At 72.2% G+C, this 46,813-nt stretch carries 36 protein-coding genes and 1 pseudogene; 19 read left to right on the plus strand and 18 right to left on the minus strand.

The genetic code is table 11. The features are described 5' to 3' along the window. The 4 genes from AB0F81_RS27830 to AB0F81_RS27845 form a co-directional block, all read left to right on the plus strand. A partial coding sequence (locus AB0F81_RS27830; RefSeq protein ID WP_360201858.1) for a hypothetical protein occupies positions 1–1,014 on the plus strand: 1,014 nt, incomplete at its 5' end. Next, a complete protein-coding gene (locus AB0F81_RS27835) occupies positions 1,011–2,837 on the plus strand; it encodes a TOMM precursor leader peptide-binding protein (RefSeq protein ID WP_360201860.1) in 1,827 nt (608 codons plus the stop codon). The genes AB0F81_RS27830 and AB0F81_RS27835, both read left to right, overlap by 4 nt. Positions 2,838–2,857: 20 nt before the next feature. After that, on the plus strand, positions 2,858–5,395 hold the full coding sequence (locus AB0F81_RS27840; RefSeq protein ID WP_360201862.1) for a SagB family peptide dehydrogenase: 2,538 nt from the start codon (positions 2,858–2,860) through the stop codon (positions 5,393–5,395). After that, positions 5,361–6,377: a thiopeptide-type bacteriocin biosynthesis protein gene (locus AB0F81_RS27845; protein WP_360201864.1), complete on the plus strand. Its 1,017-nt coding sequence runs from the start codon at positions 5,361–5,363 to the stop codon at positions 6,375–6,377. The genes AB0F81_RS27840 and AB0F81_RS27845 overlap by 35 nt, the downstream gene beginning before the upstream one ends. A 20-nt stretch (positions 6,378–6,397) precedes the next feature. Here AB0F81_RS27845 and AB0F81_RS27850 read toward each other — a convergent pair whose 3' ends face one another. After that, the gene (locus tag AB0F81_RS27850) at positions 6,398–7,189 is read right to left on the minus strand and encodes a DUF5937 family protein (protein ID WP_360201866.1); all 792 of its coding nucleotides are present in this window, start codon (positions 7,187–7,189) and stop codon (positions 6,398–6,400) included. Between the two features lie 203 nt (positions 7,190–7,392). Here AB0F81_RS27850 and AB0F81_RS27855 point away from each other — a divergent pair. Continuing rightward, a pseudogene (locus AB0F81_RS27855) lies at positions 7,393–7,965 on the plus strand (dihydrofolate reductase family protein); the annotation flags it as partial. A 112-nt stretch (positions 7,966–8,077) separates the two neighbouring features. Here AB0F81_RS27855 and AB0F81_RS27860 read toward each other — a convergent pair. After that, positions 8,078–8,533 carry a DUF6069 family protein gene (locus AB0F81_RS27860; RefSeq protein WP_360201868.1) on the minus strand — a complete coding sequence of 152 codons (456 nt, stop codon included), beginning with the start codon at positions 8,531–8,533 and terminating at the stop codon, positions 8,078–8,080. A gap of 104 nt (positions 8,534–8,637) precedes the next feature. Here AB0F81_RS27860 and AB0F81_RS27865 point away from each other — a divergent pair, with 104 nt between their 5' ends. Then, a complete protein-coding gene (locus AB0F81_RS27865) occupies positions 8,638–9,075 on the plus strand; it encodes a MarR family transcriptional regulator (RefSeq protein WP_360201870.1) in 438 nt (145 codons plus the stop codon). A 27-nt stretch (positions 9,076–9,102) separates the two neighbouring features. Here the strand turns inward: AB0F81_RS27865 and AB0F81_RS27870 are convergent, their stop codons facing one another. Further along, positions 9,103–10,143, minus strand: a complete 1,041-nt coding sequence (locus AB0F81_RS27870; protein WP_360201872.1) for a LacI family DNA-binding transcriptional regulator — start codon at positions 10,141–10,143, stop codon at positions 9,103–9,105. Positions 10,144–10,182: 39 nt separating this feature from the next. Then, positions 10,183–11,220, minus strand: a complete 1,038-nt coding sequence (locus AB0F81_RS27875) for a LacI family DNA-binding transcriptional regulator (protein ID WP_360201874.1) — start codon at positions 11,218–11,220, stop codon at positions 10,183–10,185. Between the two features lie 270 nt (positions 11,221–11,490). Between AB0F81_RS27875 and AB0F81_RS27880 the strand changes: the two genes are divergently transcribed. From AB0F81_RS27880 to AB0F81_RS27905, 6 genes are read left to right on the plus strand one after another with little or no spacing between them, the layout of a single operon-like run. Next, on the plus strand, positions 11,491–12,426 hold the full coding sequence (locus tag AB0F81_RS27880) for a sugar ABC transporter permease (protein WP_360201876.1): 936 nt from the start codon (positions 11,491–11,493) through the stop codon (positions 12,424–12,426). Then, positions 12,423–13,244 (plus strand): carbohydrate ABC transporter permease, encoded by an 822-nt coding sequence (locus tag AB0F81_RS27885; protein WP_360201878.1) that lies wholly within the window; start codon positions 12,423–12,425, stop codon positions 13,242–13,244. Before AB0F81_RS27880 ends, AB0F81_RS27885 begins: the two co-directional genes overlap by 4 nt. Beyond that, a complete protein-coding gene (locus tag AB0F81_RS27890; RefSeq protein ID WP_360201880.1) occupies positions 13,241–15,892 on the plus strand; it encodes a family 78 glycoside hydrolase catalytic domain in 2,652 nt (883 codons plus the stop codon). The genes AB0F81_RS27885 and AB0F81_RS27890 overlap by 4 nt, the downstream gene beginning before the upstream one ends. Positions 15,893–15,916: 24 nt before the next feature. Continuing rightward, positions 15,917–17,191 (plus strand): extracellular solute-binding protein, encoded by a 1,275-nt coding sequence (locus tag AB0F81_RS27895; protein ID WP_360201882.1) that lies wholly within the window; start codon positions 15,917–15,919, stop codon positions 17,189–17,191. Further along, the gene (locus AB0F81_RS27900; RefSeq protein ID WP_360201884.1) at positions 17,188–20,289 is read left to right on the plus strand and encodes a family 78 glycoside hydrolase catalytic domain; all 3,102 of its coding nucleotides are present in this window, start codon (positions 17,188–17,190) and stop codon (positions 20,287–20,289) included. The genes AB0F81_RS27895 and AB0F81_RS27900 overlap by 4 nt, the downstream gene beginning before the upstream one ends. 50 nt (positions 20,290–20,339) lie before the next feature. Further along, the gene (locus AB0F81_RS27905; protein ID WP_360201886.1) at positions 20,340–21,533 is read left to right on the plus strand and encodes a glycoside hydrolase family 1 protein; all 1,194 of its coding nucleotides are present in this window, start codon (positions 20,340–20,342) and stop codon (positions 21,531–21,533) included. A gap of 3 nt (positions 21,534–21,536) precedes the next feature. On the opposite strand, the gene AB0F81_RS27910 is transcribed toward AB0F81_RS27905, so the two are convergent. From AB0F81_RS27910 to AB0F81_RS27920, 3 genes are read right to left on the minus strand one after another with little or no spacing between them, the layout of a single operon-like run. After that, positions 21,537–22,433, minus strand: a complete 897-nt coding sequence (locus AB0F81_RS27910; RefSeq protein ID WP_360201888.1) for an alpha/beta hydrolase — start codon at positions 22,431–22,433, stop codon at positions 21,537–21,539. A gap of 39 nt (positions 22,434–22,472) precedes the next feature. Beyond that, positions 22,473–23,288, minus strand: coding sequence for a cytochrome c biogenesis CcdA family protein (locus tag AB0F81_RS27915; protein WP_360201890.1), 816 nt, complete (start codon positions 23,286–23,288; stop codon positions 22,473–22,475). Next, positions 23,289–23,834, minus strand: a complete 546-nt coding sequence (locus AB0F81_RS27920) for a redoxin domain-containing protein (protein ID WP_360201923.1) — start codon at positions 23,832–23,834, stop codon at positions 23,289–23,291. A 138-nt stretch (positions 23,835–23,972) separates the two neighbouring features. Between AB0F81_RS27920 and AB0F81_RS27925 the strand changes: the two genes are divergently transcribed. Next, entirely contained in the window at positions 23,973–27,659 is a 3,687-nt protein-coding gene (locus AB0F81_RS27925) for a SpoIIE family protein phosphatase (protein WP_360201891.1), read from the plus strand. Here AB0F81_RS27925 and AB0F81_RS27930 read toward each other — a convergent pair. The 4 genes from AB0F81_RS27930 to AB0F81_RS27945 all read right to left on the minus strand — a co-directional run bounded on the left by AB0F81_RS27930 (position 27,622) and on the right by AB0F81_RS27945 (position 31,124). Next, positions 27,622–28,311, minus strand: coding sequence for a VC0807 family protein (locus AB0F81_RS27930; RefSeq protein WP_360201893.1), 690 nt, complete (start codon positions 28,309–28,311; stop codon positions 27,622–27,624). The two genes, AB0F81_RS27925 and AB0F81_RS27930, sit on opposite strands and share 38 nt — an antisense overlap. Beyond that, positions 28,308–28,733: a hypothetical protein gene (locus tag AB0F81_RS27935; RefSeq protein WP_360201894.1), complete on the minus strand. Its 426-nt coding sequence runs from the start codon at positions 28,731–28,733 to the stop codon at positions 28,308–28,310. Before AB0F81_RS27935 ends, AB0F81_RS27930 begins: the two co-directional genes overlap by 4 nt. Before the next feature lie 202 nt (positions 28,734–28,935). After that, the gene (locus AB0F81_RS27940; protein WP_360201895.1) at positions 28,936–29,607 is read right to left on the minus strand and encodes a Rid family hydrolase; all 672 of its coding nucleotides are present in this window, start codon (positions 29,605–29,607) and stop codon (positions 28,936–28,938) included. Further along, positions 29,607–31,124: an FAD-dependent oxidoreductase gene (locus AB0F81_RS27945; protein WP_360201897.1), complete on the minus strand. Its 1,518-nt coding sequence runs from the start codon at positions 31,122–31,124 to the stop codon at positions 29,607–29,609. Before AB0F81_RS27945 ends, AB0F81_RS27940 begins: the two co-directional genes overlap by 1 nt. Before the next feature lie 265 nt (positions 31,125–31,389). Between AB0F81_RS27945 and AB0F81_RS27950 the strand changes: the two genes are divergently transcribed. Continuing rightward, positions 31,390–32,847 carry an SMI1/KNR4 family protein gene (locus AB0F81_RS27950; protein WP_360201899.1) on the plus strand — a complete coding sequence of 486 codons (1,458 nt, stop codon included), beginning with the start codon at positions 31,390–31,392 and terminating at the stop codon, positions 32,845–32,847. 138 nt (positions 32,848–32,985) lie between these two features. Here the strand turns inward: AB0F81_RS27950 and AB0F81_RS27955 are convergent, their stop codons facing one another. Both AB0F81_RS27955 and AB0F81_RS27960 read right to left on the minus strand, forming a co-directional pair. After that, on the minus strand, positions 32,986–33,642 hold the full coding sequence (locus tag AB0F81_RS27955) for a response regulator transcription factor (protein ID WP_360201901.1): 657 nt from the start codon (positions 33,640–33,642) through the stop codon (positions 32,986–32,988). Continuing rightward, positions 33,639–34,796: a sensor histidine kinase gene (locus AB0F81_RS27960; RefSeq protein ID WP_360201903.1), complete on the minus strand. Its 1,158-nt coding sequence runs from the start codon at positions 34,794–34,796 to the stop codon at positions 33,639–33,641. The genes AB0F81_RS27955 and AB0F81_RS27960 overlap by 4 nt, the downstream gene beginning before the upstream one ends. Positions 34,797–34,931: 135 nt before the next feature. On the opposite strand from AB0F81_RS27960, the gene AB0F81_RS27965 reads away from it, so the two are divergent. Both AB0F81_RS27965 and AB0F81_RS27970 read left to right on the plus strand, forming a co-directional pair. Then, positions 34,932–35,366: a hypothetical protein gene (locus tag AB0F81_RS27965; protein ID WP_360201905.1), complete on the plus strand. Its 435-nt coding sequence runs from the start codon at positions 34,932–34,934 to the stop codon at positions 35,364–35,366. Positions 35,367–35,507: 141 nt separating this feature from the next. After that, positions 35,508–36,932, plus strand: coding sequence for an FAD-dependent monooxygenase (locus tag AB0F81_RS27970; RefSeq protein ID WP_360201907.1), 1,425 nt, complete (start codon positions 35,508–35,510; stop codon positions 36,930–36,932). Here the strand turns inward: AB0F81_RS27970 and AB0F81_RS27975 are convergent. After that, entirely contained in the window at positions 36,900–37,655 is a 756-nt protein-coding gene (locus AB0F81_RS27975) for a DinB family protein (protein WP_360201909.1), read from the minus strand. The two genes, AB0F81_RS27970 and AB0F81_RS27975, sit on opposite strands and share 33 nt — an antisense overlap. A gap of 136 nt (positions 37,656–37,791) precedes the next feature. Continuing rightward, positions 37,792–39,150, minus strand: a complete 1,359-nt coding sequence (locus AB0F81_RS27980) for a PLP-dependent aminotransferase family protein (RefSeq protein ID WP_360201910.1) — start codon at positions 39,148–39,150, stop codon at positions 37,792–37,794. 146 nt (positions 39,151–39,296) lie between these two features. On the opposite strand from AB0F81_RS27980, the gene AB0F81_RS27985 reads away from it, so the two are divergent. Beyond that, positions 39,297–40,526: an MFS transporter gene (locus AB0F81_RS27985; protein WP_360201912.1), complete on the plus strand. Its 1,230-nt coding sequence runs from the start codon at positions 39,297–39,299 to the stop codon at positions 40,524–40,526. A gap of 29 nt (positions 40,527–40,555) precedes the next feature. On the opposite strand, the gene AB0F81_RS27990 is transcribed toward AB0F81_RS27985, so the two are convergent. Both AB0F81_RS27990 and AB0F81_RS27995 read right to left on the minus strand, forming a co-directional pair. Continuing rightward, positions 40,556–41,338: a hypothetical protein gene (locus tag AB0F81_RS27990; RefSeq protein WP_360201914.1), complete on the minus strand. Its 783-nt coding sequence runs from the start codon at positions 41,336–41,338 to the stop codon at positions 40,556–40,558. Between the two features lie 8 nt (positions 41,339–41,346). Further along, positions 41,347–42,723 (minus strand): PQQ-binding-like beta-propeller repeat protein, encoded by a 1,377-nt coding sequence (locus AB0F81_RS27995; RefSeq protein WP_360201916.1) that lies wholly within the window; start codon positions 42,721–42,723, stop codon positions 41,347–41,349. A 192-nt stretch (positions 42,724–42,915) separates the two neighbouring features. Between AB0F81_RS27995 and AB0F81_RS28000 the strand changes: the two genes are divergently transcribed. Together AB0F81_RS28000 and AB0F81_RS28005 are read left to right on the plus strand one after the other, a co-directional pair. After that, positions 42,916–43,272: a PRC-barrel domain-containing protein gene (locus tag AB0F81_RS28000; protein WP_360201918.1), complete on the plus strand. Its 357-nt coding sequence runs from the start codon at positions 42,916–42,918 to the stop codon at positions 43,270–43,272. Between the two features lie 954 nt (positions 43,273–44,226). Next, positions 44,227–44,868, plus strand: a complete 642-nt coding sequence (locus tag AB0F81_RS28005) for a DUF305 domain-containing protein (protein ID WP_360201919.1) — start codon at positions 44,227–44,229, stop codon at positions 44,866–44,868. A 186-nt stretch (positions 44,869–45,054) separates the two neighbouring features. Here AB0F81_RS28005 and AB0F81_RS28010 read toward each other — a convergent pair whose 3' ends face one another. Then, on the minus strand, positions 45,055–46,569 hold the full coding sequence (locus tag AB0F81_RS28010) for an alkaline phosphatase PhoX (RefSeq protein ID WP_360201921.1): 1,515 nt from the start codon (positions 46,567–46,569) through the stop codon (positions 45,055–45,057). Positions 46,570–46,813 lie beyond the last annotated feature (244 nt).

Consider the following 46,813-nt stretch of genomic DNA (forward strand, 5'->3'; position numbering starts at 1 on the left):
GCGGCGCCGGCGACACCGGCCGCCGGACCGTTCGCGGCAGTGCTGGGCAGCATGGCGGCCGAGCGCCTGATCCGTGCGGTGGCGGGCCTGCCCGATCCGGGCGCGCCGGCCGACGGATGGCCGACGGTCCTGGTCGTGCGGGCCGCACCGCTCGCGGCCGGATTCCAGCCGTGGCTGCTGGACGGACCGCCGCACGCCGGCATCCCGGCGGGCGACAACGGCGCCGAGCAGACGCTGCGGCGGATCAGCGCGCTGTGCGACGGCGACCTCGGTGTCCTGCCCGCGGCACGGTACGAGGATCTGCCGCAGATCCCGGCCGCCCTGGCGGTCTGCGACCGCGACGGCCGGATCTCGGTGGGCACCGGCGCCACGACCGGCGCGGCCCGGGTCGACGCGGTGCTGCGCTGCGCGGGGCGGGCGCTCGATCCGCACGGCGCGGGACGGCTGGCCGTCGGCCTCAGCGACCAGCACGCCGCCGGGATGCTGCTGCGGCGGGTCGCGTACCGGGTGGCCGGCCGCGCCGCGGTCACCGCCGGCGAGCCTGGCTGGCGTGACGACCCGGCCGCCCGGCGCTGGTGGTCGGCGTTCGCCGGCGGCGGCGACCCTGGCTGGCGTGACGACCCGGCCGCCCGGCGTTGGTGGTCGGCGCTCTCTGCCGGCTACGGGATGGCGGCCGGCGGCGTCGTGGCCCGGGTAGCCGGCGGCGTCTTCGTGGCCCGGATCGAGGCGTACGGACGCGAGCTGGGCTGGGCGGTGGAGAGCACCGCGGGAACCGCGATGGCGGTGGCCGCGCAGCGGGCCGTCGCCGTCCGTCAAGCTCAGCCGGCCGGTGCCGGCGACGACCCGGACACGCAGGCCGGCGCAGCACCGGGATCAGCAGGGGAGGCCGTCCTGCAGGACGCACTGCGCCGCATCGTCCCGCCCGCACAGTGGCCGCGACCGGCCCGAACCCCAGCCGGGGACCTTCGGACGGCGTTGTCCACCGCCGGCTTCGCCGTCCAGGAAACGCCATGATCGCGGCAGGGGAGCGGACCGGCCGCGTCGAGGTGGTCGCGCTCGCCGACTGGACCGCGGACTCGCTCGCCGAACTCGGCCGCCGGGCGATCACCGAACGGCGCGAGATCCTGCCGGTACGCCAGGACGGCGCACTTCTCCTGGTCGGCCCGCTGATCGGCGGTGCCGGGGCGGGCTGCGCGAACTGCGCCGAACGGGCCCGGCTGCGGCAGCTGGCCCTGCCCGGCGACCCGGCCGCCACGACGTTCGGCGGGCCGCTCCCGCCGGCGTTCCGGCCGGTGGTGGCAGCTCTGGCCGCGGCGGCGGTGGACGACCCGCAGACGGCCGCGCGGACCGTGTGGAGCATCGACGCGGCCGGTGGCACCGTCGCGGCGAATCGCTACGTCACCGTCCCGGACTGCCCGGACTGCGGGCGGATGGGCACGGACGGACCCGCCCAGGCCAGGATCACCCCGGCTCCGCGGCCGGTGCCGGGACCGGGGCAGTGGCGGCAGGACAACCCGGCCACCGCGGGGGACCGGCTCGCCGCGGCGCTGCTCGACGGAGCGCTCGGCCCGGTCGTCCGGCTGCGGCACGCCGACGGGCTGCCGCTGCCGCTGGCGTCCGCGCTCATCGGGGCCGGCGGAATCCTCGATCACGGCTACGGCCGGGGCGAGACCGTGCAGGAGGCCCGGCGTACGGCGCTGTTCGAGGCCGTCGAGCGGCAACTCGGGATGCGGCCGCACCGGCGCCGCACCGTCCTGCGGGCGTCGTTCGCCGAGCTCGGCGCGGACCGGGCGGTGGATCCGGCCACCCTGGGGCTGCAGGATCCGCGGTACGCCGGGCATCCGGCGTCCCGGCTCACCCCGTACCGGCCGGACCTGCGGACCCGCTGGGTGCACGGGTGGTCGCTCACCCGGCAGCGGGCGGTGGCGGTGCCGGAGCACGTCGCCTACTACGGCGTCGAGGCCACCGCGGACGCGCCGCACTTCCTCTACGAGTGCTCGAACGGCTGCGGCCTGGGCAACAGCGTCGAGGAGGCCGTCCTCTACGGGCTGTTCGAGGTCGTCGAACGCGACGCCTTCCTGATGGCCTGGTACGCCGAGACCCCGCTGCGCCGGGTCGCGATCCCCGGCGGCGACACCCTCACCGGGCACCTGCGCGACCACCTCGGCCAGGCCGGCTACGACCTGCTGCTGTTCGACGCCACCAACGACCTGGGCGTACCGGTGGTGCTCTCGCTCGCGCTGCGGCGCGAGCCGGACCCGGCGGCGCCGAGCGCCTACTTCGCCGCGGCCGCGCACCCGGACCCGCGGATCGCGGTCCGCTCCGCGGCGGTCGAGGCGGCGGTCGGCCTGTTCGCCGGTGCGGTGCAGCGGCACGAGGAGACGGTCCTCGACCGCGCCCGCGCGCTGCGCATGCTGGCCGATCCCACCGAGGTCCGCGACCTGGAGGACCACGTCCGGCTGTACACCATGGCGGAGGCCCGGCCCCGGTACGCGTTCCTGCTCGAGGGTTCCGCCCCGGCCGCCTGGCGCCGCCTGTGGCCGGGGCGGCCGCCACCCGTCACCGACCTCACCACCCTGCTGACCGCGCTGGTGAACCGGCTCGGCGCGCTCGGCCTGGAGACGATCGTGGTCGACCAGACCGATCCGGGGCTGCGGCACCGGCTCGGCCTGCACGCCGCCAAGGTGATCGTGCCGGGCACGCTGCCGATGACCTTCGGCCACGTGCATCACCGCACGCTCGGCCTGCCGCGCCTGCTGGAGGTGCCGCACCGGCTCGGTCGCGGGCCGGTCCGCGCGTACGCCGACCTGCCGTTGCACCCGCACCCCTTCCCCTGACCCTCGCGACGGGAGGCGTGATGCCACCCGGGGACGCCTCGATCCGGCCGCGGATGCGGCGCGACACGGTGCTGCACCGGCTGCCCGGCGCGGTGCTGGTCCGTACCGGCGGTGACACCCTTCGGCTGGCCGGGCCGGACGCGTACCGGCTGCTGAGCCGGCTGCGGCCGTACCTCACCGGCGAGCATTCGCTGGGCGACATCTGCGCCGGGGTCCGCGACGGGCAACGGGCGGCGGTCGCCGCCCTGATCCACGCGCTGATCGCCGGCGGCGCGGTCATCGACACGGGCCCGCCGGCCGGCCCGGATTTCCGGTCCCAGCAGGAGTACCTGGCTCATCTCGGCGGCGCTCCGGCGTTCCCGGCATGGCGCCGGGCCCGGATCCTGGTGAGCGGCGACGGGCCGATCGGGCAGGCCGCGCGGGCGGTCCTGGCAGCCAACGGCGCCGGCCACCCGGAGGCGTCCCCGCCCGGCGGGGCCCGGCGGCCCGGCCCTGACGCGGTGCTGTACTGCGCCGGCCGGGCCGATCCCGCGGAGATCACCGCGCTGGTCCGTGCGGCCCGTTCGGGTGGGCCGCCGCTGCTGACCGCGGCCGTGGTCGACGGCTGGGCGGTCCTCGGGCCGGTGACCCGCCCGGGCCCGGCCGGCTGCTGGTGGTGCGCGGTGGCGCGGCTCGGCCTCGATCCGGCACGGCCCGCGGACGCGGCCGGGGCGCTGACCGCCACCGTGGCCCGGATGCTCGGCGGCGCGCTCGCCTACGACGCGTTCCGGCTGCTCACCGGGATCCTGCCGGCGGATCCGGAACGGCCCGCCGTGGCGCAACAGCTGCGTACCCTGCGGACGCTGCGGATCCCTGCGGCCGACGGGTGCCCGGTGTGCCGCGCCGGGGCAGCGGCGGACCCGGCGCCCGCGCTCGCCGCCCCGGCGGTCACGACGATCCGGCTGGTCGCCGACCTGCCCCCGGCACCGGCCGACGGTCCGCACGCCCTGGTCGCCGGGTACGCGGCCGCCATGCACCGCCTGGTCCGCAGCCGGCCGGAGCCCCCCGGCTTCCGCCCCGACTGGACGGACCGGCCCGCCACGTACACGCCGTACCCGCAAGCCCCGTTCCTGCCGCTGCCGGAGCACGCGCCGGGCGGGCAGCGGCCGTTCGGCGCCGGCCCCGGCGCCGAACAGGGGCGCTGCACGCTGCCGGTGCTGAGCTGGCTCCTGCGCCTGTCCTACGGTCTGCTCTCGCGGCGGCTGCGCATCGACTCGATCCGTTCGGGCGCACTCGACGAGTACCCGACCGCCGACTGGCGCCGCGGCGCGATCAGCGGCGGTGGCCTCTACCCGCTGGAGATCTACTGGGCGGCCGGCAAGGACGGCCCGGTCCCGCCCGGCGTCTACCACTACGCCCCCGCGCACCACGGCCTGGAACGGCTGTCGGCGGCCGATCCCACCGACCGGATCCGCGCGGCCCTCCGGGATCCCGGCAGCGCCGCCACCAGCCACTTCCTGCTGATCTCGCACCGGTTCTGGCGCAACGCGTTCAAGTACGCCAGCCTCGGCTACCACCTCGGCACCCTTGACGCCGGCGCGCTGCTGGGCACTCTCGACCAGCTGGGCGCCGCGCTCGATCTGCCGGTACGCCGGCTGCTGTGGTTCGACGACAGGATGATCGAAAACGTGCTGGGCGCCGACCCGGCCGACGAGGGCGTCCTGGCGGTCGTGCCCCTGCCGTGGCGGCCCACGCCGCCGTCCTTCGCGCCCGGCGACCCGCCGCCGGTCACCCGGCCCCCGGCCGATGAACGCTCCCGGACAGTGCTGCGGTTCGCCTGGGCCGCCCAGGTGCACCGCGCCACGATGCTCGGCGCCCTGCCAGCACCCGACCCGGCCGGGGAACCACCGGCGACGGTCACCGCGGCCGTGGGCGCGGGAATCGCCCTGTCCGAGCCGGCCGGCCCGTGGCCCGCCGAGCCGGTCGGTGAGCTCCTGCCCCGGCGGCGCTCCAGCTTCGGGCAGTTCGCCGGGACGGCCCTCGGGACGGATCAGCTCGGCGCGCTGCTGCGGCTGACCACCAGAGCCGGTGGGTACCGCGGCGACACGGTGCCCGATCGCGCGCGTACCGGATGGACCCGCCTGTCGGTGCTGGCCAATCACGTCGCGGGCCTGCCCGCCGGCGGCTACCGGTACGAGCCGTCGACCGCGACGCTGCACCCGGCCGGCCCCGGCCGGGACTGGGCCGGCGTGCTCGCCGCCGTCGGCGCCGACCTGACCAACTACGACCTGGGCGCGACCGCGGCGGTGCTGGTCATCTCCGGGCGGCCGGACGCCATGCTGCGCGCCTACGGCCCGCGCGGGTATCGGCTGCTCAACGCCGAGGTCGGCACCGTCGCGCAAGCCGGCTGTCTGGCCGCGGCCGCGATCGGCGTCGGCTGCGGCGCCGTGCTGAACCTGGACCACCCGGCCGTCGACGACGTGCTCGGTTTTCCCGGCACCGACGAACGCTCGGTGCTCTGCCTGCTGATCGGAGGTGAGCGGGATGGCGGCGCCGATTTCGTCCACCACCTCCGCTGAACGCACGGACTGGCTGAGCCTGCACGCCTTCTACGCCGCGGACGAGGACCGGCTCCTGGTCGACGGTGTCGCACCACTGATCCGGTCCCTGCGCGAGCGCCGGCTGATCGAGCGGTACTTCTTCATCCGCTACTGGCTGGAGGGGCCGCACGTACGGCTGCGCCTGCGGCCCGCGGCCGGCGTGGCCGCCGACGACCTGGCGGCCGAGGTGGAGACGCGGATCGCGGCCTACCTGGCCCGGCACCCGTCCGCTGATCCGGTCCTGCCGCGGCAGGACACCTACCGTTCGATGTTCCTCGCCGAGTACGGCCAGGCGTCCTGGGACCGGCGGTACGGCCGGGACGGTCACATGCCGGTGCGGCACAACAACACCGTGCGGCGCGAGGAGTACGCCCCGGAGTATGAGCGCTACGGCGGGCCGGCCGGGATCGAGCTGGCCGAGTGGCATTTCGAGGTGTCCAGCGACCTCGTCCTGCGGCTGCTCGCCGACCGCAGCCCGCAGCGCCGCGCCCGCCTCGGGCTGTCCGCGCAGCTCGGGCTCATTCTGTGTCTCACGTTCCTCGGCGACGACGCCCGGGCCGCCGCCTTCCTGGACGGGTACCGGGACTTCTGGGCGAACGCCTACGGGCCCGCCGGCGCCGACCTGAGCCGGATGTCCGGGGCCGCCTCGCTGACCCACGCCGGTCCGCTGCGCCGCCGGGCCGAGCAGATCCGGGCGACGCTGCGGGCCGCCGGACCGGATCAGCCGGCGCCGGGCGGATGGCTGACGCACTGCCGGCTGCTGCGGCAGCAGGTTGCCGCGCTGACCGCCGCCGGCGAGCTGGAACCCCCACCGGGCGCGCCCGCCGGCGCGCTGCCGGAGCGGCTCCTGCACTCCTACCTGCACATGACCAACAACCGGCTCGGCGTCGGCGTGCTCGAGGAGGCGTACCTGGCCGGCCTGCTGCGCACGGTTCTGACCGGCGCCGGCGGCGCACCGTGAGAACCCCTGATCAGCGGCCGTCACGGTCCGGAGGCGGCCGCGGTGAGCAGCCGGTCGCCCAGATCGGTCCGTGAGTAGAGCACCTGCCGGCCCGCCCGGCGGGAGGTGAGCAGTCCGGCGGCGCGCAGGGCCTGCAGGTGCACGCTGAGCGTCGGCGCGGACAGCGCCATCTGGGTGGCGGCCTGGCTCGTGGACATCGGCAGGTCGAGCTGGGCCATCAGCGCGGCCCGGGTGGACCCGAGGACACCGGCGAGCGCCGACCCGCCGGTGCTCGCCGGTGTCCCCTCCCAGAGCCGGCCCAGCCCGCGCGGGGAGTAGGAGACGCTGGCCGGCTCCGGCTGCGCGGTTCGCACCAGCACGTCCGGCCAGGCGAAGGCACAGGGTACGAGCATCAGCCCGCGCCCGCCGCAATCGGCGTGGCCCTCGTAGTACTTGACGATCCGCAGGGTCTGGTCGGCGAAGGTGACCGACGGGTGCAGGTCGTTCATCATCCGGTCGGCGCCGCCGTCGGCGAGGGTTTCGAGCCGGTGGGCGATGTCGTCGTTGAGCAGCGCGTCGATCCGCGGCCAGTCGGGCGCGATCGCGACCCGGTGGTAGGCGTCGAGGGCCTCGGTGACCGGCCCGAGCCCGGCGTCCGGCCGGTCGACCAGTGCCTGGAGCAGGGCTCGCCGCTGCTCCCGGCCGGGTCCCCGCTGGGCGAGCCGGTGGGTTGCCAGGTGGGCGAGTTCCCGGGCCACCGTTTCCGGATCGGTGCGGGTGAGCTCCGTGAGGGAGCCGGCGAAGGTGGCGGTCCGGCGGCCTGGCGGCAGCATCAGGAAGTCGGGGATGTAGCCCTCGGGACGGACCAGGGCCCGCAGCAGGTCGAGGTCGCGCTCGCGGAGTCGGGCCGCGCGGGCGCCGAACCGGTCGATCCAGGGTCCGTGCAGGTGGCGGGGCTGAGCCTAATCGTGGGTGGCGGCGGGAGGCCACACCAGACTGAGGACATCCACCACGGATCACCGAAAGGACCAGGCCCATGCGTACGCTGATCTACACCGCCTTCGTCTCGCTCGACGGTGTCGTCGACTCGCCCGGGGGCGGCGCCCCGTCGGAGAATCACCGCAGCGGCGGTTGGGTCTTCAAGGACCTGGAGTTCCGGCCGGAGGCGTACGAGATCAAGGGCCGGGAGGCCGAGGAGGCCGCCGCGTTGATGTTCGGCCGGACCAGCTACCAGGCGTTCTCGCCGCTGTGGCCGGACATGGAGGACTTCGCCTCGGTCAAGGACCTGCCGAAGTACGTCGTCTCGACCACCCTCGACGAGGGCGACCTCGTCGATAACTGGGGCGAGATCACCATCCTGCGCTCACTGGACTACGTTGCGAGGCTCAAGGAGACCGACGGCGGCCCGATCGTCGTCCACGGCAGCGCCACGCTGGCCCGTACCCTGTCCGACGCCAGCCTGATCGACCGCTACCACCTGCTGGTCTTCCCGGTGCTGCTCGGCGCCGGCAAGCGAATGTTCAGCGACACCGACAGGGCGAAGCAGATGCTGACGGTCGTCGAGTCGCAGACGTATGCCAACGGCATCACGAAGCTGGTGTACGACGTCGTCCACCGAGCTGGAGGCCGGCGCTGCGTTGCGGTCGAACGGCGGCGGGGCCGGCGAGTTCGGCATCGTTACGACCTGCCGGCCGCCACCTCGCTCGTAGCTGGGGGCGCCGTCAGCCGGCCGACGGGCTCGGCGTGCGGCGGGGGCTCGTGCGCCGAAGGCCCGGGATCAGCACGGCCGCGACCGCGACGTGCGTGAGGGCCAGCACCACCTTGCTGCCGCCGGACGTCTGCACACCGGCGAAGGGCACGAACGACACCGCCAGGACCACCAGTGCCGCGATCGTCCAGATGGCGAGGGCGCGGGCGGTGATCCGCTCCAGGACGGCGAGGGCCGCCCAGCCGAGCAGGCTGGAGGCCAGCGCCACGAAGGTGATCTCGGCCGCCCCCAGGTCCATGGCGGGTTGCCCGGGGGAGACCACCACCAGGTCGTGGCCGAGCAGTGGCTCGCCGATCACCCAGACCAGGACGGTCGCGAGCACCGCGCCGGCGACCACGAGCATGCGGCTCCCGGCTCTGGCGAACCGTGCCGTCGGCCGGCTCGGCGCCACATCGGTGGACATCGTCATGGAGCACCTCCTTGAGGAAGTCAATAGTTGAGGAAGTCAACCTTTCCGGCAGCGTAGCAGATACTTGGGAAACTCAACTATCGAGAACCCGTATCATTGGCGCCATGAGTGCGCAGGACCAGGTGGTCACCGAGCTGGCCGATCTGGTCTTCCAGGTCGCGGGCCGGCTCCGGCAGGGCTTCAACGCGATCGCGGCCGAGCTGGACCTGCCGCCCGCCCAGGCCCTCGCCCTGGTCAACCTGCGCGGCCCGGCCCCGATGCGCGACCTCGCCGATGTGCTCGCCTGCGACGCCTCCAACGTGACCGGGATCGTCGACGGGCTGGAGCGCCGTGGCCTGGTCACCCGCCGCACCGACCCGGCCGACCGGCGGGTCAAGCATCTCGTCCTGACCGAGGAGGGGCAGCGCCGCCGCGATCTGCTGGGCAGCGCGGCGCACCTCCGGGCCGCCGCGCTGTTCAACGTGCCGGAGGCGGACCGCCGTCAGTTGCGCGATCTGCTCGCGGCTGTCGCCGATCCGAGCGGCGACACCCGCGACCGGTAGCCGCGGAGGGCGGCCGGGTCGCCGAGGTCAGCCGGCTGTTTCGATGGCCGCGGTGGTGCGCCGAACGACGAGGGTGGGGGACAGCTTCACCTGGGCGGTGCGGCGGTCGCGCTGGCCGATGCGCTCGACGAGCAGCCGGGCGGCGTTGGCGCCCATCTGGCGGCCGTCCTGGTCGACGCTGGTGAGCGAGATCGGCCCGAACGCGGCGAGGGCGCTGTTGTCGTATCCGGCGACCGAGATGTCGCCGGGCACGGACAGGCCGGCCTCGGCGATCGCCTCCATCGCGCCGAGGGCGACGACGTCGGCGCCGGCGAAGATCGCGGTGGGCCGCACCGGGCGTTCGAGCAGCTGCTTGGCGCCCAGATATCCGCCGGCCTGGGTGTAGGTGGTCGACGCGATGTCGATCTCGGACTCCAGCCCGTGGGCGATCATCGCCTCCCGGTAGCCGTAGGCGCGTTGCGCGTTGGGCATCTCGGCGAGCCGGACCCGGTCGGTCTCGTGGTGTTCGATGTGCGCGATGCGGCGGTGGCCGAGCTCGGCCAGGTGCTCGACGACCAGCGCGGCGCCGAGGATGTCGTCGTCGGTGACGCTGTCGTAGGCGGGGGAGGAGCCGTGCCGGCCGACGACCACGGTGGGCACGGCGCGGGCGATCTCGTTGAGCCGGCTCTTGGCCGACACCGGGGCGATCAGGACCAGGCCGTCCATGCTCCGGTCGATCATCGCCTCGATGACCCTGGCCTCGGCCTTCTCGCCGTTGCAGCCGGGCGCCAGCAGGACCTGGTAGTCGCTGTCGCCGAGCTGGGCGGTGATGCCGTCGAGGATGTCGGCGAAGAACAGGTTGCGCAGCTCCGGCAGCATCACGCCGATGGTGTACGTCTGCCCGCGCAGCCCCCGGGCGGCGGCGGACGGACGGTAGCCGAGTTCGGCGATCGCCTGCTGCACCTTGGCGCGCATGGCCGGGCTGGCGCCGTACGCGTTGCGAAGGACCTTGGAGACGGCCGTGGTGGACACCTGGGCGTGACGCGCGACGTCGACGATGGTCACGCGTCGGGGCGCGGGCTTGTGCACCTGGTCTCCTCTACGGCGGGGTTCAGCAAAGAGTACTGATCAGCGCGGCGGCGCGGTCGTGCCCCGTAGGACCGGGGTGGGGGCCGACCTGACCTGCGTGGCCGGGCGGCCGGGAGCGGCGATGCGGTCGAGCAGCAGCCGGGCGGCGGTGACGCCGACGTGGTGCCCGTCCTGGTCCACGGTCGTCAGCGAGATCGTCCGGAAGCCGGCCAGGGTGATGTTGTCGTATCCGGCCACGGAGATGTCGCCGGGCACGGACAGCCCGGCTTCGGTGAGGGCGTCGAGCACGCCCAGAGCGGCGACGTCGGCGCCCGCGAAGATCGCGGTGGGCGGGGTACGACGGGCGAGCAGGAGCTGAGCGCCGTGGTAGCCGCCGTCGCGGGTATAGGTGGTGGCGGCGACGTCGATGTGGCCGGCGAGGCCGTGCCGGCGCATGGCGTGCCGGTAGCCGTCGGCGCGCAGCGCGTTGGGCATCTCGGCCAGCCGGACCGGATCGGTCTCCCGGTGCTCGATGTGGGCGATACGGCGGTGCCCCAGTGCGACGAGGTGGTCGACGACCAGTGCGGCGCCGGCGAAGTCGTCGTCGTTGACGGTGTCGTAGCGCGACGACCGGCTGTGGCGGCCGATCACCACGGTCGGCACGGCCTGCGCGACGTGATCGAGACGGGCGGGGGAGGAGACGGGCGCGATCAGGATGAGGCCGTCCATGCTGCGGTCGATCATCGCCTCGGTGACCCGGGCCTCGCTCGCCGCGTCGTCGCAGCCGGATGTCATGAACAGCTGGTACTCGGTGCCGTCGAGGTGCTCGGCGACGCCGTCGAGGATGTCGGCGAAGAACGGGTTCCGGACGTCGGGCAGCATCACGCCGAGCGTGTGGGTGCGCCCGCGCAGCGCGCGGGCGGCGGCCGAGGGCCGATAGCCGAGCTGGTCGACGGCGGCGCGGACCCGGCTGCGCATCTGCGGGCTGGTGCCGTAGGCGTTGCGCAGCACCTTCGACACCGCGGTCGTCGACACGCCCGCGTGCCGGGCCACGTCCACGATCGTCACCCTTCGGGCGGTTGCCGGGTGTTGGGGCATGCGCTCTCCCTGGCTAGTGAAACGTTACCCACCATAGAGATCAACATGGCGTCGCGGAAGCGGCCGCCGCCGGGCCGGTCGCTGTCGAGGAAGCGCGGAGATTCGTGGCGGTGGACCCCTTGACGCTGTTCGGCACCCGCTCGTAAGGTCGGCGAAACATTTGGAAAACGTTACCCACATCACTCCGGCGCCGTGGTGGCTGCCTCGACACGGCGTCGAAGCGGCAGCCGTCCACCTGGTTATGAAACGATTCAGCAAGGTGGGTTCCCCGTGACAACCGAACTTCACGATCGACTATCCGGCCGCACCACGGTCGCGGTCCGGTCCCGCCGCCGGCGGCCCGCCGCGCCGCCCTGGTGGTTCATGCTCCCCGCGCTGCTGCTGTTCGCCTTCGTCGTGCTGGTCCCCAGCGCCCGGGGCGTCTACTACGCCTTCACCGACTGGGACGGCCTCGACCCGGCCTTCGCCTTCATCGGCCTGGACAACTTCACCGCCATCGCCGACGACCCGGACGCGCTGCAGGCCATCTGGCACACGCTGCTGATCGCGGTCGCGATCACGATCATCCAGAACGGCATCGGCCTGCTGCTGGCCCTCGGCGTCAACACGATGATCAAGAGCCGGAACTTCCTGCGTGCGCTGCTGTTCGCCCCCGCCGTGGTCACCCCGATCGTCACCGCCTACCTGTGGCGCAACCTGCTCGGCCCGGACGGCGCGGTCAACAGCCTGCTCAGCGCCGTCGGGCTGGACTCCTGGCGACAGAACTGGCTCGGCGACCCCGACCTCGCCCTCTGGATGATCGTCCTGGTCGTGGTCTGGCAGTTCGCCGGCTACTCGATGGTGATCTTCCTGGCCGGGCTGCAATCGGTGCCCAGGGAGATCTACGAGGCCGCCGCCATCGACGGCAGCGGCCCGGTCCGGCGCTTCTGGTCGATCGTCCGGCCGCTGCTCGCGCCGGCCATCACGATCAACCTGATGCTGTCGATCATCGGCGGGATCAAACTCTTCGACCAGGTGTACGCGCTGACCGGCGGCGGCCCCGGCCACGCCACCGACACCATCTCCACCCTGATCTACAAGGACGCGTTCACCCTCGGCGAGTTCGGCTACAGCATCGCCCTCGCCGTCGTGCTGACCGCCATCGTCGCGGTCGCCTCCGCCGGCCAGTACGCCGTCCTGTCCCGCAACGAGAAGGCGGCGTCATGAACCGCTACACCGGCCGCACCCTGGCCCTGGAAGTCGTCATGATCGCGATCGCCGTGGTGTTCGCGTTCCCGGTCTACGTGCTGGTCAACCTGGCGGTCCGGGCGCCGTCGGACACCTCGTCGCCGATCAGTCCCACCACCTCACCCACCCTGGCCAACTTCGCCCAGGCATGGCAGGAGGGCGGCCTCGGCGGCGCCCTGATCAACAGCGTCGTGGTCACCGCGGTCAGCGTGCTGATCGTGCTCACCGTGTCCTCGCTGGCCGCGTACCCGCTGGCCCGCTCCACCGCGCACTGGTCCCGCGGCGCCTTCCTGCTGATCATGCTCGGGCTGATCCTGCCGTTCCAGCTGGCCGCCCTGCCGCTCTACCAGACCATCCGCGACCTGGGACTGCTCGGCTCGGTCTGGTCGCTGGTGCTGTTCTACTCCGGCCTGCAGGTGCCGTTCACCACGTTCCTCTACGTCGGCTTCCTGCGCGCGCTGCCCCGGGACTTCGAGGAGGCCGCCACCATCGACGGCTGCGGCCCGCTGACCGCCTTCCGCTACGTCATCCTGCCGATGCTCAAGCCCATCACGGTCACCGCGCTGGTGCTCAACACGGTCAGCGTCTGGAACGACTTCTTCACCCCGCTGCTCTACCTGTCCGGCAGCGACCAGCAGACCATGCCGGTCGCGGTCGCCGGATTCGTCGGCCAGTTCGTCAGCGACTGGAACCTCATCTTCGCCGCCCTGCTGATCAGCATCGTGCCGGTCCTCGCCGTCTACCTGGCCCTGCAGCGCAGCATCATCAACGGATTCGCCGGAGGGCTCAAGGGATGAACCCCTACCGCTTGCAGACCGAGCAGCGCACCGAACCCCTCGGGCTCGGCGAGACCCGGCCCCGGCTGTCGTGGAAACTGCGCTCCGAGCGGCGCGGGGCGGCGCAGAGCGCGTACCGCATCGTCGCCGCCGAACGCGCCGGCGACCTGGACGATCCCGGCCGGCTGGTGTGGGACAGCGGCCGCCGCGACAGCGGCGAGACGCTGCTGATCGCCTGGGACGGACCGGCCCTGCGCTCGGCCACCCGCTACCACTGGCGGGTCGAGGTGTGGGACGAGACCGGCGAGAAGAGCCGGGCACAGAGCTGGTTCGAGACCGGCCTGCTGCACCGCGACGACTGGACAGCGGTGTGGATCGGCCAGGACCCGGTGGCCCTGCCCCTGGTCGACCCGCCGACCGACGAGGACCTGGTCGCACCCGGGCCGCAGGAGGCGCCGCTGCGGCTGCGGCACACCTTCGCGCTGCCGCGGCGCCCGGTCCGGGCCCGGCTCTACGCCACCGCCCGCGGCGTCTACGAGCCGCGTCTCAACGGCGACCGCGTCGGCGACCGGGAACTCGCGCCGGGCTGGACCGAGTACCACCACCGGCTGCAGTACCAGACCTACGACGTCACCGACCGGGTGCGCGCCGGCGACAACACCATCGAGGCGCTCGTCGCCGACGGCTGGTGGAGCGGCTACGTCGGCTTCGATCCGCGCCGCCCGGCCCGCCACTACGGCGACGCGCCCGCCTTCCTCGCCCAGCTGGTGCTGGACTTCGCCGACGGCTCGCGGCGCGTCGTCGCCACCGGCGGTGACTGGACCGAGAGCGACGGCCCGATCCGCTCCGCGGACCTGATGATGGGCCAGTACGTCGACGCCCGCCGCACCGCCTCGCCCCCGCGGCCGGTCGCGGTGCTCGACACCGAGCCCGGCCCGCTGGTCGCCGAACCGGACGAGCCGATCCGGGTGGTCGCCGAGCTGCCGGCCGTCACCGTGGACCGGCGCGGACCGCACCGGTTCGTCGTCGACTTCGGGCAGAACCTCGTCGGGCGGGTGCGCCTGCGCGTCCGCGACGCCGCGGCCGGGCAGCGGATCGTGCTGCGCCACGCCGAGGTGCTGACCGACGGCGAGCTCTACACCGACAACCTGCGCCGGGCCGCCGCCACCGACACCTACGTCAGCGCCGGCGCCGATACCGAGGTCTTCGAGCCGCAGTTCACCTTCCACGGCTTCCGGTACGCCGAGATCACCGGCTATCCCGGCGAGCTCACCCCCGGCGACGTGACCGCCCGGGTCCTGCACAGCGACACCCCGTGGACCGGCAGCTTCGAATGCTCGGACCCGGTGGTCAACCAGCTGCACGCCAACATCGGCTGGGGGCAGCGCGGCAACTTCGTCGCGGTGCCCACCGACTGCCCGCAACGCGACGAACGGCTCGGCTGGCTCGCCGACGCCCAGGTGTTCGCGCCGACCGCCACCCGCAACGCCGACGTCGCCGCGTTCTTCGCCCGGTGGATGCGCGACGTCGTCGAGGGCCAGAACGCCGACGGCGCCTTCCGCGACGTCGCCCCGATCATCGCGTTCGAGCGGGAGGGCGCCCCGGCCTGGGGTGACGGCGGCGTCATCATCCCGTGGCTGCTGTGGCGCACCTACGGCGACCGGCGGACGCTGGAACGCTGCTTCGGCGCGATGACCGCGTGGGTGCAGCACATCCGGCGGCACAACCCGGACCTGATCTGGCAGCACCGCACCGGCAACTCCTACGGCGACTGGCTGCAGGTCGACGCCGAGACGCCACGCGACGTGCTCGCCACTGCGTACTTCGCGCGCAGCACGGAGATCGTCGCGGCGGCCGCCGAGGTGCTGGGCCGGCCGTCCGGCGAGTGGGCGGCGCTGCACGCCGCGATCAAGCGGGCCTTCGTCGACGCGTTCGTCGGTGACGACGGCAGTGTCAAGGGCGCGACGCAGACCTCGTACCTCTTGGCCCTGGGTTTCGATCTTCTCCCGGAGCACCTCGTCGAGCCGGCCGTCGGCCACCTGGCCGCCGACATCGAGAACCGCGGCAACCGGCTGACCACCGGGTTCGTCGGGGTGCCGCTGCTGTGCCCGGTGCTCGCCGAGCACGGCCGCGCCGATCTGGCCTACGCGCTGCTGCACCAGGACGAGTTCCCGTCCTGGGGATATTCGATCCGGCACGGCGCCACCACGATCTGGGAGCGCTGGGACGGCTGGACCGATCACGGCGGCTTCCAGTCGGCCGCGATGAACTCGTTCAACCACTACAGCCTCGGCAGCGTGGGCGACTGGCTCTACGGCCGGGTCGCGGGCATCGACCAGACGGCCTCCTCGGTCGCCCACTCCGAGCTGCTGCTGCGCCCCACCCCGGGCGGGCGCCTGACCTGGGCACGCGCCGAGCAGGAGACCGCCCGGGGCCTGGTCGCCTGCGGCTGGGCGATCGAGGACGACCGGATCACCGTGACCGCCACGGTGCCGCCGGGCTGCGCCGCCGCACTGCACATTCCGACCGCCGACCCCGGCAGCGTGCGCGAGAACGACGTGCCCGCCGCCGAGACACCCGGGGTCCTCCGGGCCGGGACCTCCACCGCCGGGCTCACCCTGCGGCTGACGTCCGGCCGCTACACCTTCACCGCCTCCACCCCCGTCTGATCGATCTCCACCGTGGGAGAAACCATGCGCACACGCCACCTGACGGCCGTCGCCGCCGCCATGACCGCCGCCACCCTGCTGGCCGCCTGCTCCAGCGGCACCAACTCGGGCTCCGGCTCCGGCGGCGACGGTGACGACAAGACCCTCACCATCGCCTCGGTCGACCAGGGCTCGATCGAGAAGGTCGTCGAGGCGTTCAAGGCCGCCAACCCCGGCATCACCGTCAACCTGACCACCAGCGGCGCCGACCAGTACCAGCAGCAGATCCGGACCCAGCTGTCGTCGGGCACGGCCCCCGACGTGATGACGGTGTGGCCGGGCAACGGCAACCCCGGCGCCACCTATGTGATCGCCAAGCCCGGCTACCTGCTCGACCTGTCCGACCAGGAGTGGGCCGGCAGGCTGCCGGAGGCGTTCCAGAAGGTCGCCCAGTACGAGGGCAAGACCTACAACGCGGTGTTCGGCCTCAACGGCATCGGCGCCGTCTACAACGACGCGGCGATGAGCAAGGCCGGCCTCACCGCGCCGGGTACGTGGACCGAGCTGCTCGCCTTCTGCAAGGCTGCCGCCGGCAAGGGCACCCCGGCGTTCGCGCTCGGCATCCAGGACAACTGGGTCACGCAGATCGCCCTGTACGCCCTGACGGCCACCACCGTCTACAGCAAGGACCAGGACTTCGACACCAAGATGGCCGCCGGCCAGGCCACCTTCGCCGGGTCGCCGTGGACCACCGCGATGGCCAAGTACCAGGAGATGGACGCGGCCGGCTGCTTCCAGAAGGACCCGCTCGGCACCAGTTACGAGGCCAGCCAGACCCTGGCCGCCACCGGCAAGACGCTCGGCATCATCCAGGGCAACTGGATCGTCGGGCTGCTCAAGCAGAAGAACCCGGACGGCACGTTCACGATGAAGGCGCTGCCGGCCACCGACAACCCGGCCGAGTTCATCATGCCGGCGGCCGCCGGAGCCGGGTACGGCGTCAACGCCAAGGCCAAGAACCGGGAACTCGCCCTCAAGTTCGTCAACTACGTGATGTCCCCGGCGGGCATGAAGCTCTTCACCGAGGCGCAGGGCAGCCTGCCGACCCTGCCGGACGCCGGCACCACCGTCGACCCGGGCCTGACCGAGTTGACCACGTACGTCAAGGACAACCGCACTGTTCCCTTCATGGACCAGCTCTGGCCCAACGCGAAGGTCCAGCAGACCATGCTCAGCGGCCTGCAGGAGGTCTTCAGCAAGCAGGCCACGGCTGACGAGGTGCTCAAGGACATGGACACCGACTACAAGGCGGGATCGTGAAACGACGCACAGCTCTCGGACTGTCCCTTGCCATCCCTTCCGCGACCTTGCTGACCGGCAGCCCTGCCGAAGCCACCGGCCCTGGCCTTCGCGTCGTCGGGCTGCGGGTCGACGGCCGACCCGATCGGCCGCTCGGCCTCGACGCGCCGAACCCGGTGCTGAGCTGGCGGTTCGCCGAGACGCGAGCGACCGCCGCGGACCGGCAGACCGCCTACCAGATCCGCGTCCACGACGCCGCGCGGGGCCGGCTGCTCTGGGACTCCGGCAAGGTCGACTCCGCGGTCCAGTCCGGCGTCCGCTACGGCGGCAAGCCGCTCACCTCCCGGCAACGGGTGAGCTGGCAGGTCCGCGCCTGGGACGCGAACCGGCACGCCACCGGCTGGAGCGCACCGTCGGCCTGGGAGATGGGCCTGCTCGAGCAGGCTGACTGGGGCGCCGCCCGGTGGATCGAGTACCCGGGCCGCGCCGAGACCCAGCCGATGCCGATCTTCGCCCGGCAGTTCAGCGTCGACCCGCGCCGCCGTGTCACCCGGGCGCGCCTCTACCTCTCCGGGGTCGGCATGCACCTGGCCACCCTCAACGGGCGTGGCCTGACCGACGAGGTGCTCGCGCCCGGATACTCCAACTATCAGCTCTCCAGCGAGTACCGGGTCTACGACATCACCGGTGAGCTGCGCCGGGGCGCCAACACCGTCGGGGTACGCCTGGGCAACGGGCCCGCCTACGTACGGCGCAGCGTCACCAACCCGGCCGTGGGGCGGACCGCGCCGTACTCGTGGTGGCAGAGCCAGCTCAAGGGCAGCGGCACGCTCACCGCTGACGCCGAGGCCGGCGCCACGACGGTCACGCTGAGCGCCGTCACCGGATACCACGTCGGCGGCACGATCAACGTCGACACCGGCGCCGGCGGCGACAACCTGGAGTCCCGGGTCATCACCGCGATCGGCGCCGACACCATCACCTTCACCCCGGGGCTGTCGAAGCCGCACCCGGCCGGTGTCACGGTCACCGGCTCCGGCAACAACATCGCCGCCAGCGACCCCAGCGCCGGGGCAGCCGTCACCCCCCGCTTCATCGCGCGCCTCGAGATCTCGTACGCCGACGGCCGGGAAACCGTGATCGTCAGCGACCGTGAGTGGCGCGCCGCGCTCGGCCCGCTGATCACCGACGCCTGGTACTCCGGCTCGGACTTCGACGCGCGCCGCGAGCAGCCCGGCTGGGACCGGCCCGGAGCGGACCTGTCGGCCGCCGCGAAGCGGCGCGACGGCACCCCCACCGGGTGGATCGCCGCCGGCATCGCGCCGCCGCCGAACCTGGCCACCAAGCTCGTTGCGCGGACCGCACCGCCGATCACCATCGCCGACCGGTACGAACCGGTGACGATCACCAACCCGGTGCCGGGCACCTGGGTGTTCGACTTCGGTCAGAACATCGTCGGCCTGCCCGAACTGCGGGTGACGGGCCTGCCGGCCGGCACCACGATCCGCGTCTCACCGGCCGAGTCCCTGGCGGCGGACGGCACCGTGGACCAGGCGTCGCTGCGGGGCGGAGGCGGCAGCCGGGGTGTCGACCTGTTCAACACCTACACCACCGCCGGGCTGCGCTCGGAGACCTGGCGGCCGGACTTCAACTACTTCGGCATGCAGTGGGTGCAGGTCACCGGCCTGCCCGACGGCTACGTGCCGACCAAGGAGACGGTCACCGGGCTGCGGGTGCAGGCCGACACCCCGCTCGCCGGCGCCGTGACCACCTCGAACGCGCGGGTCAACCGGCTGCACAAGATGGCCTGGTACTCGTTCGCCGGGAACATGATGAGCGTCTTCACCGACTGCCCGGGCCGGGAGAAGCTGTCCTACCCGGCCGACTACACGATGCCGATGGGCTCGATCCACCGCAACTTCGACCTGGCCGCCTACCTGCGCACGCACGAACGGCACCTGGTCGAGGGGCAGTCGATCGCGGACACCCCGATGGCCGGCAACGTCGCCCTGAAGACCCCGGTCTACGACTGGGGCTACACCGGCCGCTTCGGCGACGAGATCAACTGGGGTAACGCGATCATCCTGGTCCCCGGGTTCCTGCGGCAGCTCTACGGCGACGTCGAGACGGCGGCCCGCTACTACGAGCCGATGGTGCGGTTCGCCGACTACATCGCGCGGCAGAAGGCGGTCGGCAACATCGTCGACGCGGCGCTGGCCGACTGGGTCTCCGCCGAGCCGGTCTCCGGCCGCATCACCGGCACCTGGGGCTATTACGTGATGATCACCGAGCTGGCCGAACTGGCCCGGCTGACCGGTCATCAGGCGGACGCCGCCAAGTACACGGCGCTGGCCGCCGACATCAAGACGGCGTTCCACAACGCGTTCTACAACACCACGCTGCGCCGCTACACCGCCGACGGCAACGCCGGCGCCACCGGCGCGTCCCAGACGGCGCAGGCGCTCGCGCTCGACGCCGGTCTGGTCCCCGCCTCGGAGCGCCAGGCGGTCCTGGACGCCCTGGTGGAGCTGATCTACGCGTTCCACCCGAACGGCGACGGGCCGCACTTCAGCGGCGGGACCATCGGCATGGCCCCGATCGTGCGGGCGCTGTCCGCCGGCGGCCGCGACGACGTGCTGTGGGAGCTGATCCACGAGGACGAGCAACCGAGTTACGGCTATTTCATGGAGTCCACCGTCGCGAACCCGGGCGGCATGACGACCATGGGGGAGCGGTGGACCCGCGGCGACTCCAAGAACCACATGATCCTCGCGCAGATCGAGGAGTGGTTCCACGCCGGCCTGGCCGGCATCCGTGCCGCCGACGGCGCCACCGCCTACCGCGAGCTGGTCATCCAGCCCAAGGTCGTCGGTGACCTGACGTACGTCAAGGGCCACTACGTCACTCCGCAGGGCACCGCCCGCTCGCAGTGGCGGCGCGACGGCAAACGGCTCACGCTGACGGTGACCGTCCCGCCGAACACCACCGCCACCGTGCACGTGCCGACGCTCGGCGGCCGGGTCACCGGCACCCCGCAGCGCGCGGCGTACCAGGGCACCGACGGCGGCTTCGCCGTCTACCGGGTGCCGTCCGGCACCTACACCTTCAGCACCCGATGACACCGGGCGCGGCCTCCTTCGGGAGGCCGCGCCCCTCCCTGGAGGCGGCAGTGCAGTTCCCCGACGGGTTCCTCTGGGGCTCGGCCACCTCGGCCCACCAGGTCGAAGGCGGCAACACCAACAACGACTGGTGGGACTTCGAACAGGACCCCGCATCGCTGGCGCGAGCGTCGTCCGGCGACGGCATCGACCATTTCCATCGGTACGCCGGCGACTTCGCGCTGCTGGCGTCTCTCGGGCACAACACCCACCGGCTGTCGATCGAGTGGTCGCGGGTGGAGCCGGTGCCCGGCGAGTTCAGCCGCGCCGCCGTCGAGCACTACCGGCGCGTGCTCACCGCGTTGCGGGACACCGGCATGACCGCGTTCGTCACGCTGCACCACTTCACCCTGCCGCGCTGGTTCGCGGCCCGGGGCGGCTGGCTCGCCCCCGGCGCGGTCGACGTGTTCGCCCGGTACTGCGCGCACGTCACCGCGTCGCTGGGTGAGCTGATGCCGTTCGTCTGCACGATCAACGAGCCGCAGATGGTCGCCCTGCACGGCTACCTCGAGGGCTACCACCCACCCGGCGTCACCAACCCGATGAAGTGGCGTCGCGCCGGCGAGGTGCTGCTCGACGCCCACTTCGCCGCGGTCCGCGCGGTCCGCGGCGGCAGCGATTGCCGCGTCGGTCTCGCGGTGCAGCTACCGCTGCTCGCACCCGCCGACGGCGCGCCGGAGACCGCCGGTTTCCGGGCGATCCGGTACGAGATCGTCGACCGCCACCTCGACAACCCGACCGGGCCCGACGCCGGTGACTGGCTGGGCGTGCAGTACTACCGCAAACAGTGGGTCGACCCGGCGTCGCCGGCCCTGTTCGTCCCGCCGCCACCGGGCACCCCGCTGACCCAGATGGGCTGGGCCGTGCACCCCGACGGCCTGCGCCAGATGCTGCACCGCGCCGCGCGGACCGGCCTGCCGCTCTACGTCACCGAGAACGGCATCGCCACCGAGGACGACACCGAACGCGTCGCCTACCTCACCAGCCACCTGGCGGCGCTCGCACAGGCCCGCGCGGAAGGCGTCGACGTGCGCGGTTACCTCCACTGGTCCGCGTTCGACAACTTCGAGTGGAGCGAAGGTTACCGGCCGAAGTTCGGTCTCATCGCGGTCGGTGACGACTTCAGCCGCATCCCCAAGCCCAGCGCGCACGCCTTCGCCCGCATCGCCCGCACCGGCCGCGTCGAGCGGCTCCCGGCGTACTGATCGTCATCCTGCTGCCGCGCCGGCCACAGCGGGGCCGGCGGCGGGTGTCAGCGGACAGCTGTTGCGGTATTGCCGGATGCCCGTCGAGTCGGCGAGCGGGCAGAGGAACGGCGTGAACCGGGTGTCGTCGTCGATGAAGATCTTGAACCAGGGGATCATGGTGCGCGCCAGCGTGGTGCTGGGCTGGCCGATGTAGTTGTGGCCCGCGCCGGTGATCTCGAGGTAGGCGCGCTCGGTGATGGCCGGGATGGTGGTGTACAGGCTGGTGAGCCGGGTCGGCGGGACCAGGGTGTCGTTCTGCATCGCGTAGATCAGGGTGGGGACCCGGTTGCCGGCCAGGGTGTTGGCGGGCAGATAGGGCGCGTTGCCGATCGCGGCCTGGAGCGACGGTCGCCGCAGGGCCGCGTCGAGCGCGCCGCCACCGCCCATGGAGTGGCCCGCGACGGCCAGCCGGCCGGCGTCGAGCCGGCCGCGGACCGGGCTGCGCTGGGTGAGGTAGTCCAGCGCCGTGAGCAGTTGGGTGCCGCGGCTGGCGGGGCTGTCGTTGAGGTTGGTGGTCTCGATGCCGAAGACGATGAACCCCTGGCTGGCCAGGCGGGGGCCGAGCCAGGCGATGCCGGCCCAGGTGCCGTTGAGGCCGGGGGAGAGGGCGATGCCGCCGAAGGTGCCCTGGCTGGTGTCGGTCGGGTAGTGGATGACGCCGCCGCCGAAGCCGTTGCCGCGCGGCACGCTGACCGAGGCGGTGGCGAACGGGCCGGTCACGGCTGCCACGCTCGCGGCGGTCGGTGCCGGGCCACGCTGGTAGGGGTTCGCGGCGGCCGGCGCGGGCTGCGGCGCCGCCACGGCGGCGACCAGGGCAGCGACGGCGGCGATCGCGGTGGTTAGCGGGCGTCTGGTCACGACGGTGAAGCGGTGCCGCGCGAAGGCTCGTGGCCGGCCTCAGCCGCGCCGCGAGCGTGCTCGCAGCAGGAGAGCGGCCCCGGCGGTGATCAGGAAGGCGGCGACGATCCACCCGGCGCCGACGGTGTCCAGCCAGGTCCCGGCCTGACCTGCCAGGTCCGCCACCGCGGTCACGATCGGGTCCCTGGCGTCGGCGCCGGCGAAGACGCGGATCTCGTACCAGCCGTAGTAGACGACATAGGCGCCGGCGAGGAGCAGCAACGCGCCGCTGATGCGGGAGACGTAGGGCAGGACGGCGCGGGTGCGGCGTACCACGGTTTCCTGCGCCATGGCGACGAGCATCGCCAGCAGGCCGACGACCAGGCCCATCCCGATCCCGTAGGCGACGAACGCGGCCAGCCCGGTCAGCAGGTCGCCGCTGCCGGAGACCAGGCCGGTGACGGCCAGGAACGGGGCGATCGTGCAGGACAGCGAGGCGATCGCGTACGAGGCGCCGTAGCCGTAGAGGCCCAGCAGTGAACCCGCCGGTCCGCCGGTGGTGAGCCGGGGGATCGGCACCTGCAGTTCGCGGCCGGACAGCAGCCAGCCGCCGAGCGCCACGAGACCGGCGCCGATCACGACGGTGACCCACGGGAGGTGCTGCTGGATCGGGGCCGTCACCGCTGCGATGGCCAGACCCGCCAGACCGAAGACCGTGACGAATCCGGCGGTCATCGCCGCCGACAGCCGCAACGCGCGCGGCACCCCTCCGGGGCCGGAGACGATCAGTACGAGGAATGACGGCAGCAGCGCGAAACCGCACGGGTTGAACGCCGCGAGCAGTCCCGCGGCGAGCGCCAGGGTCAGGTTGTCCATCTACCGCAGGTGCCGGTCGATCAGTGAGGTCAGCTCGGCTTCGTCGAGCGGCCCGGTCGCGGTCGCCGTGGTGCCGTCGGGGGCCATGAACAGGAACGACGACTGCGTGGTGACCCGGAAGTGCTTGTAGAGGGCGCCGCTGCGGTCATCGAGGTGGGGCAGGTTCCCGGTGCCGGTGCGGTCGACGAACGCGGTCATGGCGCGGGTGCTGTCGTCCAGGCCGGCGATGCCGACGACGGCCACCTCGTCCCGGTATGTCTGCGCGGCCTTGGCGACCGCGGGGCCCTCGGACACGCACTTGGGGCACCATGGCGCCCAGAACCAGAACACCACGGGCTTGCCGGTCAGGTCGGCGCCGGTGAACGGCGCCCCGTCGAGCGTCGTGGCGGTGAAGCGCAGGGCCGCCGGTGTGTCCGCGGCCGGTGCGGAGGCCGCGGGCGTGCCGGGGGTCGTGCTCGCGGCGACCGCCGGCGAGGGTGGGGTGGCGGTCGGCGTCTGCGCTGCGGGCCCGCAGGCCGCCAGCGCGAAGGTCGCGCGGTCAGGCAGAGGATGGCTCTCTTCACGCCCTCACGATAGGGAGATCTGAGCGCGGAGACTCTTATGAATTGGTGACGTCCGAGCCGGTGGTGTTCCGCGAGCCGACCTGTCAGCGTCAGCTCGGTCTCGCGTGGGTAGCGTGACTGTGTGACGGACGATCTCTTCGCCGGCGGGGGTGCCACGGGGCGCCTGATGAGCGGGCTCGACTGGTCGGCCACCGATGTCGGTCCGGTGGAGACCTGGTCGCAGAGTATGCGGGCGGCCGTCCGGATTGTGCTTTCCTCCCGCTATCCGATGCTTCTGCTCTGGGGACCGAATTACACCCAGCTCTACAACGACGCCTACTCCGCGTTGATCGGTGACAAACATCCGGAGGCGCTGGGCGGCGATGTCCGGGTGACGCTCGCCGAGGGCTGGGACGTTCTGGAGCCGTTGATCGTCGACGCTCAGGCGACCGGCGTGGCCAGCTGGGTGCCGGCGTTGCAGCTCGCGCTGGATCGGTCGGGCTACCGCGAAGAGGCGTACTTCAGCGTTTCCCACGCGCCCGCCCGCGACGACGACGGCGCCACCGCGGGCATCCTCACCGTGTGCAGCGAGGTCACCGAACAGGTGGTCGGTGAGCGTCGGCTGCGCCTGCTGCGCGACCTCGCGGTGCCGGCCGGCGGCCGGACGGCCGACGTCGAGCAGGTCTGCACGCAGCTCTGCGCGGTGATCGGCGAGCACCGGATCGATGTTCCGTTCGCCGCCATCTACCTGCGCGACGGCGCGCTGCTCCGCCGTGCCGCAGCCGCCGGGGTGCCCGATGTCGACGCGGTGCTGCCGCACATCGTCGGCCCGGCCGAGGACGGGTGGCGCCTGCACGTCGCGGCAGGCGGCGAGAGCGTCGACGTCGAGGACGCCGCCGAGCGTCTGGCCGTGACCGGTGGCGCCTGGGACGACCCGGTACGCACCGCGGTGGCTGTTCCGTTGCCGTCCGCCGAGCGGTCGCAGCCGCTGGGTGTGCTGCTGGCCGGAGTCAGCCCGAGCCGGGGCCTGGACGAGACGTACCGGTCGTTCTTCGCGCTGCTCGCGCAGCAGGTGGCGGTTGCGGTGCGCAACGCTCAGGCGTACCAGGAGGAGCGTGACCGCGCCGCGGCGCTGGCCGAGCTGGACCGGGTCAAGACCGACTTCTTCACCAACGTGAGCCATGAGTTCCGTACCCCGCTGACGTTGATGATGGGTCCCTTGAGTGACGCTCTCGCCGATGCCGGCGAACCGCTCGGGCCGGCCCAGCGGGACCGGACGGAGATCGCCCTGCGCAGCGCCAACCGGCTGCTCTCGCTGGTCAACAATCTGCTGACGTTCTCCAGCCTGGAGGCCGGCCGGGCGGAGCACCAGCCGCGGCCGATCGACCTCGCCCGCTACACCGCCGAGCTCGCCGGCGTCTTCCGGGCGGCGATCGAACGCGCCGACCTGCGCCTGGTGGTGGACTGCCCGCCGCTGCCGCATACGGTGGTCATCGATCCGCTGCACTGGGAGAAGATCGTCACCAACCTGCTGTCGAACGCGCTGAAGTTCACCTTCGTCGGTGAGATCCGGGTGCGGCTGGAGGCCGACGGCACCACGGTCCGGCTGACCGTCGCGGACACCGGCATCGGGATCGCCGCGAAAGACCTGCCCCAGCTGTTCGACCGCTTCCACCGCGTGCGGGGTGTGCAGTCCCGCAGCCACGAGGGCAGCGGGATCGGCCTGGCGCTGGTCCGCGAGCTGGCCCGGCTGAACGGCGGCGAGGTGACCGTCGAGAGCACCCCCGGCGCCGGCACCACCTTCACGGTGACCGCGCCGCTGGTCCGGGCCACGGCCGTGGAACCGTTGCCGGACATGTCGGCCGCGCAGGCCGCGGCCCGGGAAGCGGCCGGCTGGCTCGACGTCCCTGCCGCCGTCCCGCAAGCTGCGGCGGAGTCGTCCCGGCTGCCGGAGGCAGACGAGGCCCGGATCCTCGTCGCGGACGACAACAGCGACATGCGGGCCTACCTCAAGCGGCTGCTCAGCGGCCAGGGCTGGCAGGTGGAGCTCGCCCCGGACGGGCGCGCGGCGCTGGAGGCGATCCACCGGTTCCCGCCGGACCTGCTGCTCACCGACGTGATGATGCCCCGCATGGACGGCTTCGCCCTCGTTCGTGCGGTGCGCGCCGACGAGGCCACCCGGGCGCTGCCGGTGGTCATGCTGTCCGCCCGGGCCGGCGACGAGTCCGGCGTCGAGGGCCTGGAGGCCGGCGCCGACGACTACGTGGTCAAGCCGTTCACGGCGGCGGAGCTGGTGGCGCGGGTCCGCAACACTCTGCGCCTGGCCCGGGTGCGCGCCGCCCACACCCGGCAGCTGTCCGCGCTCGCCGACACCGCCGCGGTGATCGCGTCCGGTCGCGCCCTCGAGGAGGCGTTCCAGGCCGTCACCGAGCAGGCGCGGGCCCTGTTGGCGGGCATCGCGGCCGAGGTCGTGGTCACCGGCGGCAAGGAACGTGCCGCGCTGCGGTTCACCTCGGGCGCGGACGGCACACCCGCCGAGGGGTCCGGCACGGTGCGTGCGGCGATCCGGGGCCGGGACGGCCGGCCGATCGGCACGCTCACCGTGCTGATCGACCCGGCGCGCCGGCCTGATGATCAGGACCGCGACCTGCTCGAGCCGATGGCGAACATGCTGGCCTCGCTGGCGCAGACCGGCTGGCAACTCGACCATGACCGCCAGCTCGTGCTGACTCTGCAGCAGAGCACCCTGCCGGAGGATCTGCCCGCCCTGGACGGCTGGGAACTGCAGGCGGCCTACCGGCCGGCCGCCGGGCGGGTCGGGGGTGACTGGTACGACGTCGTGGTGCTGCCCGACGGCGGCGCCGTGCTCAGCATCGGTGACGTTGCCGGCCACGGGCTGGGCGCCGCGGTGACGACCGGCCAGGTGCGCAACGCGGTCCGGGCGTACGCGGTGGAGGACGCGGCGCCGGCGACCGTTGTCACCCGGGTGGCCGAACTGGTCTCTCGTCTCGGTACGCCGGCGATGGCCACGCTGTTCGTGCTTCATCTGCGCCCGGACACCGGGGACTTCGCCTGGTGCAGCGCAGGTCATCCCACGCCGGTGTATTCCGGCCCGGGGCAGGACACCCACCTGTTGCAGGGAATTGTCGGGCCACCGCTCGGTCTGCGCCGGGCGTCGTACCGGCAGAACGAGGGAGGCCTGCCGCCCGGCGCCCAGGTGCTGCTCTACACCGACGGCCTGGTCGAGAGTTTCCCGTTCCCCATCGACGTCGGGCTCGAGCGGCTGCAGCGGCAAGGCCGGCAGCTGTACGCCGCCGGCGCGTCTCCCGCCGCTCTGCTCGATGCCGTGCTGGCCGGCGTACCCGACCCGCAGCGCGACGACATCGCGGCGCTGGTCCTGCACCGGCGCCGGACGCCGGAGACGCAACTCCTGGCCGACGTGCCGGACCTGCACGTCACGTGGTCGTACCCGCTGGACCCGTCGGCGTCCGGCATGCTGCGCCGCGACCTGCGCGCCGCCCTCGGCACCCACAGGATCGACCCCGATCTGCTGTACGACCTGCAGGTGGCCGCGACCGAGGCGGTCAACAACGCGGTGGAGCACGCCCAGCAGCCCAGCCGGCCCACGGTGGAGGTCGAGTTGCGGGTTCACGACGGCACGGTCCTCATCGTGGTGCGGGACTTCGGAGGGTGGCGAGCCCGGCCGGCGGTCCGCGACCGCGGCCGCGGCGCCCTGCTGATGAGCGCCTACGGCGACGTCCGGGTCGTCCCGACCGCCACCGGGACCACCGTCACGATCGAACGCCGCTGGCAGGCCCCGGACCAGTGACCTCGGCCGGTGACTTCAGCAGCTTCAGGACTTTCCAGCGGTAGGCCTGCAGCATGACGAAGCCGTGACCGATCACCAGCAGCCCGACCAGGACGAGCACGCCGGTGATCGGCACCAGGTCGAGCGGCGCGGTGTATGCCAGGACCACCCGGGCGATGGCGTCGATGAGGAAGGCCAGGCCCCACACGATGCTCGCGAGCGTCATCCAGCGCCGGAAGACCGCGTTGCCCTCCCAGAGCTGGTCGTACCGGTGGGTCATCTGCGGCGGGCTGGTCTTGCGGGCCACGTCGAGCAGGAAGGGGCGTGAGGTCGCCAGTGACCCGATGATCCACAGCCCGATCGCCGCGGTGATCCAGCTCTCCCGGGCCATCAGCGCCCGCTCGTCACCGGTGAAGAGCGCGACGACCAGCGACAGGACCAGCGCCCCGATGACGAAGACGCCCGTCGGGTCGAGGCGCCGGCTGCGGGACCAGGTGAGTGCCACATTCGCGGCCGGGCTCAACGCCGCGACCACGACCGCGAGCCACGGGTCGGCGCCGATCGCGCGGGCGACATAGTAGATCGCCAGTGGCAGAACCACGTCCAGGGCGATCGCGGTGAGCGAGGCGCTCCAGCTCGTCGTGCGCGGGTTCTCGGGCGTCTGGGTGTTCATCCGGTCCTCCCGGGGTCGGTTCGGGTGGCGCGGTCCACCAGAGCGGTCAGCTCACGGCCGTACAGCTCCAGGTCGAGGTCGGGGACGACCCACAGTTGCGGGCCGATGGCGTCGATGGCGGCGCGGATCGTCATGGCCATGGTGCGGGTGTCGAAGTCGGTGAACTGCCCGGCGGCCTGGCCGCGGGCGAGGAGATCCTGCAGCGGGGCGAGCGCGATGCCGTAGACGGAGGCGTCGTGCTGCAGCTTGCTGTCGCCGTCCGGCGTCGTGAAGTTCATCGCGATCGAGGTGAGCACGCGGACGTCGTCGCGGTGCTCGGCGATGTATTGCACGTTCGCCGCCACGTACGCCCGCAACTGGTCCGCCGGTGTGCCGTCGGCCGGGAGGCGCTCGCCGATGTAGCTCGCGCCGGCGGCGAGCACCTTTTACCGCGGACTGCGGCAGCTCGCACACTGTGGACGTTGAGAGCCGGGTCAGGTGGTGCACCTCGGTGCCGGGCCATCGGGGTAGGTGCCGCCGCCCGGCATCGAGGCCGCGACGGCATTTGCGCAGCTGGTGTGAGCCAGGACGCTGTCGCCGGCCTCGCTGTTCATTACGAGGGGAGGCCGGCGACAGCGTCAGGTACTACTTCCTCTTGGCCGGGTAGGCCGCGTCGACCTCGACCTCGACCAGCCAGCCGGCGACCGGCAGGTTCTCGATCTCGAGCGCGAATCGCGACGGCCTGGCGGGGTTGGTCACCATCGGCGGCGCGGGTGCGGCCGAGCCGAGCGGCACGTTCACCGGCTTGCCGGTGGCGAGGCTGGTGTTGGCGAAGAACTGCCGGTAGGCACGATTCCAGCCGGCGAAGTCCATCTTCTCCTGGCCGGCGGGGTTCTGGAGGAAGACGCGCATCGTGATGACGTCGTCGTAGGAGAGACCGGCCCTGGCCAGGTTCTCCCCGATGCGGCGCAGGACGTTGATGCCCTGCGCCTCGGTGATCGTCACGCCCGGCGGGAGCTGGCCGTCGACCAGGTCGACCGGGTCGATGTAGCGGGCCTCGGTGCCGGCCGCGGCGGCCGTGTTGAGGCCGCCGGGCCCGAGCCCGCTGGTCTTGTAGGTCGCGGTGTCCCGGCCGATCGCCACGCCGTCGGCGATCGACGGATTGTCCTGCCCGGCCGGCAGCAGCGAGACCGTGGTGCCCGGGCGGGGCGGGAAACGGCCGGCGGCGACGGCGGTCGTCGGCGCGACCAGGGCGGCGGTCAGGGCGACGGCCACGATGATCTTGGTGCGGGTGCTGAGGTGGCGAAGTTGGCGCATCAGGCGGTCACCCTTTCGTGGATCTGCTCGACGGTGGCGCGGGCCGAGGTGATGGCGCCGTGCTGCCAGGCGATGGCGTGGCTGAGGTGGTCGCCGGCGAAGTAGACGTTGCCGCTGGCCTGCAGGAGGCTGCGGTAGCCGGCGCCGGTCTGGCCGCCGGCCGCGCTGGGCCAGCTGACCCAGGCCGCCTCGGCGAACTTCGCCGACGCCCAGTCCTGGCTGAACGAGGCGATGATGCCCTCGCCGTAGACGTCGCCGAAGATCTTCTTTCCCTGTGTGGTCGCCTCGGTGAGCCGCTGTGCGGGGGTGAGGTTGCCGTAGAAGTTCGCGTTGCTGCCGGTGTTGTAGTAGCCGATCATCGTGCCGGTCCTGCCGTGGTAGCCGTACGACGGGTGCCACATGTTGCCGATGTTGGTGTTGGCGTTGGTGATGCCGCCGTAGATGCGGAAGTCCTCCTCCCACCAGCGGCGGTCGTACTCGATGCCGATCTTGCCGGCGTTGGTCCGGCTGACCGAGCCCAGCGCCGTGACGACCTCGGCGGGCATGTTGCTGGGGATCCTCGCGGCGATGTGGGGCGGCATCGCGTTGACGGCGAAGTCGGCGGTGATGGTCCTCGTGCGGCCGGCAGTCGTGTAGGTGACCGCCACGCCGTCCGTGGTGTTGTTGTAGGCCACGACCTCGGCGTTGTACCGGAAGTTGCGGGCGCCGATCGCCTTGGCGAAGGCATACGCGATGCGATCCATGCCGCCGACCGGCTGGTACATCATCATCGCCTGGTCGAAGCCCATCTCGAAGGAGAAGTAGTTGCCCAGGGTGGAACGGAACACGTCGGTCAGCTCGTACTGCGGCAGCGGGGTGCCGGCCTCGAGGTGAGCACCGGGCTGAGGGGCATAGCCGCGGCGCCCGCCACCGGCGTACTCGTTGGCGGAGTTGATGGCGCCGAAGCTGCGCAGGTAGGCGATCAGGGCGTCCTTGTCCGCGGCGGTCAGCTCCGCGTCGAGGGCGCCCTGGCTGGTCGCCTTGGCCAGCAGCTCGGCGGTGTAGCCGTAGGCGTCGGCCTTCACCGCACGCTGCCGGACGGGAACGCCGTTGAGCGCGCCGGGGACGTTCTCGCGGTAGAGGAACGCGTCGGCGTTCTGGTTGGTGAAGACCTCGATCGGGACGCCGAGCTCCTTGCAGTAGTCGAGCGTCACGTGCATCTGCGGGATGCGCCCGGGGCCGGCGTTCATGTACTGGCCCTTGGAGAACCGGGCCTTCTGCGTCTGTCCTTTGAGGTCGGTGAAGGTGGTGCCGCCGCGGACCGTCCAGTTGCGGCCGCCGGGGCGGTCCTGACCCTCGAGCACGGTGACGGAGTAGCCGCCCTTGAGCAGCTCGTAGGCAGCCGTCATGCCGGCTATGCCGCCACCCATGACGATGACGGACTTGGCGCCCCGGCCGCGCAGGGCGTCGTTCGTGAGCGGGGTGAAGGGCGGGGTCTCGGCAGCGTTGGCTGCGGTGGTGAGGCCGAGAGCTCCCATCGTATGGAACATGACTCCTGCGCCGCCGACGATGCCGACGTGGCGGAGGAAGTCACGGCGTGTCTGACCCAAGGCTGAACCTCCCAGGCACGTCCGGGAGGCAAGGGGCCCTCCCGAAAGTTAAGGATCTTGAGCCGGGACGCTAGGGTCGCCAGATTTCACCGCCGCTTCACCATCGTGTCCACCGCATTGCCATACCCGATCGTCGATGCCTGTGGCCAGGTCCCGCACCGGCCCGGCCGTGCGCTGCTGGCACAATCCCGGCGTGGGCGAGATCGACGAGGTGCTGCACCGGTTGGGCAAGGCGTTCGTGGCGGGCCTGCGGGAGCCCGGCTACCAGCTGACCACTGTGCACGCGCATGGCAGCCAGAGCCAGACGTACACCATGGCGGGGGAGCCGGCCCTGCTGGGCCGCTGGAACAACCTGGACCTCAACAACGCCACGGCGGCGCTGCCCGGCGTGGCCGACGGTGGTCTGGTCGTCGAGATGATCGGTGATCCGAGCGGGACGTACACGATCCACTGGTCGCGGGAGCTGCCGTCGTTGCCGGCCCGGATCGTGCTCGACGAGGGCTACCGGCTGCCCGGACATGAACGGCCGCCGGCCCGTGAACCCGGGACCACCGACACCCGCGTCACCGATCCGGCGGTGCTGGCCGAGGTCGAGCGGCTGGCCGGCGAGTTCGTCGCACGGCACCATCCGCAGGGGTACGCGCCCGGCTACTCCGAACAGGAGATCCTCGCCGCCGAACAGCAGCTCGGGGTGCGGCTGCCCGAGGATCTACGGGCTCTCTACCGGGTGGTCCATGACGACAGCGGGGAGTCGGGACTGCTCGACCCGTTCGTTCTCGTACCCCTGCACGTCCTCGTCGAGTGGAACCGGGAGAACCATCCCGGTTACCACGACGGCCTGTTCGACGACGCGGTGATCTTCGACTGTGCGCCGGCCGGGCACGTGCGCCGGGTGTCGTCGAGCAACGGCTGGGTGACGTTCGCCCGCGACTACGGCATGAACTTCGCGGCCGTCGACCTCGATCCGGGCCCGTCGGGCCGCGTCGGTCAGGTGCTGACGCATGGACGGGACGTGTGGGCGCCGGCCGAATACGTCACCGCCTCGGTCACCGACCTGCTGCGCCGCGCCATCGCGACGCTCGACGACGAGCGCCCGTCACCGCCCGACCCCGAGATCAGGGCGGACAGCATCGCGGAGCTGCCGGTGACGGCTCAGGGGGTGGTGCTGCGCGCGGACGGCCCGGTCCGCTTCGCCGACTTCGCGCCCTTCACGAGCCTTCGATCGGTGGTGATACGTGGCGACGTCCCGCTGGTCGACCTGACGCTGTCCGACCGGCTGCCGATCGAGCGCCTGCACGTGGAGGCGGCCCGATGGGTACCCGCGCCGCTACCGCCGACCCTCGTCGACCTCACCTTGAGCGGCAACGACGAGCCGGCGCCGGTTGCCGGCCTGGCCACCCTGCCGAACCTGGCCCGTCTCGATCTGTCCAGGGCGGCGGTGCCGGACATCGAGGTGATCGCGACGTTCCCCGCGCTGCGCGTGCTGACCCTCAACGGCCGCCAGTGGACGGACCTGCTGGCGTCCGGTGGGAAACCGGACCGGCTGGCCGCCGCCGCGTTGGGCGGCGCCGCGGGAGTGGGTGACGCTGCCCGCTGGTCACAGGCCTTCGGATATGAGGGCAACTTCCACACCCTCACCGGCGGTCACTGATTGCCAGTGCCAGGTTGTCGTACACCAGGGAGTTCGCCGCGACAGTGCCTGGTCGCCGTCGATGCACGGCGTTGGCCCGGCCCAGGACGACGCCCAAAACGCGGCCCGTTGGTAGTGCCGCAGAGCGGGGCTCACCCGCTACCGCCGGTTGCCGGGGATGATCAGCCCGGACTCGTAGGCGATCACCACGGCCTGGGCCCGGCTGGTCAGGTGCAGTTTGGCCATCAGCCGGTTCAGGTGGCTCTTCACGGTGGCCTCGGTGACGTGCATGACCGCGGCGATGTCGGGGTTGCTGCGCCCGGTGCCGACCTGGCGCAGCACCTCGACCTCGCGCGGGGTGAGGCGCTTCAGGTGGGGTGCGGGCGGGTCGGCCGGGGCGTACGCCTCGATCAGCCGGCGGGTGACGCTGGGGGAGAACAGCATGTCGCCCTGCGCGATCGTGCGGATGGCGGCCAGCAGCCGGTCCGGCGGGGTCTCCTTCAGCAGGAAGCCGCTGGCTCCGGCCCGCAGGGCGGCGTAGACATACTCGTCCAGATCGAACGTGGTGAGCACCAGGATCCGCGGTGGCGGTGCCGCGGCTGCCGCCAGGATCCGCTCGGTGGCCGCGACCCCGTTCAGCTCGGGCATCCGGATGTCCATCAGCACCACGTCCGGGCGCAGCCGGGCCGCCTCGGTCACCGCGGCCTTGCCGTCGGCGGCCTCGCCGGCGACGGTCAGGCCGGGAGCGGCGCTGATCAAGGCGGCCAGACCGGCGCGGATCAGCACCTGGTCGTCGACGATCAGCACGCTGGTCACGGTGGCGGCAGCGGCAGGCTCAGGCGCACCTGGAAACCGTGCGGCGTCCGAGGGCCGGCGGCCAGCGTGCCGCCGTAGAGCAGGGAGCGTTCCCGCATGCCGATCAGCCCCTTGCCGGTGACCGGGCCGGCCGGCCGCACCGCCCGCCCGTCATCGGCGATCGTCACTACGAACTCGTCCGGACGATAGCGCAACGCCACCGTCGCGGTGGCCGGGCCGGCGTGCTTCACCACGTTGGTCAGGCCCTCCTGCACGATCCGGTAGGCGCAGACCTCCATCCCGGGCGGCAGCGGCGCCGGGGTGCCGATCACGGTGACCTGGACCGGGACGCCGGCCGCCCGGACCCGGTTGAACAGCTCAGGCAGGTCGGCGAGCCGCGGCGCCGGGGCGAAGCCGTCCGGTTCGCCGGGCGCCTGCTCGCCGCCGGCCGGCACTCCGGCCCGCAGCAGCCCGAGCAGGCGGCGCATCTCGTCGAGCGCCTCGGTCGCGGTCTCCAGCACAGCGCCGAGCGCGCGGTCGGCGGTGTCCGTGTCCGAGCGCAGCACGTAGCGGGCCAGGCCGGCCTGCACCGCGATCACCGACATGTGGTGTGCGATCACGTCGTGCAGCTCGCGGGCGATCCGGACCCGCTCGTCGCGCACCGCCTGCCGGGCCAGGCTGTCGGCGGCCCGGGCCAGGCGACGGGCGGTGTCGGCGATCTTGCACACCACGGCCGGGATGACGATGCCGGTGGCGACCACCGAGACGACGCTGCCACGCCCGGTGGCGAGCACGCCGGCGATCCAGGTGGCCGCGCTCAGCGCGGCGCAGGCGAGCACATGCCACCACGGGCGTACGGTCGCGACCGTGTAGAGGGCGAGCAGGATGCCGTACGTGTTGGCGGACGGGGGATAGCCGGCCGCCGCCGACACCGCCCAGAAGAAGCAGCAGACCAGCAGGGTCGTGGTCGGTGCGCGGCGGCGCAGCGCGGTCGGCGCGGTGGCCAGCACGGTGAGCATCGCGGCGGTCGCGTCGTAGGGCCGCCACTGCGACGTGGGGTCGGCCCAGCCCTGCAGCACGCTGGCCACGGTCAGTCCGAGCGCCAGCAGCACATCGGTGAACAGCGGATACGCCGCCGGTAGCCGGGTCAGGCGACGCCACCGGCGAAGGCCCATCGCCACACCGTAGAGCGGGCCCGGCCCGGTGTCTTGGTGTCCTGGTTGGAAGTTCTTCTCCCGTCCTCGGTTGACGCCCACGGCCGGCCGGGCTGGCAGCTTCGGACGGTGACACCGCAGATCGGAGGAGGAGCGATGATCAAGAAACTGTGGTCGGTGCTCGCTGCGCTGACCCTGCTCGCCGGCGGGCTGCTCGCGGCATCGCCGGCCCAGGCGGCCGAGCCGCCGTACCGGATCACCGACGGCGACTACACGTGTTTCGGCAAGACCGGCCGGTTCAAGCCCGGCACCCGGGTGCTGCTGGCCGACTGGAATCAGAACGGCAAGAAGGAGATGTGCGTCGGCGTCGCGCCGGACCGCACCATCTGGTACATCCAGCCGACCTCGGCGGACTGGAAACAGGTGCCGGGCGGTGGCCGTGCCGACGACATGATCCACTGGTGGACGGCGAGCGGCGCGAAGCGCGTGATCAGCGTGTGGGTGGCGAACCCACGGGCCCACTACTACACGTGGTGGAACTCGTCCGGGTGGGCCGAGTATTGGTGGCACTGCCCGACGAACGTCTGCTGAGCCCGCGCGCCAGAGGGCCGGCGTCGCGTCGGCCCGACCGGTTCCGCCGCGAGTCGCGGCGGAACCGGACTGCGGAACGGGGCAGCGGCACTTTTCGATCATTCGATATCGTCAAGGTTCCTAACAGCCACGGGGGCCTACATGTTCGCTGCTAGTCGCTTCGCCGCGGTCTCGGTTGCCGAGGCGCCGGCCGACACCCCGGTCCTGTTCCGCCGGGCGATCGTGCTCGGCGGCAGCGTCGCCGGGCTGATGGCCGCCCGCGTGCTCAGCGATCACGCCGACGAGGTCCTGATCATCGACCGGGACGATCTGGCGTCGCTGTCCATCCCGGATGCCCGGATCGCCGCGGACCCGGTCACGGCCATCGGCCCCCGGCCCGGCGTGCCGCAGGGCAGCCAGGTGCACGCGTTGCTGCCGGCCGGTCAGATCCAGCTGGAGCGGTGGTTCCCCGGGTTCACCGAGGAAGCGCTCAAGGCCGGCGCGGTGAACCCGCCGCCCGGCACGAACCGGTTCTACCTGGACGGTGAGCTGCGGGACGAGGCGCCGACCGGCCCGGCGGCACAGGCGCTCATCTCCAGCCGGCCGTTCCTGGAGGCGCTGATCCGCCATCGGGTGCTCGGGCGCGCGAACGTGCGTACCGTCAGGGGTAAGGCCGAAGGCTTGCTCTGGGAGGGCGAAGCCGTCGCCGGGGTGCGTTTGGTCCCGGCCGGTTCCGCGGAGGTGGTCGAGGAGCGGGCCGACTTCGTGGTGGACGCCACCGGCCGGTCGAGCCGGTTGGGCGACTGGCTGGAGGCCGGCGGCTTCACCAAGCCGCCGATGCAGCGTATGGCGATCAAGCTGAACTACGCGACGGCCCTGTTCCACCGCCCGGAGCGGGCCGACGTGTGGACGTGCATCTCGGTCGCCAATCCCGGCCCCGGCCGGACCGCACGGATCGGCGGGTTCACCCCGATCGAGGGTGGCCGGTGGACGATGCTGGTGTCCGGTTACGCCGACGACCGTCCCGGGCGCGACGCCGACGAGTTCCGGCGGCGCTGCGTCGAGGACTTCCCGGCCGAGTTCGGCGAGGTCGCGACGGGTGCGGAGCCGGCCGGTGACGTCGTCACCTACCACCAGGCCGACAGCCGACGGCGCGACTTCCACCAGGCGCGGCGGCTCCCGGCCCGGCTGGTCGCCGCCGGCGATGCGGTGGCTTCCTTCAATCCGGTGTACGGCCAGGGCATGACCTCCGCGATGCTGCACGCCTCGTGCCTGTCGGAGTATCTGCGCGGCAACCCGCGTCTGGACCGGCCGGCCCGTTCGTACTTCGCCGACGTGAAGGTCGTGGTCGACGCGGCCTGGCAGATCTCCACCATGGCCGACCTGGCACTGCCGCATGTCGACGGGCCGTACCCGCGCGGCTACCGGATCCTGCGCTGGGCCAGTGGCCTGATCTTCAAGGCGTCGATGCGTGACCACACGGTCAGCCGGCGGCTGGGACAGGTCACCACGATGCTCGCCCACCCGAGTGCGCTGGCCAGCCCCGGCTTCCTGCTACGCGCCCTGACCCGAGGGGCCCGCGCCTGAAGTGGCCGTTCGCATGCGCGACAGCTTGTCCAGGTCGCGCACGCAGAAACCGTGGTGCTCCCGTTCCTCGTTGAGCACGGTGCCGAGGCATTGCCGCACGCGCCGGCCCTTGGCATACGGCGGCCACATGTCGTCGTCGGGCACCGGCGCGGGCTTCGCGAGCTGGTCGGGAGTGACCTCGGCCAGCCACGCCTCGATCTCCGAGGCCTGCCGGTCGCGCACGCTCAGCACTTCGTCGAGACCCGGCCGGGCGGACCGGTCCAGTCCCAGCGCCTCCTGATCCGGCACGAACGCGGGCGCCAGTCCCATCGCCGTGAACGGCTCGGTCAGCCCGAGTACGCAGCGCCGGAACCACGAGTCGTGCACGAAGACGAGGTGACGCAGCGTCTCGACCATCGACCACTCGCCGTCGGCGCCGAGATGCTCGCTGCCCTCGGGCATCGACCGGACCCGCTCGGTGGTCGTCGCCCACGCCTGGCGCAGCTGTCGCCAGGCCTCGCGCAGGTCGGCCGGTTCGTCGGAACGGATCAGCAGCCGCACCGGGTGCCGGCGGTCGAGTTCCGCCTCGACGTACGACATCACCTCCACGCCGTTGACCACCAGGTTGGTGACCAGGCCGTCGATCTCCGCGTCCTGCATGACCACCCCGACGAGCCGTGCCCTGCTCAGGTCACACTCCCGGAACTCCGTGCCGGTGAGATCCTCATCGTTGAAGCGCCGCATCCGGACAGGCTAGGCCGAACGGGCAGGTAGCCGCGACCCGCGGGCCCACCATCCCATCGCGGCAACGACATGACCGACGCCGCTGTGCACTGGCGGGAGGTCTTCTCCACGCGGCGGGTGGCAGCCCCTGCTGCACTCAGGCCAGGGCCTCGACCGCCCGGGTCAGGGTCTCCGGGGTGCCGGTGAACGGCATCCGCAGGTAATGGGTGAGCGTACGGTCGGCCGAGAAAGCCGTTCCGGCGGACAGTTTCACGCCCCGGGCGGCGGCGCGGGCGGCGAGCGTCGTGGCGTCGACGTCGTGCAGCCGCAGCCAGAGGCACAGGCCTCCCGGTGGGAGGGTGAAACTCCAGTCGCCGGCGCCGTCGAGCAGCGCTGCGAGGTGGTCTCGTTGGGCGCGAAGCCGGTCCCGGCGTTCGCGTAGCAACTCGCTCGGGTCGCTGAGAAGCTCGCCGGCGATGAGCTGCTCCAGCGGTGGTGGCGACAGCCGGGCCTGCAGCGGATTGAGCTGGAGTTCGCGGATGCGGGAGGCGTCGGCGCGCAGCCAGCCGACGCGCAGGCCACCCCAGACGAGCTTGCTGGTGGAACCGATGGCGATGATCCCGGGTCCGGCCAGGTGCGGGACGGGTTCGGCCGGGACGCGCAGGTCGAGGTCCCGCAGGGTTTCGTCGACGATGACCGTCATGTCGTGGCGGGCCGCGAGGCGGGCCACCGTCGTCCGAGGCTCGGCCGGCATGAGGGCGCCGGTCGGGTTGTGGAAGTCCGGTGTCAGGTAGGCCAGCGCCGGTCGTGCCGCCTGCACCGTGAGCGCCAGGCGGGCGGCGTCCCAGCCGTCACAGGACACCGGCACGACCGCGAGCCGGGCGCGGCGCCGCCGCAGGATGCTCAGTGCGCCCTGGTAGGTGGGGTTCTCCACCAGGATCGGACGGGAGCGGTCGTGCAGGTGGTCCACCAGCAGGGTGAGCGCGGCCCGGGCGCCCGAGGTGACCAGGATCTGATCCGGCCGGGTCGGCAGCCCGTCCCGGGTGTACCGGTCGGCCAGCAGGTCACGCAGCTGCGGCAAGCCCGCGTCCGGTTCGGCGGCGTCCACCAGCAGGGTCGGCGATCGCCGCACGGCGCGCCGGGTCGCCTCCAGGTAGGCGGTGTGCGGGGCGGCGGGCACCGCGCGGGTCAGGTCGAGTCCGTCGCCGTGGTCCACCGACCACGGCGCGGTCCGGTCGGTGACCGCCGGCGGCAGCTGGACGGTGCTGCCGCTGCCGTGCCGGGTGCGTAGCCATCCGGTGTCCCGCAGCGTGGCCAGGGCGGTCACCACCGTGCCGCGGCTGACCTGGAGGGTCGCGGCCAGGGAGCGTTCCGAGGGAAGGCGCGTGCCGACCGGGATCCGCCCGTCGACGACGGCGTGACGGATCGCGGCGGCGAGGGCGTCGACCAGCGGGCCCGGTGCCTGCCGCCAGCCGCTCAGAACGGACGCGAATCCCGGGCCGGGGATCTCCATCATTGGTCCAGTCTGCCAGAAGTGGACCAGGACTCGGCGGCGTCGCCGACCGTAGCGTGCCTCGCGTCGATGCTCTCGAGATCGAAGGAGCCGAGCATGTTATCCCTGGTTTTGGCGGGCCTGGAACCTTTCGGCGGCCGGGTGCGGGCGTGAGCGGATGGTGGCGCCGGACTGCCGGCGGGCTGCCGCCGACGTTCTGGTACCTGTGGACCGCGTCCCTGGTGAACCGGACCGGCGCCGTGGCGCAGCTCTACCTCGGTGTCTACCTGCTGTCGGTGCGGCACTTCGATGCGGCGTACGCCGGGCTGGTCATCGGATTGGGCGGGATCGGCACCGCGCTGGGGGCGCTGCCCGGCGGAATCATCGCGGACCGATGGGGACGGCGCCCGGCGATGCTCGGGGCGGGCATCCCGGCCGCCGTCACGATGCTGTCCCTCGGCTGGGTCACCGACCCGTGGGCCATCGTGACCCTGGCGCTGCTGCTCGGCGTGTTCCTCGGCATCGTCCGCCCGGCGTTCACCGCGTCGATCATCGATGTGGTCGCCGCGGAGGACCGGGGCCGCGCGCTGAATCTGAACTACTGGGCGTTCAACCTCGGCTCCGGTGCGGCGGCGCTGCTCGCCGGCCTACTGATCGAGAGGGAACCGTCGTTGCTGTTCGCGGCGAACGCCGGTGTGCTGATGTGCTCCACCGCTCTGCTGGCGCTGAAGGTGCCCGAGACGCGCCCTGCCGTCGCCCCGGGGAGGGCGGTCCGGTCGGTCGGGCTCGGCGTCGTCGTACGCGATCGGGTCTTCATGACCTTCGTCGGTCTCGCCATGCTGGGCTGGGCGATGATCGAGACCAACAAGATGCTGCCGGCCGCGCTCGCCGCCGACGGCCTGGACGTGACGGCCTACGGGCAGGTCATCGTGGTCAACATGGGGTTGATCGTGACCGGTCAACTGTTCCTGCTGAAGCTGGTGGGACACCGGCGTCACGACCACGTGCTCGCCGCCTCGGCCGTCATCACGGGGGCCGGGTTCGGGCTGGTCGCGGTGGCCGACACCGTGTGGGCGTACGCGCTGACCGTCGCCGTCTGGACCCTCGGCGAGATGCTGATGACCGTGGCGAACTCCGCCCTGACCGTTGACCTTGCCCCGCCCGAGGCTCGCGGCCGCTACCAGGGTGTCTTCGGTTTCGGGTTGACCGCCGCGATGTTCGTCGGCCCGGCCGTCGGCGGCCTGGTGACCACCTGGTTCGGGCCGGACGTGCTGTGGGTGGCGGTCTTCTGCCTCGGTCTGGTGCTGGCTGCCGCGAACCTGGCCGCCGGCCCACCGCGGGACCGTCGGCTGGCGACGCTGAGGCGGACCGGGGCGGCCGTCGCGCGGGGGAGACGGTGACGTTGCTGGTGGGCGGCACCGCCGGCGGCCTAGGCCCGCTGCCGGCAGCGGTGTGGTGAGCGGACCACGTCGGCGATGCTCGTCGCGCAGTAGACCGGGCCGGCGCCGCTGCGGAACGTCCCGGTGGCGGGCAGCCGCGTCGTGTGCGCCTCACCGCCGAAGGTCCAGCGCATCTCGAGATGCCAGGTGGCGATGCCGGCAGGCGCGGCCACGAAGACCTGGAACAGCATTGGATCCTGCTCGGAGACCGTGTAGGGGAAGCCCTTCGTCGGCCGCCGCGGGACGGTGCTGATCGGCCGGCGCACGTCACGCAGGGTGAGGTCGAAGTCCTGCACCTCCAGGTGGGCGCCGCAACCGCCGCCGTCCGGCACGACGCGGACCGCGTCCGGCGCCCGCTCCCACGAGCCGACGACCGCTCGCAGGTCGTGCAGCACCGCCCGGCCGGCGCGCTGGCTCTCCACGACGAACACGACGGTAGTGGCCGTCGGCGTCGCGCCGTGCGCGGCGAACCAGGCCTGCGACTCGTCCGGGCCGAAGACCGCGTCCGGAGGCGCCGGATCGCCACGGAGGTCCTTCAGGCCGCCGCGGGCGACGTACTGCGAGCGCATGCAGGACGCATCCCCGGCGCCGGCGCCGCGTACCGAGACGCGCAGCGCCTCACCGGGTGCCGGGGAGGGCTGGGTCTGCTCGCGAACCTCCCCGAAGGTGTCGGTGACCGCGCTGACGCCGGTGCCGATCGCGCCGACGGCGGCGACGACGACGCCCGCCGCGATCCAGAAGTTCGACGGGCGGCGGTGACGGGACTCGGGCACGGGACTCCTCAGCTCATCCGGAAGCCGCGGACGGCTCCGTCCCTCTCGACCAGCAGCCACGGGCCGGCGACGCGGAACCCGTCGCCCTCGACGTCCCACAGGGGGTGGCCGTCGTCGCCGTTCAGGGCGTACAGATGGGAGGCCTCGACCTCGAACTGCTCGGGGTTGACCTGCCGTGTCGTCGTGACGTGGACCAGAACCGTCCCGGTGCGCGGGTCCACGATCGGGTACTCGTCGTTGCCGGGCCAGGCGGCCGACTTCCACAGCGTCCGCCCGGTCCGTGCCTGGACGGCGGTGAGCGACACGGTGCGCTTCTTCTCGGTGAACGGCGAGCGTGTGCGGAAGAAGAGGCGGTCTCCGGGTTGCCCGACGGCGGGGACGAGATAGCCCCGGCCGGTTCCGTCGTCCTGCCAGAGCAGCGTGCCGTCGTGATCGTGGACGGCGGCCTTCCCGTGGTCGTCGACGACCAGCACATCACCGACCGTGGTGAACTGCGGGTACGTGTCCGGCTCGATCCGTACCGGCTCCCGGTCCGTGGGAGTCAGCGCGGGCCGCGACCAGTCGATCGTGTACCACCGGCCGGTGCCGGAGTCGACCACCTGTCCGCCCGGGAGCACGACCGGCCCGCAGTCCGACGTCGGCGAGCGCACCGCGGTGACCGAGCCGTCGGCCAGGCTGAACCGGACCAGGTGGCCGCCGCTCCACCCGTAGAGCCAGGGCCGCGCCGGAACCGTGCAGAGCAGCTCCTCGGCGGGAGAGTTCTGCCACCGCACCCGCCCGGTCGCCGGATCCAGCCCCCAGAGGCCGAGCGTGCCGTTGCCCGCTTGCGCGTTGACCACGACCATGCACCGGTCGGCGGCCACGACGACCGGCTGGGCACCGGCGGGGAACCGCTCGGACCACCGCACCCGGCCGCTGGCCAGGTCCACCGCGCGCAGCACGGGTTGATCTCCCGCGAACCGGATGCCGCTCACGGTGAGCACGACGTCGCCCGCCAGCGTCGCCCACGGATCCTCGCCCATCCCGATCGTCACCGGGCCCGGCAGCTCGGGGAACCGCCACCGCCACCGTGTGGCCAGCGTCTGCGGGTCGAGGCCGATCAGCCACTTCGGGTGCGGCCCCTGCTCGAGCGGGACGCCGGTGTTGAGCAGCAGGACGCTCTCCGTCATGGTGGCGCTGATGATCCGGCCCGGCTTTCCGGCGAGGCGCACCGATGCCGGCAGCTTCTTCACCGTACGGGCGGGCGCGGGCCGTGTGGCCGCACACGGGTCGACGAACGCCGGAGGCCGGCCCGCCGCGGGCGTCTGCTCACGGCCGAGGAACCCGAGCCCGCTCACCAGGACGGTGCCGACACCGGCCAGAGCGGCCCACCCCCGCCACTTCATGGATCCTCCGCCCGCTCGTCGGTCGCGGTTTAGAGGGATATCGCGCGGCCCGGCTTGATCGCCAATGACCGATCCCGAACGGGGACGTCCGAACGGTCAGCGCGGCCCGACCAGGCCGGCCGTGTACGCGTGATGCCGCGACTTACCTTCGCGCCGGTGTTTCCCCCACCCGGTACCGGGCACCCAGGTGGCATGTTCCCCGCTGAGAACCTCCGCGACTGGCGCGGCGAGAAAGTGATCGACCCCGACGGCGACAAGATCGGCGAACTCGAGGCCGTGTACGTCGACACGGCCACCGACGAACCGGCTTTCATCACGGTGCGGGTCGGCTTCATCGGCCGGCACAAGCTCGCCTTCGTACCCGTCGGCGGCGCCACCGTGACACCCAGCGCCGTCCGAGTCCGGTATGACAAGAAGCTCGTCGGCGACGCCCCGACGATCGACCTGGACGGGGAACTCACCGCCACGGATGAGCCGACCGTGTTCGCGCATTACAACCTGCCGTACCAGACCGGCGCGGCCGGGGAACGACGGCTGGCACGCCGTTGATCCACGCGTGGCTGTCCCGCCCAGATGCCGTGACCGTCCAGCCGGATGTCGGGTCGCGAGTTGTGCGGTTTCCCTCTCCGAGGCACGGCGAACACGTCGCTGCGACGGTGTTCGGCGGAAGGGTACCCCCGGTCGAGGGATATCCCCCGAGAGGGATGTTTCGGGGTTCGTGTTGACCGCTCGCCATCGGGCTCTAAGCAGTGGCAACAGCAAGGGTTGGGTGAGCGTGAGCGCGGCGTCTCTCCCTCGGGGGGTTCGCCCCGGGGTTCACTCGCCGGTGTTCCCGGCCCAGCCCCCGCACCCCGGCGCGGCGTGGCGTGGCAGCTTCGCCGGGAGCGAGGCAGGCGGCAAGGTGCGCAGGGCCAGCCCGATCATGACCGTCTCCGGCGAGGCTCGTCAGGCGAGCGCAGGCCGCGCGCTACCGTGGACGCCGTGACACCGGCAGCAGCGACCGCGATCGGCCGGACGGCTCGGATCGTCCTGCTGCTGGCTACCGCGTTCGGGCTGGCGCTCATGCACACCCTCGGGCATGCCGGTGTCCGCCACGATTCGTATGCCGCTGAGGCGAGCATGGCACTGCCCGTAGTCACCGCCGCGACAGCGCCTCTGGCGCTTGTCGCAGCGACGCCATGCCCCGACGGGCACTGCGACGGTCACGGCGGTCATGGCTCGGCAGGTGTGTGGAGCGTGTGCCTGGCGATCCTGGCCGGCCTGGCGGCGATCATGTTGTTCCTGTGGCTGTTCAGGCCCATCCGTAGCTGTCGGCCGGGCATCTCCCGGTGCGTCCGGTGGGTGCTGTCGCCGCGAGCGCCACCGGATCGGCCGGTGGCCCTGGCTCTCGTTTCGGCAACGGTGCTGCGCATATAGGAACGCCACCTCGGCGGCCATTCCAGTGGCCGCGCCGAGGCGTCCCCGCGTACCCGAAATTGCTGAGATGAAAGGTAAAGACCTGCAATGATGCGTTCCTCCGTGCTGCCTGCAACCGTTCTGCGCCGTGGTTTGCTGGGCGGCGCCGCCGTCACCGCCATGCTCGTCCTGTCGGCCTGCGGCGGCAGCGACCACTCGTCGTCCGGTTCCGGCATGAACCATGGCGAGGCAGCCCCGTCGGTGGCGGCCTCGGCTGTCGGCACGTTCAACGACGCCGACGTCACCTTCGCCCAGTCGATGATCCCGCACCACCAGCAGGCGGTGCAGATGGCTGCCATGGCCGGCGGCCGCGCCGCCGACAGCGAGGTGAAAGCGCTGGCGGGCAAGATCCAGCAAGCCCAACAGCCGGAGATCGACACTATGACCGCATGGCTGACGGCCTGGGGCAAGCCGGCCCCCATGCCGAGCATGGGTTCCGGCATGGAACACGGGTCGATGCCCGGCATGATGTCGGACGCCGACATGGCCACGCTGATGGACGCCAAGGGCGCGGCGTTCGACAAGCACTTCCTGACGATGATGGTCAGTCACCACGAAGGCGCCATCGACATGGCCCAGCAGGAAGTCGAGCAGGGTTCGAACCCCGAGGCGAAGGCTCTGGCACAAAAGATCATCACTGATCAGCAGGCTGAGATCGCCACGATGAAGGCCATCCTCGAACGACTCTGACGTACGTCACTTCGGCGGCCGGCTGCTCAGTGTCCGGCCGCCGAAGTGGCTGCGGCCGCCCGGATCACGGCTCGTCACCCCTTCCGTGACAACACCGGAAGTGCGCGCCGGGTTGAGGCGGGTTGAGGCGGCCCAACCGGTTGATGTGGTGCACCGCGTTGGCCAACCGGTTGACCGGTTGACGGTTCAGACGTCGATGCGTTCCCAGGGACCCCAGATCGCGATGGACAGCCCCACGGTGGACTGGATGTTGACGAACAATGTGCGTCCGTCCGGGCTGAACGTCGACCCGGCGAACTCGTCGTTGAGCTGGGTGGCGATCTTGTTCTGTGCGATGTCGAAGAGTTCGCCCCGGCGGGTCAGCCCACGCAGGAAGTTGAAGTTCGCGCCGTCCTCGCAGACGACGAGGGTTCCGCGGGCGCTGGTGGTCACGTTGTCCGGGAAGTCGAGCACGTCCTGGCTGGGTGACTCGTACAGCATGTGCAGGGTCTTGCTCGCGGGGTGGTACCCCCAGATCTGACCCCAGCCCCGGCCGAAGCCCGCGACGGTGTCCGGCTGGGTCGGTCCCGGCGCCACCCCGCCCTGCGTGGAGGTGAAGTAGATCCAGCCCCGGTCGTACACCGTGCCTTCGAGCCGGGAGAACTTGGCGGCGCCCTTGGCCAGTCCCTGGCCACTCACGAATTGCAGAGCCTCGTCGTTGGTCCGGCTGGGCGCCGAGCCCGGTGCCGGGCGGCCGAAGTCGAATGACGGCTCGTCGATCTCGACCCATTCCACGCGGAACCGCGTGCCGTCGGCCAGGTGCACGGCCAGGTCCGCGTTGTCGACGCCGACGACCTTGAGCATGTAGAGCCGGCCGCCGTCGAGCAGCCGCCCGGCCCGCCTCGGATGCTTGGGCGGAACGTACTTGTAGAAGCCGGACGGGAACGCGAAGTTGTCCTCGCTGAGGTACAGCGCGCCACCTCTCGGATCCCAGGCGACGGACTCGTGCGGGAACCGGCCGGCGTGGGTGATCGGGGTGGCCGTGGCCCCACCGCGCACCGGCACCTCGAAGATGAACCCGTGGTTCTTCTGCAGCCGGGCGTTCTGAACGTACGTGGTCGGTGGCGCCGCCGAGCCACGGGTGAAGTCGTCGGCGACGTCGTACCCGTTGACGGTCTCCTCGCAGGTGATCCACGAGCCCCAGGGCATGCGGCCACCGGAGCAGTTCATCTGGGTGCCGGCGAGGCTGGCGTAGGAGAACTCGACCTCACCACGGTGGGTGACGTGCACGGTCGAGGTGCCACCGAGCGCCGAGGAGTCGTATGTCGGCGTGCGGGCCGCGCCGAAGGAGCCATCGAGCGCGGACCCGTTCTCCTCGTGGTTGCGCACCAGGGTCACCAGACGCCGTCCGGGACCGTCGAAGGCCGCCATGCCGTCGTGGCGGCCGGGCAGGAAGGAGCCGTCGTCGAGGACGACGTTCGGCGGTGTCGGCGGCCGCCGGCTCTGCTGGAACGAGCGGTACTGGAAGCCCTCCGGCAGCGCCAGCCGGACGACGCCGTCACGCAGATCGGGCACATCCCGCAGAAGGGTGCGCGGGCCCCGGCCGGCACCCGCCACGGCCGGGCCGGCGAGGAACCCGGCAAGCGGACCGCCCGCGATGGCAGCGCCGGCCGTCACAGCCGCGCCGCCCTTCAGCAACGAACGCCGGTCGAGATTCGTCAAGGAGCCCTCCTCGTTGAGTGCTGAGCCTCGTTCCTCGCACCCTAGCCACGACGACCACGTGACATAACCCAGCAGACGTCCCAGATCTTGTCGTCGGCCTCGACGACGGTGCCGCCGAGATCGTGCGCGCGTTCAGTGGCTGCTCACTTAGAGGGCATCTGATCCTCTAAGGGGATAGTTCACGTTTGCGCAGGTCATAGGCCGTGATCGTTCGTTGGGCAGGCATGGGGATGGAGCGACTTTC

It is taken from the genome of Actinoplanes sp. NPDC024001, from assembly GCF_040638955.1.
Classification (GTDB): domain Bacteria; phylum Actinomycetota; class Actinomycetes; order Mycobacteriales; family Micromonosporaceae; genus Actinoplanes.

Excerpts from the sequence above, each read along its gene's own strand:
- AB0F81_RS27835 (WP_360201860.1), top strand. The coding sequence starts at position 1,011 with ATGATCGCGGCAGGGGAGCGGACCGGCCGCGTCGAGGTGGTCGCGCTC.
- AB0F81_RS27840 (WP_360201862.1), top strand. The coding sequence starts at position 2,858 with ATGCCACCCGGGGACGCCTCGATCCGGCCGCGGATGCGGCGCGACACG.
- AB0F81_RS27845 (WP_360201864.1), top strand. The coding sequence starts at position 5,361 with ATGGCGGCGCCGATTTCGTCCACCACCTCCGCTGAACGCACGGACTGG.
- AB0F81_RS27850 (WP_360201866.1), bottom strand. The coding sequence starts at position 7,189 with ATGCTGCCGCCAGGCCGCCGGACCGCCACCTTCGCCGGCTCCCTCACG.
- AB0F81_RS27860 (WP_360201868.1), bottom strand. The coding sequence starts at position 8,533 with ATGACGATGTCCACCGATGTGGCGCCGAGCCGGCCGACGGCACGGTTC.
- AB0F81_RS27865 (WP_360201870.1), top strand. The coding sequence starts at position 8,638 with ATGAGTGCGCAGGACCAGGTGGTCACCGAGCTGGCCGATCTGGTCTTC.
- AB0F81_RS27875 (WP_360201874.1), bottom strand. The coding sequence starts at position 11,220 with ATGCCCCAACACCCGGCAACCGCCCGAAGGGTGACGATCGTGGACGTG.
- AB0F81_RS27885 (WP_360201878.1), top strand. The coding sequence starts at position 12,423 with ATGAACCGCTACACCGGCCGCACCCTGGCCCTGGAAGTCGTCATGATC.
- AB0F81_RS27890 (WP_360201880.1), top strand. The coding sequence starts at position 13,241 with ATGAACCCCTACCGCTTGCAGACCGAGCAGCGCACCGAACCCCTCGGG.
- AB0F81_RS27895 (WP_360201882.1), top strand. The coding sequence starts at position 15,917 with ATGCGCACACGCCACCTGACGGCCGTCGCCGCCGCCATGACCGCCGCC.
- AB0F81_RS27915 (WP_360201890.1), bottom strand. The coding sequence starts at position 23,288 with ATGGACAACCTGACCCTGGCGCTCGCCGCGGGACTGCTCGCGGCGTTC.
- AB0F81_RS27930 (WP_360201893.1), bottom strand. The coding sequence starts at position 28,311 with ATGAACACCCAGACGCCCGAGAACCCGCGCACGACGAGCTGGAGCGCC.
- AB0F81_RS27940 (WP_360201895.1), bottom strand. The coding sequence starts at position 29,607 with ATGCGCCAACTTCGCCACCTCAGCACCCGCACCAAGATCATCGTGGCC.
- AB0F81_RS27945 (WP_360201897.1), bottom strand. The coding sequence starts at position 31,124 with ATGGGAGCTCTCGGCCTCACCACCGCAGCCAACGCTGCCGAGACCCCG.
- AB0F81_RS27960 (WP_360201903.1), bottom strand. The coding sequence starts at position 34,796 with ATGGGCCTTCGCCGGTGGCGTCGCCTGACCCGGCTACCGGCGGCGTAT.
- AB0F81_RS27965 (WP_360201905.1), top strand. The coding sequence starts at position 34,932 with ATGATCAAGAAACTGTGGTCGGTGCTCGCTGCGCTGACCCTGCTCGCC.
- AB0F81_RS27970 (WP_360201907.1), top strand. The coding sequence starts at position 35,508 with ATGTTCGCTGCTAGTCGCTTCGCCGCGGTCTCGGTTGCCGAGGCGCCG.
- AB0F81_RS27975 (WP_360201909.1), bottom strand. The coding sequence starts at position 37,655 with ATGCGGCGCTTCAACGATGAGGATCTCACCGGCACGGAGTTCCGGGAG.
- AB0F81_RS27980 (WP_360201910.1), bottom strand. The coding sequence starts at position 39,150 with ATGATGGAGATCCCCGGCCCGGGATTCGCGTCCGTTCTGAGCGGCTGG.
- AB0F81_RS27995 (WP_360201916.1), bottom strand. The coding sequence starts at position 42,723 with ATGAAGTGGCGGGGGTGGGCCGCTCTGGCCGGTGTCGGCACCGTCCTG.
- AB0F81_RS28000 (WP_360201918.1), top strand. The coding sequence starts at position 42,916 with ATGTTCCCCGCTGAGAACCTCCGCGACTGGCGCGGCGAGAAAGTGATC.
- AB0F81_RS28005 (WP_360201919.1), top strand. The coding sequence starts at position 44,227 with ATGATGCGTTCCTCCGTGCTGCCTGCAACCGTTCTGCGCCGTGGTTTG.